The sequence below is a fragment of the Streptomyces sp. NPDC003247 genome (assembly GCF_042888135.1).
Taxonomy (GTDB): Bacteria; Actinomycetota; Actinomycetes; order Streptomycetales; family Streptomycetaceae; genus Streptomyces.
In genome coordinates this window covers 56,393-113,572 of the sequence record NZ_JBIAPF010000019.1, presented here as the reverse complement: position 1 = coordinate 113,572, position 57,180 = coordinate 56,393, and the positions used below count along the sequence as shown (strand labels likewise).

The following is a 57,180-nucleotide window of genomic DNA, read 5'->3' as shown; positions in this document are numbered from 1 at the left end:
CGACCGCGTCCCGGGGCGCGGCCAGGATCGCCGCGGCCAGGTCGCGCACCGTCGTGTCCAGCTCGGCCACGGGCACGGCGACGGTGGCGAGGCCGGAGCCGACCGCCTCCTCCGCGTGCACGAAACGGCCGGTCAGGCACATCTCGACGGCCCGGCCGTAGCCGACCAGGCTGACGAGGGGGTGCGTGCCGGTGAGGTCGGGCACCAGTCCGAGGCTGGTCTCGCGCATCGCGAACTGCACGTCGTCGGCGACGACGCGCAGGTCGCAGGCGAGCGCCAGCTGGAAGCCGGCGCCGATGGCGTGGCCCTGGACGGCGGCGATCGACACCAGGTCGTTCCGTCGCCACCAGGTGAAGCCCTCCTGGAACCCGGCGATGGCGGCGTCGAGTTCGGCGTCGCCACTGCGCGCGAGGTCGATGAAGGAGGGTTCGCCCTCGATCCCCTCGGGCGTGAACATCTGCCGGTCGAGCCCGGCGGAGAAGGACTTGCCCTCGCCGCGCAGCACGACCACCCGGACGGAGCCCGGCAGCCGGCGCCCGGCTTCGGCGAGCGCGCGCCACATGGCGGGGCTCTGCGCGTTGCGCTTGGCCGGGTTGGTCAGCGTCACCGTGGCGAGCGCGTCGTCGACGGTGAGCCGTACGCCGTCCTGGTCGAGCAGGGGAGCGAGTTCCTGGTCGGGCGAAGCCATGGGGCGCCTCCGATGGGTGCGGTCCGCGGAGCGATGCGGGAAGCATCGCTAAGTGACTGCACAGTAACCACCCGGCCGGTCCGTGGATCCCCCGGGCCCCTCACGGGCCCGGGGGGAGATCGACCGGGTGGCCACCATCGAAGCCGGTGGGCCGCCCGGGATCAGGACGAGGCGGCCTTCTTGCCCCGCGTCGCACCGCCACGCCCACGAAGCGTGACGCCCGACTCGCTGAGCATCCGGTGGACGAAGCCATACGAGCGGCCGGTCTCCTCGGCCAGTGCCCGGATGCTCGCACCGGAGTCGTACTTTTTCTTCAGGTCTGCCGCGAGCTTGTCGCGCGCGGCGCCGGTCACCCGGCTGCCCTTCTTCAGAGTCTCGGCCACCCGTGCCTCCTCATGGGAAGTGCGCTCTGGTCTCCTCATGATCACCCCTCCGGGGCGTGATGGCCACCCATTCGGCAAGGTCCGTGCGACAGGGTTGTGACGACAGGAGCACGTCCCCACAAGTGGAATCCGTCATTCCGCACGACGGCGTTCGTGGGGCCGAACGGGTGCATCGGAGAAGTGCCAGGTCAGGGACGCACGACGGCCGATCCCTTGTCGACAAAGGGATCGGCCGCGAGATGGGTGTAGGACACACCTCGATACGAGGAGATCTCACACAGATGATGGATCACCGGTAGGCCGAATGATCCATACGCCGTGGATCACCCGTTCGATCACGCCAGGGCGACGAGATCCGCGTAGTCGGAGCCCCACAGGTCCTCGACGCCGTCGGGGAGCAGGATGATCCGCTCGGGCTGGAGGGCCTCGACGGCGCCCTCGTCGTGGGTGACGAGGACGACCGCGCCCTTGTAGGTGCGCAGCGCGCCGAGGATCTCCTCGCGGCTGGCCGGGTCGAGGTTGTTGGTGGGCTCGTCGAGCAGCAGCACGTTGGCGGAGGAGACCACGAGGGTGGCCAGGGCCAGACGGGTCTTCTCGCCGCCGGAGAGGACGCCGGCCGGCTTGTCGACGTCGTCGCCGGAGAAGAGGAACGAGCCGAGCACCTTGCGGACCTCGACGAGGTCCATGTCGGGCGCGGCGGAGCGCATGTTCTCCAGGACCGTGCGGTCCGGGTCCAGGGTCTCGTGCTCCTGGGCGTAGTAGCCGAGCTTGAGGCCGTGGCCGGGGACGACCTTGCCGGTGTCGGGCTGCTCCACCCCGCCGAGCAGGCGCAGCAGGGTGGTCTTGCCGGCGCCGTTGAGGCCGAGGATGACGACCCGGGAGCCCTTGTCGATGGCGAGGTCGACGTCGGTGAAGATCTCCAGCGAGCCGTACGACTTCGACAGGCCCTCCGCCATCAGCGGCGTCCTGCCGCAGGGTGCGGGCTCGGGGAAGCGGAGCTTGGCGACCTTGTCGGACTGGCGGACGGCCTCCAGGCCGGAGAGCAGCTTGTCGGCGCGGCGGGCCATGTTCTGCGCGGCGACCGTCTTGGTGGCCTTGGCGCGCATCTTGTCGGCCTGCGAATGCAGTGCGGCGGCCTTCTTCTCGGCGTTGGCGCGCTCGCGCTTGCGGCGCTTCTCGTCGGCCTCGCGCTGCTGCTGGTAGAGCTTCCAGCCCATGTTGTAGACGTCGATCTGGGAGCGGTTGGCGTCCAGGTAGAACACCTTGTTGACGACCGTCTCGACCAGGTCGACGTCGTGGGAGATGACGATGAAGCCGCCGCGGTAGGTCTTGAGGTAGTCCCGCAGCCAGACGATCGAGTCGGCGTCGAGGTGGTTGGTCGGCTCGTCGAGGAGCAGGGTGTCCGCGTCGGAGAACAGGATGCGGGCCAGCTCGACCCGGCGGCGCTGGCCGCCGGAGAGCGTGTGCAGGGGCTGGCCGAGCACGCGGTCGGGCAGGTTGAGCGCGGCGGCGATGGTGGCGGCCTCGGCCTCGGCGGCGTACCCGCCCTTGGTGAGGAACTCGGTCTCCTGGCGCTCGTACTGCTTGAGCGCCTTCTCGCGGGTGGAGCCCTGGCCGTTGGCGATGCGCTGCTCGTTGTCGCGCATCTTGCGGATCAGGACGTCGAGGCCGCGCGCGGAGAGGATGCGGTCGCGGGCGAGGACGTCGAGGTCGCCGGTGCGGGGGTCCTGCGGGAGGTAGCCGACCTCGCCTGAGCGGGTGACCTGGCCGCCGGCGGGGATGCCCTCGCCCGCCAGGACCTTGGTCAGGGTCGTCTTGCCGGCACCGTTGCGGCCGACCAGGCCGATGCGGTCGCCCTTGGCGACGCGGAAGGAGGCGTTCTCGATGAGGATGCGGGCACCGGCGCGCAGCTCGATGCCGGAGGCGGAGATCACGGTCAGACTCCTGTGCGGGGTCGTTGGCGGGATGGGCGGCTGAGGACGTTCCCGCCGTCTAATGCGCGAGGAGAATGGCCATGGGGGCCAGTCTAACGGGGTTGTGCAACCAGTTTTTCTGGTTCGGGTGTTCGATCTTGGCGGGGCGCCGTTCCGGGGCGTTGTCGGTGCCGGCTGCCAGACTGGGCGGCTGACGAGGGATTCCGGCGGGATCACGAGGGAGTGATCGGCATGGCAGGGACGAACGGCGGGCGTCCGAGCATCTTCCCGACAGTGCTGTACCGGGACGCGAAGGCGGCGATCCGGCAGCTCACCGAGGCGTTCGGCTTCACCGAGCTGTCGGTGTACGAGGGGGAGGACGGTTCCGTGCTCCACGCCGAGCTGGTGCAGGGCAACGGCGCGGTGATGCTCGGTTCGAAGGGGCGCGGCGGTGTCTTCGACACCGTGATGAAGGACGCCGGCCCGGCGGGGGTGTACGTCGTGGTCGACGACGTCGACGCCCACCACCGGCGGGCCGTGGAGCACGGCGCGGAGATCCTGATGCCCCCGACGGACCAGGACTACGGCTCCCGGGACTACATGGCCCGGGACGCCGAGGGCAACATCTGGAGCTTCGGCACGTACGCGCCCGAGGTGCAGGGCTGACGGCCGCCCCCGAGCCGTCGGGGGGGCCGTAGGCGGGTCAGCCGCCGGTGTGGACCTGGAAGGCGGCCCGGCGGACGGCCTTGGCCAGCGCCGGGTCGGGGTGCGCGGCGGCGAGCGCGACCAGGACCTGCACGGTGCGCGGGTGTCCGACGGCGCGCACCTCGTTCAGGAGCGCGGGGACGGTCGGCTGCACCGCGGACTCCAGGTGCCGCACCAGCATCGGCGCCTCGCCGTGGTCGGCGACGGCGGCCGCGGTGTCGACCCACAGCCAGGTCGCCTCCTCGCGGGTGAGCACCTCGTGCGCGTCCTCGGGGTCGGCGCCGTCGTGCTCGGCGAGCCAGAGCAGGGCGTACGGCCTCAGGGCCGGCTCCTCGACGACGGCGCTGACGTCGGGTTCGGCGGGGGCGCCGACGACGCGCAGCGCCTCGAAGGCGAGGCCGCGCAGCAGGGCGTCCTCGCCCCGGGCGGCCGACAGCAGCTCGGTGACGGCGCTGCCGACGGGCCGGGCGGCGAGCCAGGCGCGGTACTCGGCGCGGGCCGCGTTCGGGCGGAGCTGGGCGCAGCCGCGGAGCATCTCCTCGGCGGCGACCTCGATGTTGCCGGCGGGGCTCTGCGCGGCGACGCAGATCTGCTCCAGCTTGACCCAGACCGCCCAGCTGCCGAGCGGGGTGAGCGTGGCCTGTCCGTCGCCGCAGGTGAGGGCACCGACGGAGGCGAGGGCGTCCAGGGCCCAGTCGAGGAGCGGGGCGAGTTCCGGGGCCCTGGCCTCCTCCGCCGGGTCGGCGTCGGCGGAGGAGGCCGGGGCCTCGGGTTTCGCGGTGGCGGCCTCGGGGCCGTAGGAGACCTCGCAGCGTTCGGTGCGCAGTTCGGTGACGCGCTGGCCGAGGAGGTCGAGGAGCTGGTCCACCGGGACGGGTCCGGCGGACAGCTGGAGGAAGGAGAGGACCTGCGGCATGGCGGAGACGACCTCGGCGACGGCGCCGGGCTCCTGGTCCCGGGGCTCGGGGGTGGCGAGCGACCAGGCGTCGAACAGGGCCACCCAGCCGCGCAGCACCGCGCTGTCGTCGCGGTCCCAGGCGCGCAGGCGCCAGCCGGGGCGGGCGCTGTCGCCGTGCACCTCGACGAGGCCGGCGAGCCGGGCGGTGTCCCAGTCGGCGCGTACCTGCGCAGGGGTGAGGGCGAGATCGGCCGCCGCGCGTGCGGCGGTCGCGTCGGAGAAGGTGGCCTTGCCGTCGTCGGTCGCTCCGTTGCGGCCGGGGCCCAGGGCGGCGTCGGCCCAGCGGGCGACGCGGGCGGCGGCGGCGAGCCGTGAGCGCGCCATTCCGGCCAGCTCGGCCCGGGCCGGTGTGCCCTCCGGCGGGCGGGGTGCGGGGCGGCGCGGGCGCCGCTGGTTCACAGCTGTGGGGGCGGCGGCCAGGGGTCGCGGGCGGACGAGTCGAAGCCTGGAGTCGCGCGGGATACGGGACGTCACGGGTGCAGTCTTCCGGTTGACGGTCCGAAAACCCAAACGGAATGCCCTGGCGGGGCGGGGACCCGGTCCCGGGACGGGGGCCGGAGGCGGGTGAGGAGACGTGATCAAGCCACTGGTACGGGGTTAAACGGAACCTTCGGGACGGGGTGCGCGGCCCGGTGCGCACGGGGGCGCGGGGACGCCTGGTGCCGGTGAGCGGAAGGAGGGCGGCGGCCCCTCGGGCGGGAGGGTGGTGATCCCGTGGCAACGGGTGTGGTGGGCCTGCGGGCGGGACGGTGACGGCCCGTGGCAACGGGCGTGCGGTCCCGCGGGCGGGGGGTGGTGGCCCGTGGCAACGGGCGTGCGGTCCCGTGGGCGGGGGGTGGTGGCCCGTGGCAACGGGCGTGCGGTCCTGCGGGCGGGGGTGGTGGCCTCCTGTGGGGAGCCCCGCCGCGCCGCCCTACGGCGGAGGTCACATCAGCGGGGTCAGGAAGCGGCGGAGGATTTCCTCGTAGGCGGCGGGGTCGGCGTTCCACATGGCGGCGTGGGGGGCCTGCCGGACGGGGTGGAGGGTGACGAGGTCGGGGCGCCGGGCGGCGAGCCGGCGGGTGGCCTCCCAGGGGGCGACCGGGTCGTCGGGGCCGTGGAAGACCAGGGCCGGGACGCGCAGGCGGGAGGGGTCCGCCGCCTCGTCGGGGTGGTGGGCGTCCAGGCCGGTGCGGCCCTGCGCGGCGCGGACGGCGAGGGGCAGCAGCGCGCCGGGGGTGTGGCGGGCGGCGGCGAGGGCGCGCAGGGTGGCCTGCCAGTCGAGCACCGGGGAGTCCAGCACCAGCCCCGAGACGAGGTCGCGCAGGCCGGAGTGGGCGGCGGCCCGCAGGGCCATGGTGGCGCCGGTGGACCAGCCGAGCAGGACGACGCGTTCGGCGCCGTACCGCACGGCGTACCGCAGGGCCGCGTCGACGTCCCGCCACTCGGTGGCGCCGAGGTGGTTGAGGCCGTCCGGGGGGCGGGGCGCGCCGAGGTCGCCGCGGTAGGCGAGGGCGAGCACCGGGAAGCGCCGGCGGTGCAGGAAGCCGGCGAGGTTGAGCACGTGCTCCCGGGTGGTGCCCAGGCCGTGCACGGCGATCACCCAGGTGCGGCGGGCGCCGGGGACGAACCAGGCGGGCAGCGGTCCGAGCTCGCCGGGGACGTCGACGTCGGCGTGGTCGAGGCCGAGCGCGCCGCTCGGGGTGCCGACGTGCAGGTTGGGGGTGAGCCACACCGCGTCGCCGGGGCTCAGTGTGCCGTGGGTGACGCGTTCGAGGCGGCGGACGACGGTGTCGGCGGAGGGGGACGCGGTGGGCAGGACCGGGCCGACGACGGCGTGGGAGCCGTTTCCGCCGAGGCCGTAGGTGCCGGGCCGCAGGGCGGCCAGGTCGCGGGTGAGCACGATCTGGCCGGCGGCGGTGCCGTGCACGGTGAGCCGGGGTTCGGTGGGCAGGGGGCGGCCGGGCGGCGCCTTGAGCGCGGCGTCGCTGGCGAACCGGCCGGCGGCGACACTGGCGGCGCCGGCGGCCAGGGCTGCGGTGACGGCGGCGGCCGTCGCGGTGACAGTGCGCACCCGTCCAGTGTCCCGGCCGATCGTCCGACCGGCCAGTGGTGGTGCGGGACGGAACGAAGCACGGCGCACCAAAGACCGGAGCACGGCGCACCAAAGACCGGAGCAGGGCGTACCAAGGGCCGGAGCACTGCACGCCACGGGCCGAAGCGCGGCACGCCACGGGCCGGAGCGGAGGAGCACGGCGTGCCGCGGGCCGCCCCGTCAGGCCCGCTGCCCGTAGCCCCCCAGCCGCTCCGCCACCGCCGTCAGCTGGTCCGGTGTCAGGAGGGTCGGGGTGAGGCCGGGCACCGACGACGCGGTGAGCCACAGCCGGCACATCCACTCCAGCTGGGCGGTGCGGTCGTAGGCCTGGTCGAGGGTGGCGCCGTAGGTGAGGGTGCCGTGGTTCTGGAGGAGGCAGCCGGTGCGGCCGTCGAGGGCCCGGAGCATGTTGTCCGCCAGTTCCTGGGTGCCGTAGGTCGCGTAGGGGGCGACCCGGACGGAGCCGCCGAGGGCGCAGACCATGTAGTGGACGGGCGGGAGTTCGGTCACGAGGGTGGAGACGGCCGTGGCGTGCACGGCGTGGGTGTGGACGACGGCGCGGGCGTCGGTGGTGCGGTAGACGGCGAGGTGCATCGGCAGTTCGCTGGTGGGGACCAGGGTGCCGAGGACCTGCCGGCCGTCGAGGCGGACGCCGGTGATGTCGTCGGGGGTGAGGCGGTCGTAGGGCACGCCGGAGGGGGTGACGAGCACGGTGTCGCCGACGCGGACCGAGACGTTGCCGGAGGTGCCGACGACGAGCCCGTCGGCGGCGGTGCGGCGGGCCGTCGCCAGCAGGTCGGCCCAGGCCCGGGTCTCCTCCGTCCCCGCTGTGCCGGCGGTGTCGTGGCGGGGGTCACGTCGCAGTTCAGCCATGCCCATGATCCTGCCAGGGGCGGCGCCCGGGCGGCTGGAATCCGGGACTCCGCAGACAGTCATCGCGAAGCCCGACTCAGTTCACCTTCCGTTCACCCAGGTTACCTACCTTCATCCAGCCAATGACCTCGAACGATTGCCTGGGTAAATGGAAAACTTCTCGCTGATCCTCGCGATTGTGGTGGTAACCGCACTCGCGTTCGATTTCACGAACGGTTTCCACGACACCGCCAACGCGATGGCCACGACCATCTCGACCGGCGCGCTCAAGCCCAAGGTCGCGGTGGCCATGTCCGCCGTGCTCAACCTTGTAGGCGCATTCCTCTCGGTGGAGGTCGCCAACACGATCTCCAAGGGTCTCGTCGACGAGACCGGCATCCGTCCCGAGGTCATCTTCGCCGCCCTGGTCGGCGCGATCCTCTGGAACCTCCTGACCTGGCTGGTCGGACTCCCCTCCAGTTCCTCGCACGCCCTCATGGGCGGTCTGATCGGCGCCACCATCGCCTCGGCGGGCGTCGGCGCGGTCCACGGCGACGTGCTCGTCACCAAGGTGCTGCTCCCGGCGGTCGCCGCCCCGATCGTGGCGGGCGTCGCCGCGATGTTCGCCACCCGCCTGTCGTACACGCTCGGCCGGAAGGCCGACGGCAAGGCGGCCGAGAAGGGCTACCGGGCCGGCCAGATCGCCTCGGCGGGCCTGGTCTCCCTCGCCCACGGCACCAACGACGCGCAGAAGACGATGGGCATCATCACCCTCGCCCTGGTCGCCGGCGGCGCCGTCGCCCCCGACTCCGACCCGCCGCTGTGGGTCATCCTCTCCGCGGGCCTCGCCATCGCGCTCGGCACCTACCTGGGTGGCTGGCGCATCATCCGCACCATGGGCAAGGGCCTGACCGACCTCCAGCCGCAGCAGGGCTTCGCCGCCCAGACCAGCGCGGCCACCGTCATCCTCGCCTCCTCCCACCTCGGCTTCTCCCTCTCCACCACGCACTCGGTCTCCGGCGCGGTGATGGGCGCGGGGCTGGGCCGCAAGGGCGGCGTCGTCCGCTGGTCGACGGCCACCCGGATGTTCATCGCCTGGGGCCTGACCCTGCCGGCCGCGGCTGTCGTCGGCGCGCTCGCCGAGTACGTCACCGGCCTCGGCGCCTGGGGCACGGGCCTCGTCGCGGTCTTCCTCGTCGCCTCCAGCGCCGCGATCTGGAAGCGGTCCCGCAGCGAGGTCGTGGACGCGTCGAACGTCAACGGGACCGACGAGCCGGCCGGCGTGGTCACCACGGCGATCGCGGCCGTCACCCCGCCCCCGGCGGGCACGGTCCCGGACGGGCCGGTCGCCGCCGTCCCGTCGCCGGCCGCACCGGCCATCGCCACCGAGCCGACGGCTCCCGCCGCCTGAGCCCGCCCACCCGGCACACAGAGAAGAGAAGCATCATGAAGATCGACTGGGCGGCTCTGGGCTCCGTCTTCGGCGTCAGCCTCGTGGTCACGGTGGCCCTGGTGGCGCTGTTCACCCTCGGCATCATGGGCCTGTCGCGGCGCGAGCGGGCCGCGGCGCAGGGCGGGACGGCCGCGCTCGCGGTCACCGGGGCGTACGCCTGCTTCGCGGCGTGCGCGGCCGCGGTGGCGTACGGCATCTCGCTGATCGTGGCCTGAGCCGCGCACCGAGGGTCTCCGGCCCTTCACGCACCACGGGTCCCCGCCCCTCCTCCGCCCCCCTCCCCTCCCTCTGTCGTCCCTCCTCCCTCCGCCCTGTCGGCGGCCGTCCCACCGGCGGTCCCGGCGGGGCGGACGCACGTCCGCGACCGGCCGTCCCGGACGGCCGGTGTGGGGTTCTGCACACTCTCCCCGTGCAGGTCAACACCAAGTTGACGGCCGTTCCGGGCCCGTGGTGGACTGCCGGAGCCATGTACGGCGACAGGAAGAGGAAGCCGGTGTGAGTCCGGCGCGGTCCCGCCACTGTCACCGGGGTAGACACCCCCGGGAGCCAGGAACTCTCGTCGCCGGTCTCGTCGAACCAGGGCGTGGACACCCTGAGTGAGGACATATCGCCATGCTCGGCTGCCGTTCGAGGTCATCCACCCGGTCGTTGCCCGACCCCGCGGCCGGCTGAGCCGATGGGTGCCGATCGCTTTCACGCGTACGGCGCCGCCGCCGGCCTCCTGGGGGACCTGCTCCTCGGCGATCCGCGCCGGGGACATCCGGTCGCCGTGTTCGGGCGGGCCGCGGCCGGCGTGGAGCGGGTGCTGTGGCACGACCACCGCGGGTGGGGCGCGCTGCACACCGCCGTGTGCGTCGGCGGGGCCGTGGCCCTGGGCGCCGGCGCCGCACGCGCCGTCCGGTCGTCGGCCGCCGCCTCCGCCGCCCTGACCGCCACCGCCACCTGGGCCGTCGTCGGCGGGACCTCCCTCGTGCGCGAGGCCCGGACCATCGGGCGGTGCCTGGAGGCGGGGGACGTCGAGGGCGCGCGGGCCCGGCTGCCGCATCTGTGCGGGCGGGATCCACAGGCCCTGGACGCGGACGGGATCGCCCGCGCCGTCGTCGAGTCCGTCGCCGAGAACACCTCCGACGCGGTGGTCGGGGCACTGCTGTGGGGCGCCGTGGGCGGTGTGCCGGGGCTGCTCGGCTTCCGGGCCGTCAACACCCTCGACGCCATGGTCGGCCACCGGTCGCCCCGTCACCGCCGCTACGGCTGGGCCTCGGCGCGCCTGGACGACCTGGCCGGCTGGCCGGGGGCACGGCTGACGGCCGTCCTCGCCGCCGTCGCCGGGGACGACCCCCGCGGGGCCGTACGGGCCTGGCGGGCCGACGCGCGCAAGCACCCCAGCCCGAACGCCGGTCCGGTGGAGGCCTCCTTCGCCGGCGCCCTCGGGGTGCGGCTGGGCGGGACCCTGTCCTACGGCGGCCGGGTCGAGCACCGGCCCGTGCTCAACGGGGCGGCCGGGCGGCCCGTGGCCGCGCGGGACATCGAACGTGCCGCGCGGCTCTCCCGCCGTGTCGGCCTCCTCGCGCTCGGCGTCACCGTCGCCGCGCGCCTCGTCGCGAAGGGGCGTACGTCATGAGCGGGGGTCTCCTCGTCGCCGGCACCACCTCCGACGCCGGCAAGAGCGTCGTCACCGCCGGGATCTGCCGGTGGCTGGTGCGGCAGGGAGTGAAGGTCGCGCCCTTCAAGGCGCAGAACATGTCGCTGAACTCGTTCGTGACGCGGGAGGGCGCCGAGATCGGGCGCGCGCAGGCCATGCAGGCCCAGGCGTGCCGGGTGGAGCCGACCGCGCTGATGAACCCCGTGCTGCTCAAGCCCGGTGGCGAGCAGAGCAGCCAGGTCGTGCTGCTCGGGAAGCCGGTCGGCGAGATGAGCGCCCGCGGGTACCACGGGGGGCGGCAGCAGCAGCTGCTGGGCACCGTGCTGGAGTGCCTCGACACGTTGCGGGGCACGTATGACGCGGTGATCTGTGAGGGGGCCGGTTCTCCCGCCGAGATCAACCTGCGGCGGACGGACATCGTGAACATGGGGATCGCGCGGGGCGCCGGGCTGCCCGTGCTCGTCGTCGGCGACATCGACCGGGGCGGCGTCTTCGCCTCGTTCTTCGGGACCGTCGCCCTGCTCTCCCCCGAGGACCAGGCGCTCGTCGCCGGGTTCCTCGTCAACAAGTTCCGCGGCGACGTCTCGCTGCTGGAGCCGGGCCTGGACATGCTGCACGGGCTGACCGGGCGGCGGACGTACGGGGTGCTGCCGTTCCGCCACGGGCTCGGCATCGACGAGGAGGACGGGCTGCGGGTGTCGCTGCGCGGCACGGTCCGGGAGTCGGCCGTCGCCCCTCCCGTGGGGGAGGACGTGCTGCGGGTCGCCGTCTGCGCGGTCCCGCTGATGTCCAACTTCACCGACGTCGACGCGCTGGCCGCCGAGCCGGGCGTCGTGGTGCGGTTCGTGGACCGGCCGGAGGAGCTGGCGGACGCCGATCTCGTGGTCGTCCCCGGCACCCGGGGGACCGTGCGGGCGCTGGAGTGGCTGCGGGAGCGGGGGCTGGCCGACGCCCTGGTCCGCCGTGCGGCCGAACAGCGGCCCGTCCTCGGCATCTGCGGCGGCTTCCAGCTCCTCGGCGAGCGCATCGACGACGAGGTCGAGAGCCGCAGGGGGCGGGTGGACGGGCTCGGCGTCCTCCCCGTGCGCGTGCGCTTCGCCCGGGAGAAGACCCTCACCCGGCCCGTCGGGGAAGCCCTCGGGGAGCCGGTCGAGGGCTACGAGATCCACCACGGGGTCGCCGAGGTCCTGGGCGGGGAGCCCTTCCTCGACGGCTGCCGGGTCGGGCAGACCTGGGGCACGCACTGGCACGGTTCGCTGGAGTCGGACGGATTCCGGCGGGCCTTCCTGCGCGAGGTGGCGGCCGCCGCGGGCCGTCGTTTCGTGCCCGCCGCCGGCACCTCGTTCGCCGCGCTGCGCGAGGAGCAGCTCGACCGGCTCGGCGACCTGATCGAACAGCACGCGGACACCGACGCGCTCCGGCGGCTCATCGAGTCGGGCGCGCCGCAAGGACTGCCTTTCATTCCACCGGGAGCGCCCGCATGAGCACAGTGTTGTTGTTGTCGACCGCCGACACCGATCTGCTGGCGGCCCGGTCCGCCTCCGGCGCCTCCTACCGGATCGGCAACCCGACCCGGGTGGACGTCGAGCGGGACCTGCCCGCGCTGGTCGAGGGCGCCGACATCGCCGTCGTACGGCTGCTGGGCGGCAAGCGGGCCTGGGAGGACGGGCTGGCCGCGCTGCGGGCGTCCGGGATCCCGACCGTGCTGCTCGGCGGGGAGGGCGTGCCCGACGCCGAGCTGATGGCCGAGTCGTCGGTGCCCACCGGGGTCGTCGCGGAGGCCCTGAGGTACCTCGTCGAGGGCGGGCCGGACAACCTGACCGAACTGGCGCGGTTCCTGTCGGACACCGTGCTGCTGACCGGCGAGGGGTTCGACGAGCCGCGGAAGATGCCCGAGTTCGGGGTGCGCGGGGAGCGGGACCTCGTCGCGGGCCGGCCGACCGTCGGTGTGCTCTTCTACCGGGCCCACGAGCTGAGCGGCAACACCGCCTTCGTGGACACGCTGTGCGAGGCGATCGAGGCGCGGGGCGCCAACGCGCTGCCCGTGTACTGCGGTTCGCTGCGGGGCGCGGACCCCGGGCTGTACGAGATCCTCGGCCGGGCCGACGCGCTCGTCGCCACCGTCCTCGCCGCCGGCGGCACGCACGCCTCGCAGGCGTCGGCGGGCGGCGACGAGGAGGCCTGGGACATCGGCGCCCTGGCCGACCTCGACGTGCCCGTCCTCCAGGGGCTCTGCCTGACCTCCTCCCGGGCCGCCTGGGACGCGTCCGACGCCGCCCTGTCCCCCATGGACGCGGCGATGCAGGTCGCCATCCCGGAGTTCGACGGGCGGCTGATCACCGTGCCGTTCTCCTTCAAGGAGCAGGGGCCCGACGACGTGCCGGTGTACGTCGCCGACCCCGAGCGGGCGGCCCGGGTCGCCGGGATCGCCGTCCGCCACGCCCGGCTGCGGCACAAGCCGAACGCCGAGAAACGGATCGCGCTCGTCTTCACCGCCTACCCGACCAAGCACTCCCGCGTCGGCAACGCGGTCGGCCTCGACACGCCCGCGTCGGCGGTACGGGTCCTGGACGCGCTGCGGGACGCGGGGTACGCGCTGACCGACTACCCGTCCGGCGGCGACGAGCTGATCCACCGGCTCATCGAGGCCGGCGGGCACGACGTGGAGTGGCTGACGGAGGAACAGCTCGCCGCCGCGCCGGCCCGGGTCCCGCTGGCCGACTACCGGGCCTGGTTCGACAAGCTCGACCCGGAGCTGCGGGAGGCGATGCTGGAGGCGTGGGGGGAGCCGCCGGGTTCCCTCTACGTGGACGGCGACGACATCGTGCTCGCGTCGCTCCGGTTCGGGAACGTCGTCGTGGTGATCCAGCCGCCGCGCGGCTTCGGCGAGAACCCGATCGCGATCTACCACGACCCCGACATGCCGCCGTCCCACCACTACCTGGCCGCCTACCGGTGGCTGGAGAACAGCTTCGGCGCCGACGCGATCGTCCACATGGGCAAGCACGGCACGCTGGAGTGGCTGCCGGGCAAGGGACTCGGGCTCAGCGGCGGCTGTGCCCCGGACGCCGTCCTCGGTGAACTCCCGCTGGTCTACCCCTTCATCGTCAACGACCCCGGCGAGGGCACCCAGGCCAAGCGGCGCGGGCACGCCACCGTCGTCGACCACCTGGTGCCGCCCATGGCGCGCGCCGACACCTACGGCGACCTGGCCAAGCTGGAGCAGCTCCTCGACGAGTACGCGCTCGTCTCCGACCTGGACCCGGTCAAGGCGCCGGCCGTGCGCGCCCAGATCTGGACGCTGGTCAAGGCGGCCGAGCTCCACCACGACCTGCACGTGGCCGAGCAGCCGGGCGACGACGACTTCGACGAGTTCGTCATGCACATCGACGGCTATCTGTGCGAGATCAAGGACGTGCAGATCCGGGACGGCCTGCACGTCCTGGGCGGCGGCCCGGTCGGGGAGCCGCGCGTGAACCTGGTGCTCGCGGTGCTGCGGGCCGCGCAGGTGTGGGGCGGGCAGGCGAACGCGCTGCCGGGCCTGCGGGCGGCGCTGGCCGCGCACTTCGGGCTGGTGGAGAAGGAGCTGCTCGCCGAGCCGGGGGCGCCGGTGAAGGTGTCCGTCGAGCTGACGGACCTGGTGGCGGGCCCGTCGCGCACGGCCGCCGACGCGATCGACCTGCTGGAGCAGCTGTGCCGGCGGCTCGCGGAGGGCCTGGAGTCCCTCGGGTGGGACACCGCGGCCGTCCCGGGCCTGGTCCGTGAGGTGATCGGTGTCCGGCTCCCGGACGCCGTCGCCGTGCTGGAGTTCGCCTGCGCCGAGGTCGTGCCGCGGCTGGCGCGCACCACCGACGAGATCGGGAACGTCCTGCGCGCCCTGAACGGCGGTTACGTCCCGGCGGGCCCGTCCGGCTCGCCGACGCGCGGACTGGTCAACGTCCTTCCGACCGGCCGGAACTTCTACTCCGTCGACCCCAAGGCCATTCCCTCGCGGCTCAGCTGGGAGGTGGGGCAGTCGCTCGCCGACTCCCTCGTCCAGCGGTACCTCCAGGACACCGGCGCGTACCCGAAGTCCGTCGGCCTGACGGTGTGGGGCACGTCGGCGATGCGCACGCAGGGCGACGACATCGCCGAGATCCTGGCGCTGCTGGGCTGCCGCCCGGTGTGGGACGACGCCTCGCGCCGGGTGACCGGGTTCGAGGTCGTCCCGCTCGCGGAGCTCGGCCGGCCCCGCATCGACGTCACGGTCCGCATCTCCGGTTTCTTCCGGGACGCCTTCCCGCACGTCGTCGGGCTGATCGACGACGCGGTGCGGGCGGTGGCCGGGCTGGACGAGCCCGCCGAGTCCAACTACGTGCGGGCGCACGTCGAGGAGGACGCGGCCGCGCACGGCGACCGGCGGCGGGCGACCGCCCGGATCTTCGGCTCCAAGCCGGGCGCGTACGGTGCCGGTCTGCTGCCGCTGATCGACGCCCGGAACTGGCGCTCGGACGCGGACCTCGCCGAGGTGTACGCGGTGTGGGGCGGCTACGCCTACGGGCGCGGACTCGACGGGCGGGCCGCGCGCGGGGACATGGAGACGGCGTTCCGGCGGATCGCGGTGGCGGCGAAGAACGTCGACACCCGCGAGCACGACCTGGTCGACGCCGACGACTACTTCCAGTACCACGGCGGCATGGTCGCCATGGTCCGGCACCTGACGGGCGCCTCACCGGAGGCGTACGTCGGTGACTCGGCCACGCCTGACCAGGTCAAGACCCGGACACTGGGCGAGGAGACGCACCGGGTGTTCCGGGCGCGGGTGGTCAACCCGCGCTGGATGAGCGCGATGAGAAGGCATGGCTACAAGGGGGCCTTCGAGATGGCCGCCACGGTGGACTACCTGTTCGGGTACGACGCCACGGCCGGGGTCGTGGACGACTGGATGTACGAGAAGCTCAGCGCCGAGTACGTCTTCGACGCGGAGAACCGGGACTTCATGAAGAAGTCCAACCCGTGGGCGCTGCGCGGGATCACCGAGCGGCTGCTGGAGGCGGCGGACCGCGGGCTCTGGGCGGAGCCGGACGCCGACACGATCGAGCGGCTGCGCGCCACCTACCTGGAGCTGGAAGGCGACTTGGAGGGCGACGACCAGTGAGTACCCCGTTCCCGTTCACGGCCGTCGTCGGCCAGGACGACCTGCGGCTCGCGCTGCTGCTGAACGCCGTGTCGCCGGCGGTCGGCGGGGTGCTGGTGCGCGGGGAGAAGGGCACCGCCAAGTCCACCGCCGTGCGCGCCCTGTCGGCGCTCATGCCGCTGGTGGACGTCGTCTCCGGGTGCCGTTTCTCCTGCGATCCCGACTCCCCCGACCCCGGCTGCCCGGACGGCCCGCACGAGCCGGGGGCCTTCGAGTCCCGGCCGACGCGGATGGTCGAGCTGCCCGTCGGTGCCTCCGAGGACCGGCTCGTGGGCGCGCTGGACATCGAACGGGCCCTCGCCGAGGGCGTGAAGGCGTTCGAGCCGGGCCTGCTCGCCGACGCGCACCGCGGGATCCTCTACGTCGACGAGGTCAACCTCCTCCACGACCACCTGGTCGACCTGCTGCTGGACGCGGCGGCGATGGGCGCCTCGTACGTGGAGCGCGAGGGCGTCTCCGTACGGCACGCCGCCCGCTTCCTGCTCGTCGGCACGATGAACCCCGAGGAGGGCGAGCTGCGGCCGCAGCTGCTCGACCGGTTCGGGCTGACCGTGGAGGTCGCGGCCTCGCGGGAACCCGAGCAGCGGGTGGAGGTCGTCCGGCGGCGGCTGGCGTACGACGACGACCCGGACGGTTTCGCCGCGCGCTGGGCGGACGAGGAGGCCGCCGTACGGGCCCGGATCACGGCGGCGCGGGACCTGCTGCCGTCGGTGCGGCTCGGTGACGGGGCGCTCCGGCAGATCGCGGCGACCTGTGCGGCCTTCGAGGTGGACGGCATGCGCGCCGACATCGTGATGGCGCGCACGGCGACGGCGCTGGCGGCCTGGGCCGGGCGGACCCAGGTGCTGGCGGAGGACGTGCGGCAGGCCGCGCTGCTGGCGCTGCCGCACCGGCGGCGGCGCAACCCGTTCGACGCGCCGGGGCTGGACGAGGACAAGCTGGACGAGACGCTGGAGCGGTTCGGCGGGCAGGACGACGGCGAGGGCGACGACGATCCCGATCCCGATCCCGACGGGCCCGGCGGTGGTGGCGGGCGCCCGCCGTCGGACGGGCCCTCGGAGGGACCCGAGAGTCCTTCGGAGGGGGCCGAGGGGGGCGACGCCGCCGCGCGGCCGGAGGCCGGGGAGGGCGGGGAGCCTCAGCCGTCCGGGGCCGGGTCGGGTGAGCAGCGGCCCGCGCGGGCCTCGGAGCCGTTCCGCACGAAGGTGCTGAGCGTGCCGGGTCTCGGCGAGGGGGCCGCCGGGCGGCGCTCCCGGGCGCGGACCGAGCACGGGCGGACCACCGGGGCCCGGCGGCCGCGGGGTGCGCTGACCAAGCTGCACCTGGCGGCGACCGTGCTGGCCGCCGCCCCGCACCAGCGGGCGCGCGGCCGGTCGGGACCGGGGCTGGTGATCCGCCGGGACGATCTGCGGCAGGCGACGCGGGAGGGGCGCGAGGGCAACCTGGTGCTGTTCGTCGTGGACGCCTCCGGGTCGATGGCGGCGCGGCAGCGGATGGGCGCCGTGAAGGGCGCCGTGCTGTCGCTGCTGCTCGACGCCTACCAGCGGCGGGACAAGGTGGGGCTGGTGACCTTCCGCGGGTCGGCGGCCGATGTCGCGCTGCCGCCGACCTCGTCGGTGGACGCGGCGGCGGTCCGGCTGGAGTCGCTGCCGACGGGCGGGCGGACACCGCTCGCGGCGGGGCTGCTCAAGGCGCACGAGGTGCTGCGGGTGGAGCGGCTGCGGGACCCGGCGCGCCGGGCGCTGGTCGTGGTGGTGACCGACGGGCGGGCCACCGGTGGCCCCGAGCCGGTGGCGCTGGCCTCGCGCGCGGCGCGGCTGTTCGCGGCGGAGTCGGTCGCCTCGGTGGTCGTGGACTGCGAGTCGGGGCCGGTGCGGCTGGGGCTCGCCGGGCGGCTCGCGGGCGAGCTGGGCGGTACGGCGGTGACGCTGGACGAGCTGCGGGCGGACTCCATCGCCGGGCTGGTCAGGGATGTGCAGGGAACGTCGAGGAGGGCCGCGTAGTGCCGCAGGGACAGCCGAGTGTGATTCCGGACGACGGTCTGACGACGCGTCAGCGGCGCAACCGGCCGCTGGTCGTCGTGCACACGGGCATCGGCAAGGGCAAGTCCACCGCCGCCTTCGGGCTGGCGCTGCGCGCCTGGAACCAGGGCTGGCCCATCGGGGTGTTCCAGTTCGTCAAGTCGGCGAAGTGGAAGGTCGGCGAGGAGAACGCCCTGCGGGTCCTCGGCGCCTCCGGCGAGGGCGGCAGCGTCGACTGGCACAAGATGGGCGAGGGCTGGTCCTGGGTCCAGCGCGACGCGCAGATGGACAACGAGGAGAAGGCCCGCGAGGGCTGGGAGCAGGTCAAGCGCGACCTGGCCGCCGAGACGTACCGGCTGTACGTGCTCGACGAGTTCGCGTACCCGATGCACTGGGGCTGGGTCGACACCGACGAGGTCGTGGAGGTGCTGCGGGCCCGGCCGGGCACCCAGCACGTCGTGATCACCGGGCGGAACGCGCCCGCGCAGCTGGTGGAGCTCGCCGACCTCGTGACCGACATGTCCAAGGTCAAGCACCCGATGGACGCCGGGCAGAAGGGCCAGAGGGGCATCGAGTGGTGAGGTCGGTGCCCCGGCTGGTCGTCGCCGCGCCCTCCTCGGGCAGCGGCAAGACCACCGTGGCCACGGGGCTGATGGCCGCGCTCGCCGCGCGGGGGCTCGCCGTGTCCGGGCACAAGGTCGGGCCGGACTACATCGACCCCGGCTACCACGCGCTCGCGACCGGGCGCGCGGGGCGCAACCTGGACGCCTACCTGTGCGGGCCCGAGCTGGTCGCCCCACTGTTCCTGCACGGGGCCCGCGGGTGCGACATCGCCGTCGTCGAAGGGGTCATGGGGCTCTACGACGGGGCCGCGGGCGAGGGTGAACTGGCGTCCACCGCCCAGGTGGCGAAGGTGCTGCGGGCGCCGGTGGTGCTGGTCGTGGACGCGTCGTCGCAGTCCCGGTCCGTCGCCGCGCTGGTGCACGGGTTCGTGACGTGGGACCCGGAGGTGCGGATCGGCGGCGTGATCCTGAACAAGGTGGGGTCCGACCGGCACGAGGAGCTGCTGCGGGAGGCGCTGGAGTCGGCCGGGGTGCCGGTGCTCGGTGTCCTGCGGCGGGTGCCGCAGGTGGACACGCCGTCGCGGCATCTCGGGCTGGTGCCGGTCGCCGAGCGGCGGGCCGCCGCGGTCGAGGCCGTGGCCGCGATGGCCGCGCAGGTGAGTGCGGGCTGCGACCTGGAGGGGCTGGTGGCGCTGGCCCGGGGGGCCGGCGCGTTGTCGTGTGCGGCCTGGGACGCGGCCGAGGCCGTGGCCGAGGCCGGTACGCCCCTTCCCTCCCCGTCCCCGGGGGCGGGCGTCCCCGGCGGCGGGGTGAGGGTCGCCGTCGCCGGCGGCCCCGCGTTCACCTTCTCCTACGCCGAGCACACCGAGCTGCTCACCGCCGCCGGTGCCGACGTCGTCCCCTTCGACCCCCTCCGCGACGAGCGGCTGCCCGAGGGGACGGAAGGCCTGGTGATCGGTGGCGGCTTCCCCGAGGTGTACGCCGGTGAGCTGTCCGCCAACGAGCCGCTGCGGAAGGCGGTCGCCGGCCTCGCGCTGAGCGGCGCCCCGGTGGCCGCCGAGTGCGCGGGGCTGCTCTACCTGTCCCGGGAGCTGGACGGCCGGCCGATGTGCGGGGTGCTGGACGCCACCGCCCGGATGTCGGAGCGGCTCACGCTCGGGTACCGGGACGCGGTGGCGGTGAGCGACAGTGTGCTGGCCGCGGCGGGGACGCGGATGCGGGGGCACGAGTTCCACCGGACGGTCGTCGAGCCGGGTGCGGGGACGGATCCCGCCTGGGGACTGCGCGTCCCGCGGCGGCGGGTCGAAGGTTTTGTACAGCAGGGTGTGCACGCGAGTTATCTGCACACGCACTGGGCGGCCGAGCCCGGTGCGGCCCGTCGGTTCGTGGAGAGGTGCCGGACGTCATGAGCAGCAAGCTGATCGGAGTGGGGGTCGGTCCGGGTGATCCGGAGCTGGTGACCGTCAAGGGCGTCAACGCGCTGCGCGCGGCCGAGGTCGTGGTCGTACCGGTCATGGACACCGGGGAGCGCGGCCGGGCCGAGGCGACCGTGCTGCACTACGTGCCCGGGGAGAAGGTCGTCCGGGTGGTGTTCGCGCTGAACGAGCGCAGCGACCGGGCGCGCCGGGAGGCCGCCTGGGACGCCGCCGGGGAGCGGGTGGCCGCGCTGCTGCGCCGGCACGGCAGTGTCGCGTTCGCGACCATCGGGGACCCCAACGTGTACTCGACGTTCACGTATCTGGCCCAGACCGTCGCCGGGGCGGTGCCGGGGCTGGTGGTGGAGACCGTTCCCGGGATCACCGCCATGCAGGACCTGGCGGCGCGGTCGGGGGCCGTGCTCACGGAGGGCACCGAGCCGCTCACACTGGTGCCGGTGACCGCGGGGTCGGGCGTGCTGAAGGACGCGCTGGCCGGGCCGGGCACCGTCGTCGCCTACAAGTTCGGACGGCAGGCCGCCGAGGTCGCCGAGGCGCTGCGGGAGACCGGGCGGCTGGCGGACGCCGTGTGGGGGGCCTCGCTGGGGCTGCCCGAGGAGTCCGTCCGGCCCGCCGCCGACCTCGGTGCGGAGCCCCTCCCCTACCTGTCCACGCTCATCGCGCCCGCACGGCGCGACGGCGGGCGGGGCGGCAAGCTGTGAGTCCGTCCCCGTCAGCCCGCGAGGCCCACCACCAGCCAGATGAACGCCACGCCCGCGACCGTGCACAGCAGGGTCGAGCGGGCCGGGTGCGTGTGGTGGGCCTCGGGGAGGATCTCGGCGGCCGCGAGGTACAGCAGCGCGCCGCCGAAGAACCCCAGGTAGGCGCCGAGCAGCGGCTCGGGGATGGTGACGAACACGGTCGAGGCGGCGCCCAGCACCGGGGCCACCGCGTCCGCGCACAGCATGGCCAGGGCTCGGCGGCGGCCGTTCCCGTACGCGCTGGTGATCGTGTACGTGTTGAAGCCGTCCGCGAAGTCGTGGGCGACGACGGCGAGCGCGACGGCCGCGCCCATGCCGCCGCCCACCTGGAAGGCGGCGCCGATCGCCACACCGTCCATGGCGCTGTGGCCGACCATGGCCGCGGCCGCCGTCAGGCCCACCTCGGGGGTGCGGCCGTCGCGGAGGCTGTGGCTGTCGCGCCCCGGAGGCGGAGCGGGGGGAGCGGGAAAAGCACGCTCCCCCACGCCAAGCTTTACCGCACCGCGCTCCACCGCGCCGCGCTCCTCCGCGCTATGCGCCACCGCGCCGCGCTCCTCCGCGCCGTGCGCCGCCTGCCGGTGGGCCAGCAGACGTTCCACCAGATGGGCCAACAGGAAACCCGCGACGAAGAGCAGGAGCGCGGCCGGGACGCCGAGGACCTCGGTGCCGGCCGCCTCCAGGGCCTCGGGCAGCAGGTCCAGGCCGACCACGCCCAGCATCAGACCGCCGGCCAGGCCCAGCACCAGATGGCGGCGGTCGGTCACCCGCTGTGCCGTCCAGCCGCCGGCCAACGTCATCAGGAACGCGCCGAGCGCGACGAACACCGCCATGCGCCCTTCGTATCCGATCACGCCCGGGCGGCGCACATCCGGCCCCCGCTCGCGGGCCCCGTCCGGCGGCCCCCGCAGACGGCGCCCGCCGCGGCCGGTGCCCCCGTCACGGCCGGCCGTGCCCGCGCGCACGGCGCCGCCGGCGCACCGGCTTCCGCCCGCACCGCACGGCCGCGCGCGAGCGTCCGGGCGTACGGCACTCCCGCCCGGGCGGCCGTCCCCCACACCACACGACCACACGCGAACGCCCAGGCGCACGGCACCCCGGCCCGGACCACCGTCCCCCACACCACACGACCACACGCGAACGCCCAGGCACACGGCACCCCGGCCCGGACCACCGTCCCCCACACCACACGACCACACGCGAACGCCCAGGCACACGGCACCCCGGCCCGGACCGCCGTCCCCCACACCACACGACCACACGCGAACGCCCAGGCACACGGCACCCCGGCCCGGACCACCGTCCCCCGCACCGCACGGCCGCGCGCGGACACCCGTGCGCACGGAACCCCCGCCCCGCCGACGCCCGCCCGCCCCCCGCTGCCGGGTGCGCCCGGCACCGCCGCCCTGTTCTGATGCGGCATCCCCGCTCCGCTCCGGCCCGGTCCACCGGGCCGGTCCCCCTTCCGTCATGAGAGGACCCGAACCCATGGCCGACGCCCCCGCCGGCAAGGTGACCTTCGTCGGTGCCGGCCCCGGCGCCGCCGACCTGCTGACGTTCCGTGCCGCGCGTGCCATCGCCGAGGCCGACGTCGTGATCTGGGCCGCGAGCCTGGTGCAGGCGGAGGTCCTCGACCACGCCCGTGACGGTGCCGAGATCCTCGACTCGGCGACCATGTCCCTGGAGGACGTCGTCGCCGTGTACGAGCGGGCCCGTGACACGGGGCTGCGCGTCGCCCGGATCCACTCCGGTGACCCCGCGCTGTGGGGTGGCACGCAGGAGCAGGTCGACCGGTGCCGGGAGATCGGCATCGAGACCGAGGTCGTGCCCGGGGTCTCCTCGTTCTCCGCCGTCGCCGCGCTCGCCCAGCGGGAGCTGACGATCCCGGAGGTGGCGCAGTCGGTGATCCTCACCCGGCTCGGCGGCGGCAAGACGCCGATGCCGCCCGGGGAGGAGGTCCGGGAGTTCGCCCGGCACGGCACCACCATGGCGGTCTTCCTGTCGGCCGCCCGCAGCGGGCAGCTCGTGCGGGAGCTGCTGGAGGGCGGCTATCCGACCGCCACGCCGGTCGTCGTCGCCTACCAGGCGACGTGGCCGGAGGAGCTGGTCGTGCGGTGCACGATCGGCACGCTGGAGGAGACCGTCAAGGAGCACAAGCTCTGGAAGCACACGCTGTTCCTGGTCGGCCCGGCCCTCGACGCGCACGGCACCCGCTCGCACCTGTACCACCCGGGCCACTTCCACGGCTACCGCAGGGCCGACCCGGCCGCCCGCAAGGCGCTGCGCGAGCGGGGTGCCGGTACGTGAGCCGTCCGATCACCGTCGTCGGCACGGGCACCGGGTCACCGCCGGACGACGGCGTCCTCGCGGGCGCCGGCCTCGTCGTCGGCGGGCGCCGGCACCTGGACGCCGTACGGCTGCCCGAGGGCGCCGGGCGGATCGTGCTCGGGCCGCTGGCGCCCGCTCTCGACGCGATGGAGGAGTACGTCGCGACGGAGCGGCGGGTGGTCGTGCTGGCCTCGGGCGACCCGGGGTTCTTCGGGATCGTGCGGGCGCTCGCCGAGCGGTTCGGGCCGCACCGGCTCGATGTGCGGCCCGGTGTCTCCTCCGTCGCCGCCGCCTTCGCCCGGCTCGGGCTGACCTGGGACGACGCCGTGGTCGTCAGCGCGCACGGGCGGGATCCGCGCACGGCGGTGAACATGTGCCGGGCGTTTCCGAAGGTCGCGGTGCTGACCGGTCCCGGCGCGGGCCCGGCCGAACTGGGCGCCGCGCTCGCCCGGACCGCCCCCGGGCGGGTCCTGGTCGTGGCGTCCGCGCTGGGCGACCCGGCGGGCGAGCGCGTGGAGCGCGTCACCCCGGCCGAGGCCGCGGCCCGCGACTGGGGTGCGGCGGTGAGTGTCGTGCTGTGCCTGGACGAGGGGCGGCTGCTCGGTCCGGTGCGGACCGTCGCGGGACCGGCCGGCCGCCCCGCCGGGTGGGCGCTGGACGAGGACGGCTTCGCCCACCGCGACTCGATGATCACCAAGTTCGAGGTGCGGGCGCTGGCGCTGGCCCGGCTCGGGCCGCGCCCCGGTGACCTGGTGTGGGACGTGGGGTCCGGTTCGGGGTCGGTGGCCGTGGAGTCCGCGCGGCTCGGCGCCGCCGTGAGCGCCGTGGAGAAGGCCGCGGACGGGATCGCCCGGATCCGCGCCAACGCCGCCGCCCACGAGGTCGACGTGCACGTCGTGCACGGGACCGCGCCGGACGCGCTGGCCGGGCTGGACGATCCCGACGCCGTGTTCGTCGGGGGCGGGGGGCGCGAGCTGGCGGAGATCGTCGGCGTGTGCGCGCGGCGGGCCCGGCGGAGCGTGGTCGTCGCGATGGCCGCGCTGGACCGGGTGCCGGCGGCGCGGGCCGCGCTCACGGACGCCGGTCTCGTCTGCGACGGCGTACTGCTCCAGTCCTCGCGGCTGGCGCCGCTGCCCGGCGACGTGACCCGGCTGGCGGCCACCAATCCCGTTTTCCTGCTGTGGGGGACCAGAGCCCCCGTCCCTGAAGGACCTGAAGAAGGAGTTCCCCAGTGATCGGCCTCATTTCCGCCACCGCGGCGGGGGCGGCGGCGCGCGACCGGCTGGCCGCGGCGTGGCCGGACCGCACCCGCGTGTACGACGGTCCCGTCGGGGACGCCGTCCGGCGGGCGTTCGCGGAGTGCGAGCAGCTCGTGTGTTTCCTGGCGACGGGCGCCGTCGTACGGCTGATCGCGCCGCTGCTCGGTGACAAGGCGTCCGACCCGGGTGTGGTCTGCGTCGACGAGGCCGGGCGGTTCGCGGTCCCGGTCGTCGGCGGGCACGCGGGCGGCGCCAACGCGCTGGCCCTGCGGGTGGGCGAGCTGCTCGGGGCCCGGCCCGTGGTGACGACGGCGACGGACGCGGTCGGGATCCCCGGCCTGGACACCCTCGGGCTGCCCGTGGAGGGCGATGTCGCCGGGGTGACGCGGGCGCTGCTGGACGGGGAGCCGGTCGTGCTGGACGCGGAGGTGGCGTGGCCGCTGCCGCCGGTGCCGTTCGCCGCGGAGGGCGCGTACACCGTGCGGGTCACGGACCGGGCGGTCGCGGCGGGCTCCGGCGAGGTCCTGCTGCGTCCGCCGTCCCTGGTGGTGGGGGTGGGTGCGTCCAGGGGCGCCCCGGCCGGGGAAGTGCTCGACGTGATCGAAGGTGCTCTGCGGGACGCGGGACTCTCCGTGCGCAGCGTCGCCGAGCTGGCCACCGTGGACGCCAAGCGCGAGGAGCCGGGCATCCTGGGGGCGGCCGAGCGGCTCGGGGTGCCGGTGGTGACGTACTCCGCCGAGGAGCTGGCCGCCGTGCCGGTGCCGAACCCGTCCGACGCGCCCCTGGCCGCCGTCGGCACCCCGTCCGTCGCGGAGGCAGCGGCGCTGGCGCGCGGGGGCGCCCTCCTCGTGCCGAAGCGGAAGTCGCGGCGCGACGACGGCCGTCCCGCGATGGCGACCTGTGCCGTCGTACGGCGTCCCGGGCGCGGGCGGCTCGCGGTGGTCGGGCTCGGGCCCGGCGCCCGGGACCTGCTCACCCCGCGCGCGCGGGCGGAGCTGCGGCGGGCCTCGGTGCTCGTCGGACTCGACCAGTACGTCGACCAGATCCGCGACCTGCTGCGGCCCGGCACCCGCGTCCTGGAGTCCGGGCTCGGCGCGGAGGAGGAGCGGGCCCGCACGGCCGTAGCGGAGGCCCGTCGCGGGCACGCCGTCGCGCTGATCGGCAGCGGGGACGCGGGCGTGTACGCCATGGCCTCGCCGGCGCTCGCCGAGGCGTCCGGCGACATCGACGTGGTCGGGGTGCCGGGGGTGACCGCGGCGCTGGCCGCCGCGGCGCTGCTGGGCGCGCCGCTGGGCCACGACCATGTGTCGATCAGCCTGTCCGACCTGCACACGCCGTGGGAGGTCATCGAGCGGCGGGTGCGGGCGGCGGCCGAGGCGGACCTCGTGGTCACCTTCTACAACCCCCGCTCCCGGGGCCGCGACTGGCAGCTGCCCAAGGCTCTCGCCCTCCTCGCCGGGCACCGGGAAGCCACGACGCCGGTGGGGGTCGTGCGCAACGCCTCCCGGCCGGACGGGACGAGCCGGGTGACGACGCTCGCCGCCCTCGACCCGGCGACGGTCGACATGATGACGGTCGTGACGGTGGGCAACACCGCGACCCGGACCGTCGCGGGGCGCATGGTGACGCCGCGCGGCTACCGCTGGCAGGAGAGCGCGCAGGAGGAGGCACGGTGACCGAGGCGACCCGGGTGGTCCACCCGATCGAGCAGGAGTCGTTCCGGCGGCTGCGCGCCCGCCTGGACACCTCGCACTTCCCGCCGCTGACCCGGGCGGTGGTGGAGCGGGTGATCCACTCCGCCGCCGACCTGGAGTACGCGGACGATCTCGTCATGGACGAGGCGGACCTGGCCGGGGCGCACGCCGCGCTGCACGCCGGGGCGCCGGTGGTCGTGGACGTGGAGATGGTCGCGGCCGGGATCACCCGGCGGGAGACCGTCTGCCGGCTGAGGGACGCCGTGTCCGGCCCCGGGCTGACCCGGTCGGCGCACGCCGTGCGGCTGGCGTACGAACAGGTCGGGCCGGGCGCGCTCTGGGTGATCGGCTGTGCGCCGACCGCGCTGGAGGAGCTGCTGACGCTGGACGCCTCCCCCGCGCTCGTCATCGGTCTGCCCGTCGGGTTCGTCGGGGCGGCTGAGTCGAAGGCCGCGCTGCGCGAGAGCGGGCTGCCCGCCGTGAGCAACGTGTCCGAGAAGGGCGGATCGGCGGTCGCCGCGGCCGCGCTCAACGCCCTGCTGTACCACCCCGCTTCCCCTCCGGCATCGCAGCCGGCTTCCCGCCCCGCCTCCCCTCCGGCTTCGCACCCGGCTTCCCGCCCCGCTTCCCCTCCGGCTTCCCGCCCGGCTTCCCCCTCCGCTTCCCACTCCGAGGAGAAACAGTGACCACCCCGCCGCCCGCCCTGCTCATCGCCGGCCATGGCACCCGGGACGACGCCGGAGCCGAGGCGTTCCGCGCCTTCGTGCGGGAGCTGGGGCGCCGCCACCCCGAGCTGCCCGTCGCGGGCGGCTTCATCGAGCTGTCCCCGCCGCCGCTGGGCGAGGCCGTCGCCGAGCTCGTGGAGCAAGGGGTACGGCGTTTCGCCGCGGTCCCGCTGATGCTGGTGTCCGCCGGGCACGCCAAGGGCGACATCCCGGCGGCGCTCGCCCGTGAGAAGGAGCGTCACCCGGGGATCTCGTACGCCTACGGGCGTCCGCTGGGCCCGCACCCGGCGCTGCTGAACGTGCTGGAGCGGCGCCTGGACGAGGCGCTCGGCACCTCCGGGCGCACGCCCGGGGACCGGGCGGACGTGACCGTGCTGCTGGTGGGGCGCGGGTCGACCGACCCGGACGCCAACGCCGAGGTGCACAAGGCGGCGCGGCTGCTGTGGGAGGGGCGCGGCTACGCGGGCGTGGAGACGGCGTTCGTGTCGCTGGCGGCGCCGGACGTGCCGAACGGCCTGGACCGGTGCGTGATGCTGGGCGCGCGGCGGATCGTCGTGCTCCCCTACTTCCTGTTCACCGGGATCCTGCCGGACCGGGTGCGGCAGCAGACCGAGGGCTGGGCGGCCGCGCACCCGGAGGTCGAGGTGCGGTCGGCGGACGTCATCGGGCCCGAGCCGGAACTGCTGGACCTGGTGATGGAGCGGTACGCGGAGGCCGTCGAGGGCGATCTGCGGATGAACTGCGACTCGTGCGTGTACCGCATCGCGCTGCCGGGCTTCGAGGACAAGGTGGGGTTGCCGCAGCAGCCGCACTTCCACCCGGACGACGACGGCCACCACCACGGGCACGGCCACGGGCACGGGCACCACCCGCACGGAGGGCACGCGCACTCCCATGCACACTGACGGGCACGACCTGCGCCACCACGGTGACGCGGAGGTCCGCGACGACGGCTCCGCGCTGGTCGACCTCGCGGTCAACGTCCGCGCGGACACGCCCCCGGCCTGGCTGCGGGAGCATGTCGCCGCGTCCCTGACCGGGCTCGCGGCCTATCCGGACGGGCGGGCGGCGCGGGCCGCGGTGGCGGCGCGGCACGGGCTGCCGGCCGGGCGGGTGCTGCTGACGGCGGGCGCCGCGGAGGCGTTCGTGCTGGTGGCGCGCGCTCTGAAGATCCGTCGGGCGGTGGTGGTGCATCCGCAGTTCACGGAGCCGGAGGCGGCACTGCGGGACGCCGGGCACGTGGTCGAGCGGGTGCTGCTGCGGGAGGAGGACGGCTTCCGGCTGGACGCCGCGGCCGTCCCCGAGGACGCCGACCTGGTGGTCGTCGGCAACCCGACGAACCCGACGTCGGTGCTGCACCCCGCGTCCGCGCTCGCCGGGCTGGCCCGGCCGGGACGGACGCTGGTGGTCGACGAGGCGTTCATGGACGCGGTGCCGGGCGAGCGGGAGGCGCTGGCCGGGCGGACGGACGTGCCCGGCCTGGTGGTGCTGCGCAGTCTGACGAAGACGTGGGGGCTGGCCGGGCTGCGCATCGGCTACGTCCTCGCCGCGCCGGACACGATCGCCGAACTGGAGCGGGCGCAGCCGCTGTGGCCGGTGTCGACGCCGGCGCTGGCGGCGGCGGAGGCGTGCGTGTCGCCGCGGGCGCTGGCCGAGGCCGCCCACGCGGCCCGTCGCGCCGCCGCGGACCGGGCCCACCTCGTCGCCGGGCTGGAGGAGTTCGCCGGGCACGGGGTGCGGGTGGCGGGCCCGGCGGAGGGCCCGTTCGTGCTGGTGCGGCTGGAACACGCGGCGGCGGTACGGCAGCGTCTGCGCGGCCTGGGCTACGCCGTGCGGCGCGGGGACACCTTCCCCGGGCTCGGGGAGGAGTGGCTGCGGCTCGCGGTGCGGGACCGGGCGACGGTGAACGGGTTCCTGCGGGCGCTGGAACAGGCGTTGGCCACGACGTCGCCGTGAGGTGGGGCGGGGCGGGAGGGGCGGGGAGGGGCTGAGTCCTCTCCCCGCCCGCGGGGGGAACGGGCCCCCTCACCCCCTCCGCCGCGCCAGCACCACCGCTCCCCCGCCGGCCAGCACCAGCGCGAGCGCGCCTCCCACGACGTACGGGGTCGCCGCGCTCCCGCCCGTCCGCGCGAGACCGGCCTCGGCGCGGGCGCCCTGCGGCTCGAGGTCACCGGCGGGTTCGGCGCCCGACGGCGCCTGCTCCGTCGCCTCCGTCGCCTCGGTCGCCTTGGTCCCCTCGGTCGCCTCGGTCTCCGAGGTCCCCTGGGTCTCCGAGGTCTCGCTGGCCCCCTCCGCCTTCCCCGTCTCGGCCTTCCCCGCCTCCGCCTTCCCCGTCTCGCCGCTCTCCCGCTCCGCCGGGGGCGCCTCGCAGGTCGCCTGGGCCAGCGTCACCGTGCCGGTGACCTCGGCGACGTTCAGGTTCGACGGGTCGACGGAGACCATGAGTTCCAGGGCGGTGGCGGCGGCCGTGCGGGAGGTCGTCGCATGCCGCGACAGGTCGAGCCGGACCTCACCGACACCCGGCACCTTCACGTCGGTCGGGCCACCGGCGGAGAGGGTCACCCGCTTGCCCAGCACCGTCACCGCGCCCAGCGGGGTGGAGGTGGCGACCGGTGTCCTCCCGGCCTCGCAGACGGCCTTCGCGGAGACGGCCTCGATCTCGACGAGCGAGAGCAGCGGCAGCCCGGGCACATGCACCCTGGCGCGGGCCAGGCGGGTGGACGCCTCGGCCCTGCCGCCTTCCACGGTCGCCTTCGCCTCGGCCGCGTCGGCGCGCAGCACACTGAACGGGCGACCGCCGTCGACGCCGTCCAGGTCGACGGTGAGCGCGGTCCGCCGCGCGCTCCGCGGCGCCCGGACCTCGTTGAGGGAGACGGTGAGCGGGACGTCGACGGTCTTGTCGAGCAGGGACACGTCGAGGCCGGTGCGCAGCACCACGGCGCTCGCGCTCCCCTCGTCGGTCGCGTGCGCGGAGGGCGCGCCGGCCAGGGCCGCGGGACCGGCGGCCAGGGCGGTGACGGCCACGACGGTGGCGCAACGGCGTGCGGGCATGCGGAAGGTGTTGCCGTTCAAGGTGGTGGGACCCCCGGAGAGAACGCTTGGGACGTCGAAAGAATGTCGCACCACCGGCCGTTCGACAGCGGTCCCGCCGGAGTTCACACCATCGTGGCGCATCCGTGCACGCGTTCGAAATGACGGTGCGGTCCGGGCGCACTCCGGCGATCCGGGCGCACACCGGCGATCCGGGCGCACACCGGCGGTCCGGACGCCCGTTCAGCCCACGACCCGCCCGTTCAGCACCACCCGCAGCGGGGCTCCCAGCACGCGTACGTCCGTGCGGGGGTCCCGTTCGTACACCACCAGGTCCGCCGCCGCGCCCTCGTCCAGGCCGGGGCGGCCGAGCCACGCGCGGGCGGCCCAGGTGGCCGCCGCGAGGGCCTGGACCGGCGGGATACCGGCCGCCACCAGCTCCGCGACCTCCTCCGCCACCAGGCCGTGGGGCAGGGTGCCGCCCGCGTCGGTGCCGACGAAGACCGGGATGCCGGCGTCGTGGGCGTTGCGGACGGTGTCGTAGCGGCGCTCGTGGAGGCGGCGCATGTGGGCCGACCAGCGGGGATACTTCGTCTCGCCGCCGGCGGCGAGCTTGGGGAAGGTGGCGATGTTGACCAGGGTCGGGACGATCGCCACACGGTGCGAGGCGAAGAGCGGGACGAGGTCGTCCGTCAGGCCCGTCGCGTGTTCGACGCAGTCGATGCCCGCCTCGACCAGGTCCCGCAGACTGTCCTCGGCGAAGCAGTGGGCCGTGACGCGCGCGCCCAGCCGGTGGGCCTCGGCGATCGCCGCCTCGACGGCGCCACGCGGCCAGCAGGCGGCCAGGTCGCCCGCGTCGCGGTCGATCCAGTCGCCGACGAGTTTCACCCAGCCGTCGCCCCGCCGGGCTTCCCGGGCGACGTACGCCACCAGGTCCTCCGGCTCGACCTCCCAGGCGTAGCCGCGGAGGTAGCGGCGGGTGCGGGCGATGTGCCGGCCCGCCCGGATGATCTTCGGGAGATCCTCGCGGTCGTCGGTCCAGCGGGTGTCGGAGGGGGATCCCGCGTCGCGGATGAGGAGCGTCCCGGCGTCCCGGTCGGTCAGCGCCTGCCGCTCCGCCACGTCCCGGTCGACGGGCCCGTGCGCGCCGAGGCCGACGTGGCAGTGGGCGTCGACCAGGCCGGGCAGGGCCCAGCCCGTCACCGTGCGCACGTCCCGGGCGCCGGCGGGGCGGTCGTAGGAGATCCGCCCGCCGACGATCCACAGTTCGTCGCGGACGTCGTCGGGTCCGGCCAGGACCCGGCCCTTCACGTGCAGCACCGGCTCATCGCTCATGTACGGCACCTTAGTCAGGCACCGGCCGGGCGCCGTCGTCCCCGCCGGGCCGGACCTTCCCCGGGAAGGGAGGGGCGGGCCCTCTCGGGCGGTCCGGTCCGCTCCGGGACGTGCCGGTTACCCTCGTCACGTCCACCCCGTGAGTGAAGTGAAGAGAGCACCGCCGTGACACACCCGTTCCTGGACCTGGCCCCGCTGGGCGCCGGCCGCTTCGCGTCGATCGAGGACCGCGTGGCGCGCCTGCTGAGCACCGAGCAGGACGTCGTGATCATGCAGGGCGAGGCGCTGCTGCCGCTGGAGGGCGCGATCCGGGCGACGGCCGGGCCGGGCACGACCGCCCTGAACGTCATCACCGGCCCGTACGGGCAGACCTTCGGCGACTGGCTGCGGGACTGCGGCGCCACGGTGGTCGACCTGGCGGTGCCGTTCCACACGGCGGTCGGCGCCGAGCAGATCCGCCGGGCCTTCGCCGAGCACCCGGAGATCGACTTCGTGTCCCTGGTGCACGCGGAGGCGGCCACCGGCAACACCAACCCGGTCGCGGAGATCGGCGAGGTGGTGAAGGAGCACGGCGCGCTGTTCTACCTGGACGCGGTCGCCTCCGTGGGGGCGGAGCCGGTGCTGCCGGACGCGTGGGGCGTGGACCTGTGCGTGATCGGCGCGCAGAAGGCGATGGGCGGCCCGGCGGGCGTGTCGGCGGTGTCGGTGAGCGAGCGGGCGTGGGCACGGATGGCCGCGAACCCGCGGGCGCCGCGCCGCTCGTACCTCTCCCTCCTCGACTGGAAGGAGCGCTGGGTCGACGGCGGCCGCAAGGCGCTGCTGCACGCGCCGGCACAGCTGGAGATGCTGGCGCTGGAGGCGTGCGTGGCGCGGATCGAGGCGGAGGGGCTGGAGCGGGTGATGGCCCGGCACGCGTCCGCCGCCGCGGCGACCCGCGCGGGCGCGGCGGCCCTGGGCGGCGGCCTGGAGCCGTACGTGCACGAGGCGGCGCACGCGGCGCCGGTCGCCACGACCCTGCGTTCCCCGTCGGGCGTCTCCGCCGCGAAGCTGGTGGCCCGGGCGCTGGCGAGCGACCCGGCGCTCGCGCTGGCGGCGGGCGGGGGCGCGCTGGCCGAGGAGATGATCCGCGTCAACCACTACGGCGCCGACGCCACGCCGGGCGCGGTCCGCGGCTCCCTGACGGCCCTGGCCGGGGCCCTCGCCGACGAGGGACGGGACGTGGACCTCCAGGGCGCGCTGCGGGCGGCGGACGCGGCCTGGCAGTAGGACGTCCCGCGGGTTCTGCGTCGACGGCGCCGGGGCAACCCGGCGCCGTTCGCGTACCCGGAAAAGGCCGGACGAGCCCCCGCATTCGGACGGCCCACCGGATTAATAATGCGCGGTAATTCCGCAATCCACCCCACCCCAATTACTTGCCGATGACTTTCTCGGGTTCTTCTGCCCGGAATCCCAGTAGCTAAACGCGGGAAGTTTTCGGTGGGATTGCGAGCGCGTGACGCATTGCACAGCACCACCTTTATGCACCCTTTTGCGCGGTACAAATCAGCACATACCCCCCGACGATCACACGGGCATCACACAACCAGCGCCCCCTCTCCATGCATTTTCTAATTCGCGTCGGTAAGTTCAATCCGCATGACTGCCACACAAGCAGACCTGCTGATCGACCGCCCGTCGGTGGCCGACGGGGCCGCGCTCTGGCGCATTGCCAAGGAATCCGGAAAGCTCGACCTGAACTCCTCCTACAGCTATCTGCTGTGGTGCCGTGACTTCGCCGCCACCTCGGCGGTGGCGCGGGCGGAGGACGGGCGGCCCGTCGGGTTCGTCACCGGATACGTCCGGCCCGAGGCCCCGCAGACCCTGCTGGTCTGGCAGGTGGCGGTCGACGCCGCGTACCGCGGCCGCGGACTCGCGGCCGCCCTGCTCGACGGACTGACCGCACGGATCACCGCCGAGCGCCCCGTCACCACCGTCGAGACCACCATCACCCCGGGCAACACCGCCTCCGAGCGGCTGTTCACCTCCTTCGCCGCCCGGCACGGGGCGGACGTCACCCGCGAGGCGCTGTTCGGCTCCGCCCTGTTCCCGGACGGCCCGCACGACCCGGAAGTCCTCTACCGCATCGGCCCGTTGACCTCCGCCTGAGCTCACCCCCCACACCGTCACACCGAGGAGCGTTCCGCCGTGACCATCACCCAGCCCGACCTGAGCGTCTTCGAAACCGTCGAGTCCGAGGTGCGCAGCTACTGCCGCGGCTGGCCGGTCGTCTTCGACCGCGCCCGGGGCAGCCGTATGCAGGACGAGGACGGCCACCAGTACCTCGACTTCTTCGCCGGTGCCGGATCCCTCAACTACGGCCACAACAACCCCGTCCTCAAACGGGCGCTGATCGACTATCTGCTGCGCGACGGCGTCACCCACGGGCTCGACATGTCCACCGTCGCCAAGCGGTCCTTCCTCCAGACCTTCCAGGACCTGGTGCTGCGGCCGCGCGACCTGCCGTACAAGGTCATGTTCCCGGGTCCGACCGGCACCAACGCCGTGGAGTCCGCGCTGAAGCTGGCGCGCAAGGTGAAGGGGCGCGAGGCGATCGTGTCGTTCACCAACGCCTTCCACGGGATGTCGCTGGGGTCGCTCGCCGTCACCGGCAACGCGTTCAAGCGGGCGGGCGCGGGCGTCCCGCTCGTGCACGGCACGCCGATGCCGTTCGACAACTACTTCGACGGCACCGTCCCCGACTTCCTCTGGTTCGAGCGGCTGCTGGAGGACCAGGGGTCCGGGCTGAACAAGCCCGCCGCCGTGATCGTCGAGACCGTGCAGGGCGAGGGCGGCATCAACGTCGCCCGTCCCGAGTGGCTGCGGGCGCTGGCGGAGCTGTGCGAGCGGCAGGACATGCTGCTGATCGTCGACGACATCCAGATGGGCTGCGGCCGCACCGGGGCCTTCTTCTCCTTCGAGGAGGCCGGGGTCGTCCCGGACATCGTCACCGTGTCCAAGTCCATCAGCGGCTACGGACTGCCCATGTCGCTGTGCCTGTTCAAGCCCGAGCTGGACGTGTGGGAGCCGGGCGAGCACAACGGCACCTTCCGCGGCAACAACCCCGCGTTCGTCACCGCCACCGCCGCCCTGGAGACGTACTGGTCCGACGGCTCCGCCATGGAGAAGCAGACCCGTGCCCGCGGCGAGCAGGTCGAGCGGGCGCTGATCTCCCTCACCGAGGAGAACCTCGCCGACGTCAAGGAGTACCGGGGCCGCGGACTGGTCTGGGGCCTGGAGTTCCACGACAAGGCGCGCGCCGAACGGGTGGCGCGGCGCGCCTTCGAGCTCGGGCTGCTGATCGAGACGTCCGGACCCGAGAGCGAGGTCGTCAAGCTGCTGCCCGCCCTCACCATCACCCCGGAGGAACTGGACGAGGGCATGGCCATCCTCGCCCGCGCCGTCCGGGAAACCGCCTGAGACCCCAGGTCAGGAAGGAAGTCACACCGTGATCGTCCGCTCGTTCAAGGACATCGAAGGCACCGACCGGCATGTGAAGTCGGCCTCCGGGACGTGGGAGAGCAAACGCATCGTCCTGGCCAGGGAGAGGGTCGGCTTCTCCCTCCACGAGACGGTCCTCTACGCGGGCACCGAGACGTCGATGTGGTACGCGAACCACATCGAGGCCGTCGTCTGCGTCGAGGGCGAGGCCGAACTGACCGACCACGAGACCGGGCGCACCCACACCATCACGCCCGGCACCATGTACCTCCTCGACGGGCACGAGCGGCACACGCTGCGCGTCAAGGAGGACTTCCGCTGCATCTGCGTGTTCAACCCGCCCGTCACCGGACGGGAGGACCACGACGAGAACGGCGTCTACCCGCTGCTCACCGAACCCGAGCCCGAGGAGGTCTGAGAGACCCGTGACCACGCACCTGACCCCCGCGACCGCCGCCCCCGCCGCGACCGGCTTCCCCGACCTCTACCCCAGCCGCGGCGCCACCGAGGTGACCGTCCCCCGCCAGGACCCGGTCGTCTGGGGCGCGCCCGACGCACCCGGCCCGTTCGAACCGCTCGACCTCCATGCGTTCGAGCGGGACGGCTTCGCCACCGTCGACGCGCTCCTCACGGACGACGAGGTCGCCGTCTACCGGCGGGAACTGGACCGCCTGGTGGCCGACCCGGCGATCCGGGCCGACGACCGGTCGATCGTCGAGCCGGCGTCCCAGGAGATCCGGTCCGTCTTCGAGGTGCACCGGATCAGCGAGGTCTTCGCCCGCCTCGTGCGCGACGAGCGGGTCGTCGGCCGGGCCCGGCAGATCCTCGGCTCCGACGTGTACGTCCACCAGTCGCGGATCAACGTCAAGCCGGGCTTCGGCGCCTCCGGCTTCTACTGGCACTCCGACTTCGAGACGTGGCACGCCGAGGACGGTCTGCCCCGGATGCGGACGGTGTCCGTCTCGATCGCGCTGACCGAGAACCACGACACCAACGGCGGGCTCATGATCATGCCGGGCTCGCACAAGACGTTCCTCGGCTGCGCCGGCGCCACGCCGAAGGACAACTACAAGAAGTCGCTCCAGATGCAGGACGCGGGCACGCCCTCCGACGAGGCGCTCACCACGATGGCCTCCGAGTACGGCATCAGGCTGTTCACGGGCCGGGCCGGTTCGGCGACCTGGTTCGACTGCAACTGCATGCACGGGTCCGGCGACAACATCACGCCGTTCCCGCGCAGCAACGTCTTCATCGTGTTCAACAGCGTCGAGAACGCGGCGATGGAGCCGTTCGCGGCGCCGGTGCGGCGGCCCGAGTTCATCGGGGCGCGGGACTTCACCCCCGTCCGGTGAGGTGAGCCGGGGGCCGCCCGCCCGGCGCCGCCGCGGGCTCAGCCCGACAGCGCGTCGAGCAGGCGGTCCACGTCCCGGGCCGTGTTGTACAGGTGGAAGGACGCGCGCAGGTTGCCCGCGCGGTCGGAGACCTCGATGCCCGCGCCGCTCAGCTCCCGCTGCCGGACGCCGAGCCCGGGCACCGAGACGATCGCCGAGCCGGGAGCGGGCACGGGCGCGTGGCCGAGGTCCGCGAGCCCGGCCCGGAACCGGTCGGCGAGGGCCACGTCGTGGGCGTGGACGGCGGCCACGCCGAGTTCCTCCACGAGGTCCAGGGAGCGGCGCAGTCCCGCGAACGTGAACAGGGCGGGGCTGAGGTCGAACCGCCGTGCGGAGTGGGCGAGTTCGGCCACGGGGCCGTAGCAGCTGTCCCACGGCGCCTCGCCCGCGACCCAGCCCGCGAGCAGCGGCGTCAGCCCGCCGAGGTCCTCCGGGACCACGAGGAAGGCCGCGCCGTGCGGGCCGAGCAGCCACTTGAAGGAGACGGCCGCGGTGAAGTCGTCGGCGTCGGCGTGCATCGGCAGCCAGCCCGCGGACTGGGAGTGGTCGACGTAGGTGCGTGCGCCGTGCGCCCGGGCCGCCTCCCGCAGGGCGGACAGGTCGGCGATCCGGCCGTCCGCGGACTGGGCGGCGCTGACCGCGACGAGCGCGGTGCCGGGCCGGACGGACTCCGCGATCCGCTCCAGCGGCACGGTGCGGACCTTGAGGTCGCCGCGGACGTGGAACGGGTTCAGCACCGAGGTGAAGTCGTCCTCGGCGGTGAGCACCTCGGCGCCCGCGGGCAGCGAGGCGGCGATGACCCCGGTGTGCGCGGCGACGGAGGAGCCGACCGCCACCCGGGTGGCGGGGACGCCGGCCAGCCGGGCGAACGCGGCCCGGCAGGCCTCCACGTCCTCGTAGAGCGGGGTCAGCGGCCTGCCCTCGGCCCGCAGCACCGCCGCCTCGTGCAGGGCGGTGACCGTACGGGCCGGGAGCAGGGCGTTGCTCGCGGTGTTGAGGTAGGTGCTCTTCGGGGCGAACTCGGCGCGGACGAGGGTGTCGAAGGTCTGCGGGCTCAGGCTGCTCCGCCCGGTCGGCCGGGACGCCGGCTCCCGGCTCTGCGCGGTCTCGGTGCTCTCCGTGCTCTCCGTGCTCTCCATGGCTCCACTCTGCGGCCCGCGGAAGTCCCCGTCCATCGCGTCTTCCTACGCTGTACCCCCAAGGAACGCTTATGAGACGGGCGCCACCTGCGCCGTCCCGTCTCAGGACCGCGGCACCGCACACCCGTCCGGACCACAGGCCCCGGCGTCGCCCGCGTCGACGTGCGCCAGCGGTGGGCGCGCGTCCCAGGCCCGGGTCAGCGCCTGCGCGAAGACCTCGGCGGGCTGGGCGCCGGACACGCCGTAGGCGCGGTCGAGGACGAAGAACGGCACGCCGTTCGCCCCGAGCCGGGCGGCCTCCCGCTCGTCGGCACGGACGTCGTCGGCGTACGCGGCCGGGTCGGCGAGCACCGCGCGGGCGGCACCGGCGTCGAGACCGGCCTCGGCGGCGAGCTCGACCAGCCGCTCGTCGCCCTCGGTGAACAGCGACCGCTCCTCGGCGAAGTTCGCCCGGTACAGGAGCTGGAGCAGCTCGTCCTGGCGGCCCCGCTCCTTCGCGAAGTGCAGGAGGCGGTGCAGGTCGAAGGTGTTGCCGTGGTCGCGGCCCCGGGTGCGGTACTCCAGGCCCTCGGCGGCGGCCTGGGCCCCGAGGTTCTCCTCACCGGCCTGTGCCTGCGCCTCGCTCATGCCGTACTTCCGGGTGAGCATCGTGAGCACCGGCTCGACGTCGCCCTGGGCCCGGCCGGGGTCCAGTTCGAAGGAGCGGTGCACCACCTCGACCTCGTCCCGGTGCGGGAAGGCCGCGAGCGCCTTCTCGAAGCGGGCCTTGCCCACGTAGCACCAGGGGCAGGCGATGTCGCTCCAGATCTCGACGCGCATGGATCGGCTCTCTTCGGGGTCGCTCGGACGTTCGGGCGCGGAGACTCCTCTCCGACGGGTGCGTGAACGTTCAAGTGTCCCCGGGCATTCCCGGCCGCGCTCAGCTCCCGTCGCGCAGGTCGTCCGGCCACGTCGGCCGGAACTCCAGGTGGTCGTAGGTGACCACGCAGCCCTGTCCCATCGGGGACTGCGTCATGAAGCCGACCAGGGCCGCGCCCGTCTCCTTCTCGTCGCCCAGGGTGAACAGCCGGACGAAGGTCCAGCGTGCGCCGTCCCGGGAGGCGTGGAAGGCGAGGGCCCGCCCGGTCCGGCTGATCCGCAGCCAGACCGTGCTGCCGTCCACCGTGAAGGAGTTGGCGTCGTCGGAGTGCCCCCGGGTGACCACCGTGCAGACGGTGGGCACGTCCGGGGAGTACTCCAGGCAGAGCTTGGCCCAGGCCCGGTCGCCGACGTGGACGTAGAGCACGCCCGCGTCGAAGGCGCCGTTGAACCCGACGGTGACCCGTGCGACGAGCTGGAAGTCCCCTTCGGGCGCCCCGAGCAGCCGGGGCGCGTCGGTGGCGGGGTCCAGCGCCTCCCCGGTGGGCGGCACGAACCGGTCCTGCCGGGGACCGGCCCACCCGGTGAGGACTCCGTCCTCGTAGGACCAGTACCCGTCAGGACCGTAGGTGCGGAGAGGGAAGGGCAGTTCGGGGAGTTCGACGTCCATCCTCAGAGTGTCCCGGTTCCCTCTCTCCGCGTCTGCGGCGTGATCCGAACGGCAGGCCCCAGGTGTCTCAGCGCTCGAGGTGGTTGTTGAAGCGCCGGGGCAGACCGAGCGGGTTGTCGTCGCGCAGCTCGGGCGGCAGCAGCGCCTCGGGGGCGTTCTGGTAGACGACCGGCCGCAGCCACCGCTCGATGGCCGTGCCGCCCACGGAGGTCGACGTGGACGTCGTGGCCGGGTACGGCCCCCCGTGGTGCTGCGCCGGGGCGACGGCGACGCCCGTCGGCCAGCCGTTGACCAGGACGCGTCCGGCGAGCGGGGTGAGGTCGGCGAGGATCTCGGAGCCGCGGCCCTCGCCCGCCGCCTCGCCCTCGGACAGCTGGACCGTCGCCGTGAGGTTGCCCGGCAGCCGCGACAGGACCGCCTTGACCTCGCCGTCGGAGTCGTAGCGGGCCACGACGGTGACCGGCCCGAAGCACTCCTCCAGGAGCAGGTCGTACTCGCCCTCCTCGGCCAGCCGGGCGGCGGGGACGGTCAGGAACCCGGCGCTGACGGTGTGCTCCCCGCCGGCGCCCGGCGTCACCGGGGACTCCACGTCGGGCAGTTCGGTGCGCTCGGCGACCCCCGCGATGAAGTTGTCCCGCATCCGGTGGTCGAGCAGCACGCCGGCGTCCGTGTCGCCGACCGCGTCCGTCAGCGACTTGACCAGCCCGTCGCCGGCGGCACCGGACGGCACCAGCACGAGGCCCGGCTTCACGCAGAACTGTCCGACGCCCAGCGTCATCGACCCGGCGAGGCCGGTGCCGATCGCCTCGGCGCGCTCGGCGGCGGCCGCCTCGGTCACGACGACGGGGTTCAGTGAGCCCAGCTCGCCGTGGAACGGGATCGGCACCGGCCGGGCCGCCGCCGCGTCGAACAGCGCACGTCCGCCCCGGATGGAACCGGTGAAGCCGGCGGCGGCGACCAGCGGGTGGCGGATGAGCTCGACGCCCGCCTCGAAGCCGTGCACGAGCCCGACGACGGCCGGGTCGACGCCGTGTTCTGCGGCGGCGTCCCGCAGCACCTGGGCGACCAGCTCGGACAGGGCCGGGTGGTCGGGGTGGGACTTGACGACGACCGGGCAGCCCGCGGCCAGCGCGCTCGCGGTGTCGCCGCCGGCGACGGAGAAGGCGAAGGGGAAGTTGGAGGCCGAGTAGACGGCGACGACGCCCAGGGACACCTTGTAGCGGCGCAGGTCCGGGACGGGCGGGGTGGCCGTGTCGTCGGGGTGGTTGATGACGACGTCGAGGAAGGCGCCCTCGTCGACGATGCCGGCGAACGCGCGCAGCTGGTAGCAGGTGCGGGCGAGCTCACCGCCGAGGCGGACCGGGCCGAGCGCGGTCTCCGCGTCGGCCACCTCGACCAGGCGGTCCTTGGCCGCCTCCAGCCGGTCGGCGGCGGTGCGCAGGAAGGCGGCGCGGACGGTGCGGTCGGCGAGCGCCTCACGGGTGGCGTGGGCGGCGCGGACGACGGAGTCCACCTCCTGGGCCGTCGCCTCCACCGCGACCTGCTCCCGCTGCTTCCCGGTTCGGGGGTCGACACTCCAGACTGGTGCTGCTGCCACCGCGGGTCCTCCACGCGCTCTGTCTCATAGGCGTTCGATATACTGAACGCCGTCTCTGATGATGAATATGCTGTTGGAGACTATTTCCGTCGATGGAAGGGGTCAAGGGCGATGTCGGCTGGCGAGACGGGGGGCGGGGCGCAGGTCAAGTCCGCGGTACGGACGGTTGAACTGCTGGAATACTTCGCCGGTCGCCCCGGTATGCACTCCCTCGCGGCGGTCCAGGAGGCCGTCGGCTACCCCAAGTCGAGTCTGTACATGTTGCTGCGCACGCTCGTGGATCTGGGCTGGGTGGAGACCGACGCCACGGGCACGCGCTACGGCATCGGCGTGCGGGCCCTGCTGGTGGGCACCTCCTACATCGACGGCGACGAGGTGGTCGCGGCCGCCCGGCCGACGCTGGACCGGCTCTCGGACGACACCACCGAGACCATCCACCTGGCCCGCCTGGACGGCACCAACGTCGTCTACCTCGCCACCCGCCAGTCCCAGCACTACCTGCGGCCCTTCACCCGGGTCGGCCGCCGCCTCCCGGCCCACTCGACCTCCCTCGGCAAGGCGCTGCTGAGCACGCACACCGACGAACAGGTCCGCAAGATCCTCCCCGAGACGCTCCCGGCGCTCACCGAGCACACCATCACGGACCGGGAGAAGCTCATCGAGGAGCTGCACCAGATCCGCGAGCAGGGCTTCGCCGTGGACCGTGAGGAGAACACGCTGGGCCTGCGCTGCTTCGGCGTGGCGATCCCCTACCGCACCCCGGCGCGGGACGCGATCAGCTGCTCGGTGCCGGTGGCCCGGCTGACGCCCGCGCACGAGCAGATGGTGAAGGACGCGCTGTTCGACGCGCGCGACCGGCTGACCCTGGCGACCCGGAGGCTCTGAACGGTGCGGGTGGTGCTCCGCGAGGTCCACGACAGCGACCTGCCGGTCTTCTTCCGGCAGCTCAACGATCCCGAGGCCCTGCGCATGGCCGCGTTCACCCCGGAGGACCCGGCCGACCGGGCCGCCTTCGAGGCGCGCTGGGAACGCCTCCGCTCCACCGCCGTGGTCCGCACGGTCCTGGCCGACGGGGACGTGATCGGGAACGCGGCGGTGTACGGGGAGCCCGGCGAGCGCGAGGTCACGTACTGGGTGGACCGCGCCTACTGGGGGCGGGGCGTGGCGACGGCCGCGCTGCGCGGACTGCTGGCCGAGGTGACGGAACGGCCGCTGTACGCGCGGGCGGCGGCGGACAACGCCGGCTCGCTGCGCGTGCTGGAGAAGTGCGGGTTCCGGGCGACGACCCGGGCCAGGGGGTACGCGCCCGCGCGCGGTGCGGAGATCGACGAGGTCGTGCTGCTGCTGGAGTGAGGCGGGCCCGCCGCCGCGGCCGCGCCGGGCGCCGGATGAACGGACGATGAGAAAACCGGGCGGATGGGAACGTTTCCCCTCCGCCCGTTCGTCTTCCGGACGCCATGAACAAAACGATCAGGCGCGCCTCGGTCTTCGCGCTGCTGCTGGTGTTCGCCCTGCTGATCCGGGCGACCTGGGTGCAGTTCTACGAGGGCCGGGCGCTCGCGGACGACAACGACAACCGGCGGGGCGCGATCAAGACGTACGCGGCGCCGCTCGGGAACATCATCGTGGCCGGCCGGGCGGTCACCGGCTCGGCGGCCACGACCGGCAGCGACCTGGAGTACAGACGCACGTACACGGACGGCGAGCTCTACGCCGCGGTCACCGGCTACGCCTCGCAGAGCTACGCCCCGACGCAGCTGGAGGGCATCTACGCCGACCTGCTCAACGGCACGGACAGCCGGCTGACGACCGCGATGGACACGGTCACCGGCCGGCGGGCCGACCCGGGCAACGTGATCACCACGATCGACCCGGACGTGCAGAAGGCGGCCTACGACGCGCTCGGCGACACCAAGGGCGCGGCGGTCGCGATCGACCCGTCGACCGGCCGGATCCTCGCGGTCGTGTCGACGCCGTCGTACGACCCGTCGTCCCTCACCGACGCCGACTCCGCCGGTACGGCCTGGAAGAAGCTCACCTCGGACGAGGACAAGCCGCTCACCAACCGCGCGCTGCGGCAGCCGCTGCCGCCGGGCTCGACGTTCAAGCTGGTGGTCGCGGCGGCCGCGCTGGAGGACGGGCTGTACGCGTCGGTGGACGAGAAGACGGACAGCCCGGACCCCTACACGCTGCCGGGCACGACGACGGTCCTGAAGAACGAGAACACGTCCGCGCCCTGCGAGGACGCCTCCATCCGGGTCGCCCTCCAGTACTCGTGCAACAACGTCTTCGCGCACATGGCGGTCCAGCTCGGACAGGACACGGTGAAGGCGATGGCCGAGAAGTTCGGCTTCAACGACGAGACGCAGGACGTGCCGGTGCGGGCGTACCCGAGCGTGTACCCGTCCGGCATGGACGAGTCGTCGACCGCCCTGACCGGTATCGGCCAGTACGACGTGACGGCGACCCCGCTCCAGATGGCCATGGTGTCCGCCGCCATCTCCAACGGCGGAGAGCTGGTCTCGCCGCATATGGTCGCGCAGATCACCGACGGCGGCGGCGATGTGCTGGAGAACTACGACGACGAGGCCTCGACCACGCGGATCGTCAGCTCCGGCACGGCCGAGCAGCTGCGGTCGGCGATGCGGACGGTCGTCGAGAAGGGCACGGGCACGAACGCGCTGATCGACGGGGTCACCGTCGGCGGCAAGACCGGCACCGCCCAGCACGGCGAGAACAACAGCAAGACCCCGTACGCCTGGTTCACGTCGTACGGCGAGGCCGACGGCGAGCAGGTCGCCGTGGCGGTGGTCGTGGAGCAGTCGGACGCGGCGCGGTCGGAGGTCAGCGGCAACGGACTGGCCGCGCCGGTCGCCAAGGCCATGATGCAGGCGGCGCTGAGCGGTTGAGGCGGGCCGCGCGACCGGCGTGCGGGTCCGCCGCGGCCGGTCGCGCGGTTCCCCGCGCCCCTCAGGGTGCGCCCGTCGCCGGAGTCACCGCCCGACGCCGAGCAGCTGCTCGACGGGGTCGATCGCGAAGTACACGACGAACAGGGCCGAGGCCCCCCACAGCAGCCAGTGGACCTCCTTCGCCCGGCCCAGCACCGTCTTGATCACCACGTGGGCGAGGAAGCCCGCGCCGATGCCGTTGGTGATGGAGTAGGTGAACGGCATCACGGCGATCGTCAGGAACGCGGGGACGGCGATCTCGTACCGGTCCCAGTCGATGTTCTTGACCTGGGTCATCATCAGGAAGCCGACCACGACCAGCGCGGGCGCGGCCGCCTGGAGCGGGACGATGGTGAGCAGCGGCGTGAGGAACAGGGCGAGGGCGAAGAGGCCGCCGGTGACCAGGTTGGAGAAGCCGGTGCGGGAGCCCTCGCCGACGCCGGCGGCGGACTCGATGTAGGAGGTCGCGGAGGAGGACGAGGCCGCGCCGCCCGCGACCGCCGCCGCGCCGTCGATGAGCAGCACCCGGCCGAGGTGGGGCACCTTGCCGTCCTCGTCGAGCAGGTTCGCCTCGGCGCTGATGCCGACGACCGTGCCCATGGTGTCGAAGAAGTCCGACAGGAGCAGGGTGAACACCAGCAGGACGACGGTGACGGCGGTGGTCTCGGCGAACGCGCCGAACACGCTGAAGTGACCGATCAGACCGAAGTCGGGGGTGGAGACGACCTCGTCGGGCCAGGACGGGGTGGTCAGGCCCCAGGACTCGACGTCGGCGACCGAGTCGATGACGATCGCGAGCACCGTCATGGTCACGATGCCGATCAGGATGGCGCCCTTGACCTTGCGGGCGAGCAGCGCGACGGTCAGCAGCACGCCGAGACAGAAGACCAGGACCGGCCAGCCGGAGAGGGTGCCGGCGCCGCCGAGCTGGACCGGGACCGTGGTGTTCGCGGCGTCCGGGACGCGGCTGACGAAGCCGGCGTCGACGAAGCCGATGAAGGCGATGAACAGGCCGATGCCGACGCTGATCGCGTGCTTCAGCTGCTGCGGGACGGCGTGCATGACGGCCTCGCGCAGACCGGTCACCACCAGGACGCAGATCAGCAGGCCTTCCAGCACGATCAGGCCCATCGCGTCGTCCCAGCTCATCAGCGGGGCGATCTGGAAGGCGACCACCGCGTTCAGGCCGAGGCCGGCGGCGAGCGCGAGCGGCAGATTGCCGCCGACCCCCATGACGATCGTCATCACGGCGGCCACCAGGGCGGTGGCGGTGGTGAGTTGGACGACGTCGAGGGAGTGCCCGAACTTGTCCTTCGCGCTTCCCAGGATGATGGGATTCAGGACGAGGATGTAGGCCATCGTGAAGAACGTGGCGAAGCCGCCGCGTATCTCCCGGCCGAACGTCGATCCCCGTGCGGAGATTCTGAAGAACCGGTCGACGCTGTTCGCCGCCGGGGGCGGGACAGTTGACCGGTCGGCCGCCTTCTGCACCTCGGACATGACGGGCCCTCCTCGTGACCTGGTGGATCGGTGTGCGGATGCTGGCTGGATTGTTCCCGCGTCGAACCCCCTTCGGGTTTTCGCCGTGTTACGGAATCGGGGTGGGTCAACGTTCGGACCGTCATACGGCGTTCGAACCCCCGATCAAGAACCGACAGAGACCGCTGCTACGCTTCCGGCTCTCGTCCCGGCACCCTCTCGGGACATCCTCATGTCATTCACATGACACGCACGGCAGGCGCCCCGCCGGGTGCCGGTAGTCACCGAGAAGAGGTCACCCGTGGGCACAGTCGTCGACGACGCAGCCTCCGTGGAGTTCCATGCCTTCTTCGAACGCCACTACGCCGAACTGTCCCGGCTCGCCTTCCTGTTGACCGGCGAGGCGGACACGGCCGACGATCTGGCGGCGGACGCGCTGCTGGCGCTGTGGCACCGCTGGGACCGGGTGCGCGCGGCCGACCATCCGGTGGCCTACGCGCGGGGCGTCGTCGCCAACCTGGCCCGCACCCGTATCCGCAGCGCCGTCCGCGAGCGCCGCAGGATCTCCCTCTTCTGGTCGCACCGCGAGGAGAGGACGGAGAACCCCGACGTCGCGGGCGTGGTGGACGTGCAGTCGGCGCTGCGTAGACTCCCCTTCCGCAAACGGGCCTGCGTGGTGCTGCGGCACGCCTTCGACCTCTCGGAGAAGGACACCGCCCTCGCCCTGGGGGTCTCGGTGGGTACGGTGAAGAGCCAGACCTCGAAGGGAATGGCCGAGTTGCAAAGACTGCTCGGCGCTCAAGGAGCTCCGCGGAAGGTGCACGCCGTGATGGCGGCGCGCACCGGTGAGGCCGGAGGAAGGAACCGATGACGATGCGGCAGGACGTGCACGACGAGCTGCGCGCCCGGCTGCACGAGGCGGCCGAGGCGCACGAGCCCGACCGCGCGCGCATCCTGGCCCGGATCGAGCGCGGCATGGCGGGGCAGGACCGGGCCGCCGGCCACCGGGCGAGCCGGCCGCCCCTGTGGGGCTGGGCGCGGATCGTCGGCGCGACGGCCGCGGTCGCGGGCATGCTCGCGGTCGGCGGTTACGCAGTGGCGTCCGCGGTGAAGGACGACCCCCCGCGGCCGCAGACGGTGGCCGTCTCGCCGCCGCCGGTGGAGTCCCCCAGCGCCACGAGCCGCCCGCCGGCCTCCCCGTCGGCGACGCCCGGCGGCTCCGCGGGCGCGGAGGAGGAACCGGCCGGGCCGAGCAGTTCCCCGCCGAGCACCGCGGAGCCGACGCCCTCGGCACCGCCCGCCGTCACGCTGCTGCCGCCCAACGATGACGACGACGACGGGCCGCTGTGGTCCGACGGTTCCATCGACCCCCACAGCAACGACTTCTGGGCGCAGAGCAACGTCACGGTGAGGGCGAAGCAGGAGGTCACCGCGCTCACCGTGCAGTTGAGGATCGCTCAGACCGGCGGGGTCTCCTCGACCGGCGCCTGGCGCTCGCTGCCGGAGGACGACTTCACCCTGACCGTCACCGAGCAGGACGGCTCCCTGGTCTACACCTGGGTGCTCAAGGAGGGCCGTACGCTCGCCGCGGGCGAGTGGGTGTTCGCCGGGCAGTACGACCACGACCGCGGCGGCCGCGACGCCGAGGACGACAGCTATGTGATCGCGGGCGAGGCCGACGGCGAGGAACGCTCCCTGGGCGGGGACTTCGCCGTCCACGACGACGACGCGTAGGAGGAAAGCCCGGAGACCGCGGCAACCCTTTCCCGGCCGGTGGCGACCACACGGCACGAGAGTCACCACCACCTGAGGAATGGGCACATGACTGCACCAGCACGACCGCGCGCCCGGCACCGCCGCCAGGCCACCCGGCGGCGGACGCTGATCGCCGGCTCCGCCGCCCTCGCGCTCTCCGGCGCGGCGCTCGTCACCACGACGACGCTGTCCTCCGCGGGCGCCGCGACCGCCTGGCCGACGGCCACCGGCAGCAAGGCCGTCACCTCGACGATCTCGGTCTCCGGTACCTACGACGGCGGGCTCAAGAAGTTCTACGGCTCCGGCGGCCTGGGCGGCGACGGCCAGGACGAGGGGCAGGACCCGATCTTCGAGCTCGCCGACGGCGCCGTGCTGAAGAACGTCGTCATCGGGACCCCGGCCGCGGACGGCGTCCACTGCAAGGGCTCCTGCACGCTCCAGAACGTGTGGTGGCTGGACGTCGGTGAGGGCGCCGCCAGCTTCAAGGGCACCTCGTCGTCGGCCGTGTACACGGTCTACGGCGGCGGCGCGAAGAACGCCGACGACAAGGTCTTCCAGTTCAACGGCGCCGGCAAGCTGGTGGTCACCAAGTTCCAGGTCGAGAACTTCGGCAAGCTGGTGCGCTCCTGCGGCAACTGCTCGAAGCAGTACCGGCGGACCGTCATCGTCAACGACGTGGACGTGACCGCGCCGGGCACGGCGATCGTCGGCGTCAACGCCAACTACGGCGACACGGCGGCCCTGCGCAAGGTCCGCATCCACGGCGACAGCGGCAAGAAGATCAAGACCTGCGTCCGCTTCACGGGCAACACCACCGGCGCCGAGCCGACCGAGATCGGCACCGGCCCCTCCGGGACGACCTGCGACTTCACGTCGTCCGACCTCACCTACGACTGAGCCGGCCGGGCCTCAGTCCATGGCGGCGCCGATCGCCGTCGAGCCGGTGGTCAGGAACGTCGTCGAGGGCAGCGAGCCGTCGGACGCGCGCGGGCCGTACGCCGTCGTCGCGTCCGTCGACCTGAACGACGGGGTGCTCACGCCGCTGTCCCAGCTGTTGGCCGCGGACACCGTCGACGAGCCCCGTACCACCGGGCCGCCCCGGTTTCCCACGGAGAGGTTCCGGGCCAGGCGGGCCGTACCGGTCGCGAAGGAGAACCCGGCCCGCGCGTTGGCGTAGGCCGTGTTGCGGTGGAGGTCGACGGCCCCGGTGTTGGAGTTCTCGGTGAACCCGTCGAGCGCGTTGTCCCAGGCCGCGTTGTCGCTGACGACGTGTCCGACCGCGACGCCCCCGCCGCCCAGCTCGAAGCCGTTGCCGTTGCCGAAGGCCCAGGAGTGCTCGACGGTCACCGGTGTGGAGAACTGCCACAGGTCGAGCCCGTCGTCCACGTTGTCGTGGAGACGGGCTCCGGTGATCCGGTTGCCGCTTCCCGAGCCGAACGTGACCGCGATGCCGTCCGCGTTCCGGCCGTGCCCGGCGGCGTCGTGGTTGCCGTGGCTGTCCAGGTTCCGCACGAGGTTGCCGACGGTGCCGTCGCCGCGCAGGGTGAACCCGGAGCCGCCGTTGTCGGCGGTGACCAGGTTCTCGAAGACACCGCCGGTCGAGGAGGTCACCACGAGTCCCTGCGCCGGCGCCTTCCGGAAGGTCAGGTTCCGCACGGTCCAGTAGCTGCCGTGGATCCCGGCGAGCCAGGAGCCGTCGGGCAGCTCGGAGCCGTCGATCCTCACCTTCTCGCCGTCGTGGGCCCGGAGGGTGATCCGGTGCGCGGGGGTGCCGCCGGCCGTCGACCTCAGGGTGGCCGTCGGGTGGTAGGTGCCGCCGCGGACCTCGATGACCGTGCCGGCGACCGCGTTCCGCACGGCCGACTCCAGCTGCGCGGTGGTGGAGACGGTGACCGTCGTCGACGCGGCCCGCGCGCCGCCCTGGGTCAGGCCGAGGTGGACACCGCCCGCTCCCGCTGCGAGCGCCACGGCGGCGGCGATCGAGAGGGTGCGCGTCCTGCGGTGGCGTCCGGTGCTCAAACGCACGGGGCGTTCCTTTCCTGGAAGGGACGGGGAGCGGTGCCGGACCGGAGGGGCCGCCCCGGTCCGGCACCGCACCCCAGTCGCCGCCCCGGCCGGAGAGGTTGCCGGGTCCGCGCGAAAAAGATCGAAACTTTCGCTCCCCACCCGCCCCCGCTCCCCCGATTGACGCCCCGGACCACGGCTGGTGAGACTCCCCAGGGCGCCTCATCCAACAGAATCCCCCACACTCACACAGGATGCGTCATGCGTCCTGGCCTCCCCTCCCAGCACCGCGACCACCGGAGCACCCCCCGTGACACACCCGCAGTACGCCGGCTACCTCTTCGTCTACTTCACCGGGGAGGACACCGCCGACGGCGAGCAGATCCGCTACGCCCTCAGCCGCGGCGACGACCCGCTGCACTGGCGGGAACTGAACGGCGGACGGCCCGTCCTGACCTCCACCATCGGCGAGCGGGGTCTGCGCGACCCCTTCGTGGTCCGCTCCCCCGAGGGCGACGGGTTCCACCTGATCGCCACCGACCTGCGCATGTACCGGGACAGCAGCGGCAGCTGGGACGAGGTCCAGCGCCACGGCAGCAAGTCCGTCATGGTGTGGGACTCCACCGACCTGGTCCACTGGACCGACCAGCGCCTGGTGAAGGTCGCCCCCGACACCGCCGGCAACACCTGGGCGCCGGAGGCCCACTGGGACGCGGCCCTGGGCGAGTACGTCGTCTTCTGGGCGTCGAAGCTGTACGCCGACGACGACCCGGCGCACACCGGCTCGACGTACAACCGGATGCTGTACGCGACGACGAAGGACTTCCGCGCCTTCGGCGAGCCGAAGGTCTGGCACGACCCCGGCCACTCGGTGATCGACTCGACGGTCGTCGAGCACGAGGGCGTCTACTACCGCTACACCAAGGACGAACGGGACCCCTCCTCCGGCTCCCCCGGCTCGAAGTTCATCACCGTGGAGAAGTCGACGAGCCTGACGGACACGGCGTACGGCTTCGTCGCCGACCGCGTCGGCAGCGGCTCGGTCGACCGCGGCGAGGGGCCCACGGTGTTCAAGTCCAACTCCGAGGACAGGTGGTACCTGTTCATCGACGAGTACGGCGGCCGCGGCTACGTCCCGTTCGAGACCACCGACCTCGACTCGGGCCGCTGGACGGCGTGCGCCGGCCACCGGCTCCCGGCGAGCCCCCGGCACGGCACGGTCCTGCCGGTGACGCGGGAGGAGTACGACCGGCTGCTGGCCGCCTACCCGGCCACGCCCGCCTCCCTGGTGGACGTGACCGCGAAGGACCAGAAGGGGTACGCGATCGTCACCGAGGCCTCCTCCAAGGTCGTCCTGCCGATGGAGCCCGACGCCGACCTGCGGCACCTCGCGCCGGCGCTGTGGGCGGCCGAGGGCGCGTCCGTCTCCCCGGAGCCGGGCACGCCGCGTGACTTCCGCACGCCGCGGACGTACACCGTGACCGCCGCCGACGGGACCGCCCGCACCTGGACCGTGGAGGCCGTCCGCACCCGCAGCCCGCTGCTGCCGGGCCTCACCGCCGACCCGGACGTGCGGTACCTGGACGGCGCGTACTGGATCTACCCGACGACGGACGGCTTCCCGGGCTGGGGCGGGACGCGCTTCTCGGCGTACTCCTCCGAGGACCTGGCGCACTGGACGGACCACGGCGTCGTCCTGGACCTGGAGTCGGACGTGTCCTGGGCGGACGCCCACGCCTGGGCGCCGGCGATCGCCGAGCGCGACGGCCGGTACTACCTCTACTTCTGCGCCGAGCAGCAGATCGGCGTGGCCGTGGCGGACTCGCCCGCCGGTCCCTTCGCGGACGCGCTGGGCAAGCCGCTGGTGGCGAAGGACGGTCCCTGGTCCGGCCAGATGATCGACCCGGCGGTCTTCACGGACGACGACGGCCGGTCGTACCTCTACTGGGGCAACAGCCACGCGTACGTGGTGCCGCTGGACGACGGCATGGTGTCCTTCGACCCGGCCCAGGTGCGGGACATCACCCCGTCGAACTTCCGGGAGGGTTCCTTCGTGGTGAAGCGTCAGGGCACGTACTACTTCATGTGGTCCGAGGACGACACCCGCAGCGAGGACTACCACGTGGCCTACGCGACGGGACCGTCCCCGCTCGGCCCGTGGACCGAGCGGGGGACGATCCTGTCCAAGCGTCCGGAGTACGGCATCCTCGCCACCGGCCACCACTCCGTGGTGAACGTGCCCGGCACCGACGACTGGTACGCCGTCTACCACCGGTTCGCCCTCGACGGCCCCGGCCGGCCGGGCGGCGACGGCATGCACCGGGAGACCACCGTCGACCGGCTGGAGTTCGCCGCCGACGGCACGATCGAGCCGGTCGTGCCGACGCTGGAGTCGATCGGGCCGGTGCGCACCGGCTGACCCGGTCAGTCCATCGTCGCGCCGATCGTGGTGCTGCCCGTGGTCAGGAAGGTGGTCACGGGCAGACTGCCGTCCGACTGGCGGGCGTTGTACGTGGTGGACGCGTTCGTGGAGACGAAGGCGGGCGTGGCGATGCCGGAGTCCCAGTTGTTGCCGGCGGAGACCACGGAGGAGCCCTTGCTGACCAGGCCGCTGCCGTTGCCCACGGCGAGGTTCTTGCCGAGCCGGGCGGCGCCGGTGGCGAAGTAGTAGCCCCACTTGCCGTTGGCGTAGGCGGTGGTGCGGTTGATGACGATGGCACCGGTGTTGGAGTTCTCGGTGAAGCCGTTGCCGGCGTTGTCCCAGGCGGCGGAGTTGTTGACGACGTGGGCGACGACCTCGCCGTCGCCGCCGAGCTTGTAGCCGTTGCCGTCGCCCGCGAAGGCGGAGTCGCTCCAGCGGTTCTGGCCGTTGCCGAAGGCCCAGGTGTGCTCGACGGTGACGGGCGAGGAGAACGACCAGAAGTCGATCCCGTCGTCCGAGTTGTTGTAGAGGCGGGCGCCGGTGATGAGGTTGCCGGTGCCGGAGCCGTACTTGACGGCGATGCCGTCGGCGTTCTCGCCGTGGTTGGCGGCGTCGTAGTGGCCGTAGCTGTCGATGTTCCTCACCGTGTTGTTCACCGTGCCGTCGCCGGTGAGGGTGAAGCCGGAGTCGCCGCCGTTGATGGTCTTGATGTTGTTCCAGGTGGTGCCGGTGCAGGACTGGCAGACGACCGCGCTGTCCGGGGAGTTCTGGAAGGTGATGTTCGAGACGTTCCAGTAGTCGGCGGTCAGCTTGAAGATCCAGTCGCCGTCGGGGAGCGACGAGCCGTCGATCTTCACCGTCTCCGAGCCGTACGCGGTGAGGGTGACCGGCGAGGAGGAGGTGCCGTTGGTGGTCGACTGGAGGGTGGCGGTCGGGTAGTAGGTGCCGCCGCGGACCTGGATGACCGTGCCCGCGGTGGCGCCGGAGATCGCGCTGGTCAGCTCGGCCGTGGTGTCGACGACGACGGTCGCGGCCTGCGCCGGGGCCGGCAGGACGGCGAGACCGGCGCCCAGGGACAGGGCGGCGACGGCGGTGAGAGCGGTACGACGAGACAGACGAAACATGGAGTGCGGGTCCTTTCCGTCGTGGTGCGGGGGGATGGGGTGGGTTACAGGACGCGGTCCAGCCAGGCGAAGACCTCGTCCTGCATGCGGTCGACGAAGACATGGCCGAGGTCGGGCCAGGTCTTCAGGTGCAGCCGCTCCTCGGCGTGGCGGGAGCGCCAGACGGCGCGCAGCTTGGCGTGGGCCGCGCGGACGCCGTCGGCGGGGAACAGCGGATCGAGACCGCCGTGGAAGAACAGCATCGGCCGGGGGGCGGCGATGCTCGCCACGTCGGGGAAGTCGAGGTGGCGGGGCAGCCCGGGGTGGAGCATGTAGTAGGCGGACTGACCGCGCAGGGTGTTGTTGCCGGGGACCATCATCTCCTTCAGGCCGGTCATCCAGCAGACGGCGGCCGTGGCGGCGACGTCGTCGGTGAGGGCCGCCGTCTGCCAGGCGCGGAAGGCGCCCATGGAGAAGCCGACGGCCGCGATCCGCCGCCGGTCCACGCGGTCGAGGCGGGCGAGGAACCCGGCGGCGCGGGCGTCCTCGCGGGCCATGAGACCGGCCAGGGAGGAGCCCAGGTTGAAGAAGTTGCTGGCCAGCGCCTGCTGCTGGTCGTAGGCGAGGGGGCCGCGGTCGCCCCAGCCGAGGGCGTCGGCGGCCAGCACCACGTACCCCCGCCGGGCCAGTTCGTCGCCGACGAACCGGCCGCTGAAGTACTTCTCCGTCCACGCCTCGGCGGAGGCGAGCCGGGTGGTGTCGTACCAGGGCCGGACCAGTTTCTCCTTGCCGATGTCGAACTTGGCTCCGTGGTCGTGCAGGAGCAGCACGGCGGGGAAGGGGCCGGGGCCGTCCGGGGTGAGCAGCGCGGCGCGGACGCGTTCGTACCGGGTGAGGGAGAGGGTGACCAGTTCCCTCGTGTACCCGTCGCCCCGGACGGGCGGGCCGGACTCCGGGGCGTACGGGGTGCCGTCCTCCCGGTCGACGACCAGCGCCTCCTCGACCCGGGCGCGGGCCGCCCGGCGCCAGGCGCGGACGTCGCGGATCGGGGAGTTCCCCCAGGCGAGCGGGAAGGTGAGGGCGTCCTTGAGGGCGGGGTGGAAGTCGGGCAGCGGCCCGTCGACGACGGCGGCCTCGGCCCCGGTCACGGCCGTACCGGCCAGCAGCGCGGCCCCCGTGCCGGCCACGAACGCCCGCCGTCCCACCGCGTCACGGGCGCTCATACGGCCTCCAGTCCCCGAGGTAGGTCCGCCGGGTGTGCGCGGCCGCCTCGGCCGCCGTGAGCTGCGGCCGCGTCTCGGGTGCCGTGACGGCCGCGCCCGGACCGGAGTTGGCGTACTCGGCGAAGCGCATGGTCTGCCAGGGGTAGGCGTCCCGCATGTTGGTGTAGGGGGCGGCGGCGTCGATGCCGGGGCCGATCCAGGTGTCCCGCACGACCAGCGACGGCCAGGCGGTCGTCTCGTACGTCGGCACCCAGGGCCGGGCCAGCTTGTACGCGCCGTCCTCGGCGCCGGAGGTGATCCGGCACCCGACGGCGAGGAACCCGTAGGGGTTGGCGCGGGCGGTGGAGGGGGCGAAGACCATGCCCTTGGGGGTGAAGTCCACGTCCCGGGCGAGGGTGTGGAAGCGGCAGGTGTCGAAGACGGCCCGGGCCCGCCCGAAGACGAAGTCGATGTCTCCTTCGATGTGGCAGTGGCGGTAGTAGTGCCGGTCGAAGGCGTCCAGGGCGGTGGTGTCCGCGAAGAGGGTGTCCTGGTGGCCCAGGAAGCGGACGTTGTCGAAGCGGGAGCGGTCGCCGGTGACGTACGCGGCCACCGCCTGGGTGCCGGTGATGTCGGGGTGGTCGGCGCGCAGCCAGTCGTTGGCGAGGGTGAGGTCGCGGACGGTGAGGCCGGGGGCGGCGGAGGTGAAGGTGGCGGAGCCGGCCGTGCCGTAGGTGGTGCCGTCGGGTCTCGTCGTGCCGTTGGCGTGGTCGAAGACGACGACGGCGGCGCGGGCGTCGCGGGAGGCGCCCCGCAGGGTGAGGTCCGCCGCGTCCGCCGGGACGCTGACGACCTCGCGGTACGTGCCGGGGTGCACGACGATCGTCCGGCCGGGTCCGTCGACGGCGTCCACGGCGGCCTGGAGGGAGTCGCCGGGGCGGACGTGCAGGACGCGGCCCGAGTGCGCGTGGGCGGGGGCCGCCGCCGTCAGGGCGCCGGCCGTGAGACCGGCCAGGAGGGTGCGCCTGCGCATGTCAGCAGGTCTCCTTCCACGGCGTCCAGTCGCCCAGGTAGGTCTCGCGGGTCGCGGAGGCGGCCTGTTCGGCGGTGAGCTGGGGCCGGTTCTCCGGGACGGTGACGCGGGCGCCCGGCCCGGTGTTGCGGTACTCGGCGAACCGCTGGTCCTGCCACGGGTAGGAGGCCGACATGTTCGTGTAGGGGGCGACCGCGTCGAGGCCGGAGCCGAGGTGGCTGTCGCGGACGGTGAGCATGGGGCGGGCGGTGGTGTCGGAGCTGGGCACCCAGGGGCGGGCCAGCTTGTAGAAGGCGTCCGGGGCCTCGCTGGTGACCCGGCTCCGCGTCACCAGGTAGCCGCGCGGGTTGGCGCCGGCGGTGGAGGGCGCGAAGACGAAGCCGTAGGGGGCGGCGGCCAGGTCGGTGCGGTCCAGGGTGCGGAAGTGGCACTGCTCGAAGACGGCGGTCCCCCGGCCGAAGACGAAGTCGACGTCCCCCTCGGCGTAGCAGTGCGAGAAGTACTGGCGGGCGAAGGTGGAGAGGGCGAGGGAGTCGGCGTAGAGGGTGTCCTGGTGGCCCAGGAAGCGGCAGTGGTGGAAGGCGGACCGGTCGCCCTGGACCTTGATCGCGACGGCCTGGGTGCCGGTGATGTCGGGGTGGTCGGCGCGCAGCCAGTCGTTGGCGAAGGTGATCCAGCGGGCGGTGAAGCCGTCGGCCTGCACGGTGGTGGTGGCCGAGCCGGTGGTGCCGTAGGTGCCGGATCCGTCGGGCTTGGCGGTGCCGGCCGCATTGTCGTACACGATCACCACGTCGCGCGGGTCCTCGGCGGCGCCGATCCAGGTGGCCTCGGTGCGGGTGGTGCCGACGGCGACCGTCTCGCGGTAGGTGCCGGGGGCGAGGACGAGGGTCCAGCCGCTGCCGGCGGCGGCGGTGACGGCGTCCCGGACGGTGGTGTGGTCGCCGCGTCCCCGCGGGTCGACGTAGAGCGTCTGCGGGGTGAGGCGGGCGGCCGGGGAGCCGAAGCGGCCGAAGGGCCGGCGGGCGGCCGCGCGGGCGGGGCCCGCCGGGAGTGCGAGGGCGGCTCCCGCGCCCGCGCTCGCCAGGAGGAAGCCCCTGCGGTGCAGAGGGAGTCGGCTGTGGGGCGAGGACATGTCGGTGCTCCTTGCGATGCGGCTCGTGAGATGGGGGTCCTCGGGGTGGGGGTCGACGGGCCGGGGCGGCGGGCCCCGGCCCGTCGTGCACCGGGGGTGTCAGCAGATGTCGCCGGCGCCGGCGTGGGCGCGGACGAGGCCGGGGACGGCCTTGGCCGGGTCGACGTCGGCGCGCAGGGTGGGCGTCCAGCCCGCGCCGGACTGGAGGGTCTCGGCGGGGATCTCCGCGTTGTGCACGGCGATCAGGTCGACGGCCGTGCCGTTGACGAGGTTGCCGTCGGCGGTGACCGGCGCCTCGCTCCACTTCTTGAGCACCTTGGCCGCGCTGATGCCCGTCGGCAGCGTGAACGCGTTGTCCTCGGCGACGAGCTGGGACTCCTTGCCGACGCCGAGGCTGTAGGAGTAGGAGTCGTCGGCGACGAAGTGGTTGTTGTAGACGTCGACCTGGCCGAAGCGGACCCGGGGCGCGCGCTCGACCAGGTTCGAGAACAGGTTGTGGTGGAAGGTCACCTTGAGCTTGCCGCGGTCGCCGACGGCGGTGGACTCGCTGTCGCTGTTGCCGATCAGGATCGTCTTGTCGTGCTCGGTGAAGACGTTCCAGGAGGCGGTGACGTAGTTCGCGCCGCGGACGATGTCCAGCTCGCCGTCGTGCTGCTGGTACAGCATGCCGAAGTAGGTGGGCGCCGCGCTGTCGGGGTGGCTGCCGTCGGTGAAGGTGTTGTGGTCCAGCCACACGTGGGTGGAGCCGTAGACGACGGCGGTGTCGTACTCGGAGTTCCAGTTGCCCGTGTCCCCGTCGGTGGGGTCCCACTGCGGGAAGCAGTCGACGGGGCTCTCGAAGGCCAGATTGCGGATGATCACGTTGTCGACGGCCTTGATCTGGAGGCTGGCGCCCTTGAAGCCGGCGTTCTTCCCCACCCCGATGACGGTGGTGTTGGCGGGGATGTTCGCCTTGATGGCCTGGTCCTGGTTGGCGGCGGAGAGGCGGCGCAGCCCTTCGGGGCTGTCGTCGGGCTCGGCACTGAGGTCGGTGTCGAGCCCCCAGGTCTCCGGCGCGTACGCCGCGAGGTAGGCGTCGAAGTCGTAGCCGGGCGCGGCGAGGGCGTCGCAGCCGTCGGCGACGGCGTCGATGACCCCCTTCACCTTGATGATCTTCGGTGCGTCGCCCCCGGCGGCGAGGGCGGCCTTGAACTCGGCCCAGGTGGTCACGGTGTACACGTGCTCGGCGTCGGCGGCGGCCCCGCCGGTGGTGCCGGTCCCGTAGGAGGCCCAGCCGTCGTTCGCCGGGAGGGTCTGCCGGGCGGCGTCCCGCGGCTGGGCCTGGGCCGTGGTGCCGGTGACCGTCAGCGCGAGGGCGGTGCAGCCCACCACCACGACACTTGTGACGTGCCCATGCCATTTCTGTGCGTGCATTGTGCGGCTCTCTTCCGGTTGCCGAAGGGGTGGTTACGCGGTGGCCGGCGGCCAGGTGATCCAGGAGCCGGGGATCTCCTCGTCGAGCCGGCGCACGTCCCGGGGCCGCAGCACCCGGCGGTGCAGCAGCCCGGAGGCGACGAGCCGGGCCACGGCGATCGCGCCCGGCGGGTTGAAGTGCGTGTTGTCCTGCTCGGTCTCGGTCCAGTTGAAGTACGTCTTCGTCGCCTCGACCCCGAGCTCCTGCCACAGCGCGAGCGACAGCGCCTGGACGTCGATCAGCGCGACGCCCTCCTCCTCGGCCAGCGCGCGCATCGCCGCCGGGTACTCGCCGTGGCTCGGCACGGCGTTCCCCTCCGCGTCGAACCGCCGCCGCTCGACCGGCGTCAGCAGCACGGGCCGCGCCCCGCGGGCACGGGCCCCGTCCACGTACAGCCGCAGATACTCCTGGTACGTCGTCCAGGGCTCGGTGTACCGCGTGGGGTCGGTGGTCTTCTCGTCGTTGTGCGCGAACTGCACGAGCAGGAAGTCACCCGGCCGGATCGAGGCGAGGACGACGTCGAGCCGTCCCTCGTCCACGAAACT

49 protein-coding genes and 1 riboswitch (2 of these 50 only partly in view) are annotated in these 57,180 nt (G+C 73.7%); of the genes, 28 read left to right on the top strand and 21 right to left on the bottom strand.

The window, feature by feature from the left end; all coding sequences use genetic code 11:
* The 3 genes from ACFYWQ_RS40130 to ACFYWQ_RS40120 form a co-directional block, all read right to left on the bottom strand.
* On the bottom strand, positions 1 to 688 hold the 5' portion of the coding sequence (locus ACFYWQ_RS40130; protein ID WP_389524656.1) for an enoyl-CoA hydratase/isomerase family protein. 116 nt of this gene lie to the left of the window's left edge; the window shows 688 of its 804 coding nt (coding positions 1-688); it begins with the start codon at positions 686 to 688; its stop codon lies off the left edge, out of view.
* 161 nt (positions 689 to 849) lie between these two features.
* Positions 850 to 1,071: a helix-turn-helix domain-containing protein gene (locus ACFYWQ_RS40125; RefSeq protein WP_004002281.1), complete on the bottom strand. Its 222-nt coding sequence runs from the start codon at positions 1,069 to 1,071 to the stop codon at positions 850 to 852.
* Positions 1,072 to 1,406: 335 nt separating this feature from the next.
* Positions 1,407 to 3,005 carry an ABC-F family ATP-binding cassette domain-containing protein gene (locus ACFYWQ_RS40120; protein WP_389524653.1) on the bottom strand — a complete coding sequence of 533 codons (1,599 nt, stop codon included), beginning with the start codon at positions 3,003 to 3,005 and terminating at the stop codon, positions 1,407 to 1,409.
* A gap of 231 nt (positions 3,006 to 3,236) precedes the next feature.
* On the opposite strand from ACFYWQ_RS40120, the gene ACFYWQ_RS40115 reads away from it, so the two are divergent.
* A complete protein-coding gene (locus ACFYWQ_RS40115) occupies positions 3,237 to 3,650 on the top strand; it encodes a VOC family protein (protein ID WP_389524651.1) in 414 nt (137 codons plus the stop codon).
* Between the two features lie 37 nt (positions 3,651 to 3,687).
* Here the strand turns inward: ACFYWQ_RS40115 and ACFYWQ_RS40110 are convergent, their stop codons facing one another.
* From ACFYWQ_RS40110 to ACFYWQ_RS40100, 3 genes are all read right to left on the bottom strand, one after another.
* Positions 3,688 to 5,121, bottom strand: a complete 1,434-nt coding sequence (locus ACFYWQ_RS40110; protein ID WP_389524648.1) for a hypothetical protein — start codon at positions 5,119 to 5,121, stop codon at positions 3,688 to 3,690.
* Between the two features lie 451 nt (positions 5,122 to 5,572).
* Positions 5,573 to 6,700, bottom strand: coding sequence for an alpha/beta hydrolase family protein (locus ACFYWQ_RS40105; protein WP_389524646.1), 1,128 nt, complete (start codon positions 6,698 to 6,700; stop codon positions 5,573 to 5,575).
* Between the two features lie 201 nt (positions 6,701 to 6,901).
* A complete protein-coding gene (locus ACFYWQ_RS40100) occupies positions 6,902 to 7,594 on the bottom strand; it encodes a class II aldolase/adducin family protein (protein WP_389524643.1) in 693 nt (230 codons plus the stop codon).
* Between the two features lie 148 nt (positions 7,595 to 7,742).
* Here ACFYWQ_RS40100 and ACFYWQ_RS40095 point away from each other — a divergent pair, with 148 nt between their 5' ends.
* From ACFYWQ_RS40095 to cobI, 9 genes are all read left to right on the top strand, one after another.
* Entirely contained in the window at positions 7,743 to 8,984 is a 1,242-nt protein-coding gene (locus ACFYWQ_RS40095; RefSeq protein WP_389524640.1) for an anion permease, read from the top strand.
* 35 nt (positions 8,985 to 9,019) lie between these two features.
* Positions 9,020 to 9,241, top strand: a complete 222-nt coding sequence (locus ACFYWQ_RS40090) for a hypothetical protein (protein ID WP_389524637.1) — start codon at positions 9,020 to 9,022, stop codon at positions 9,239 to 9,241.
* 241 nt (positions 9,242 to 9,482) lie between these two features.
* A riboswitch (cobalamin riboswitch) is annotated at positions 9,483 to 9,603 on the top strand.
* 99 nt (positions 9,604 to 9,702) lie between these two features.
* Positions 9,703 to 10,647: a cobalamin biosynthesis protein gene (locus tag ACFYWQ_RS40085; RefSeq protein WP_389524634.1), complete on the top strand. Its 945-nt coding sequence runs from the start codon at positions 9,703 to 9,705 to the stop codon at positions 10,645 to 10,647.
* Positions 10,644 to 12,152, top strand: a complete 1,509-nt coding sequence (locus ACFYWQ_RS40080) for a cobyric acid synthase (protein ID WP_389524631.1) — start codon at positions 10,644 to 10,646, stop codon at positions 12,150 to 12,152. The genes ACFYWQ_RS40085 and ACFYWQ_RS40080 overlap by 4 nt, the downstream gene beginning before the upstream one ends.
* Positions 12,149 to 15,805 carry a cobaltochelatase subunit CobN gene (gene cobN, locus ACFYWQ_RS40075; protein ID WP_389524628.1) on the top strand — a complete coding sequence of 1,219 codons (3,657 nt, stop codon included), beginning with the start codon at positions 12,149 to 12,151 and terminating at the stop codon, positions 15,803 to 15,805. Before ACFYWQ_RS40080 ends, cobN begins: the two co-directional genes overlap by 4 nt.
* A complete protein-coding gene (locus tag ACFYWQ_RS40070) occupies positions 15,802 to 17,847 on the top strand; it encodes a putative cobaltochelatase (protein ID WP_389524626.1) in 2,046 nt (681 codons plus the stop codon). The genes cobN and ACFYWQ_RS40070 overlap by 4 nt, the downstream gene beginning before the upstream one ends.
* Positions 17,847 to 18,446, top strand: coding sequence for a cob(I)yrinic acid a,c-diamide adenosyltransferase (gene cobO / locus ACFYWQ_RS40065; RefSeq protein ID WP_389524623.1), 600 nt, complete (start codon positions 17,847 to 17,849; stop codon positions 18,444 to 18,446). Before ACFYWQ_RS40070 ends, cobO begins: the two co-directional genes overlap by 1 nt.
* Positions 18,440 to 19,837, top strand: coding sequence for a cobyrinate a,c-diamide synthase (locus ACFYWQ_RS40060; RefSeq protein WP_389524620.1), 1,398 nt, complete (start codon positions 18,440 to 18,442; stop codon positions 19,835 to 19,837). Before cobO ends, ACFYWQ_RS40060 begins: the two co-directional genes overlap by 7 nt.
* Entirely contained in the window at positions 19,834 to 20,565 is a 732-nt protein-coding gene (gene cobI, locus ACFYWQ_RS40055) for a precorrin-2 C(20)-methyltransferase (protein ID WP_389524617.1), read from the top strand. Before ACFYWQ_RS40060 ends, cobI begins: the two co-directional genes overlap by 4 nt.
* Positions 20,566 to 20,576: 11 nt before the next feature.
* Here the strand turns inward: cobI and ACFYWQ_RS40050 are convergent, their stop codons facing one another.
* Complete coding sequence (locus ACFYWQ_RS40050) at positions 20,577 to 21,323, bottom strand: ZIP family metal transporter (protein ID WP_389524798.1); 747 nt, start codon at positions 21,321 to 21,323, stop codon at positions 20,577 to 20,579.
* A gap of 766 nt (positions 21,324 to 22,089) precedes the next feature.
* On the opposite strand from ACFYWQ_RS40050, the gene cobM reads away from it, so the two are divergent.
* From cobM to cobC, 6 genes are read left to right on the top strand one after another with little or no spacing between them, the layout of a single operon-like run.
* Positions 22,090 to 22,908, top strand: coding sequence for a precorrin-4 C(11)-methyltransferase (gene cobM, locus ACFYWQ_RS40045; protein ID WP_389524615.1), 819 nt, complete (start codon positions 22,090 to 22,092; stop codon positions 22,906 to 22,908).
* Complete coding sequence (gene cbiE, locus ACFYWQ_RS40040; RefSeq protein WP_389524612.1) at positions 22,905 to 24,164, top strand: precorrin-6y C5,15-methyltransferase (decarboxylating) subunit CbiE; 1,260 nt, start codon at positions 22,905 to 22,907, stop codon at positions 24,162 to 24,164. Before cobM ends, cbiE begins: the two co-directional genes overlap by 4 nt.
* Positions 24,161 to 25,864 carry a precorrin-3B C(17)-methyltransferase gene (cobJ, locus tag ACFYWQ_RS40035; RefSeq protein WP_389524609.1) on the top strand — a complete coding sequence of 568 codons (1,704 nt, stop codon included), beginning with the start codon at positions 24,161 to 24,163 and terminating at the stop codon, positions 25,862 to 25,864. Before cbiE ends, cobJ begins: the two co-directional genes overlap by 4 nt.
* Positions 25,861 to 26,568 (top strand): precorrin-8X methylmutase, encoded by a 708-nt coding sequence (locus tag ACFYWQ_RS40030; RefSeq protein ID WP_389524606.1) that lies wholly within the window; start codon positions 25,861 to 25,863, stop codon positions 26,566 to 26,568. The genes cobJ and ACFYWQ_RS40030 overlap by 4 nt, the downstream gene beginning before the upstream one ends.
* A complete protein-coding gene (locus ACFYWQ_RS40025) occupies positions 26,565 to 27,512 on the top strand; it encodes a sirohydrochlorin chelatase (RefSeq protein ID WP_389524603.1) in 948 nt (315 codons plus the stop codon). The genes ACFYWQ_RS40030 and ACFYWQ_RS40025 overlap by 4 nt, the downstream gene beginning before the upstream one ends.
* On the top strand, positions 27,502 to 28,563 hold the full coding sequence (gene cobC, locus ACFYWQ_RS40020) for an Rv2231c family pyridoxal phosphate-dependent protein CobC (RefSeq protein WP_389524600.1): 1,062 nt from the start codon (positions 27,502 to 27,504) through the stop codon (positions 28,561 to 28,563). The genes ACFYWQ_RS40025 and cobC overlap by 11 nt, the downstream gene beginning before the upstream one ends.
* 69 nt (positions 28,564 to 28,632) lie before the next feature.
* Here the strand turns inward: cobC and ACFYWQ_RS40015 are convergent, their stop codons facing one another.
* Both ACFYWQ_RS40015 and ACFYWQ_RS40010 read right to left on the bottom strand, forming a co-directional pair.
* Positions 28,633 to 29,679 carry an SCO1860 family LAETG-anchored protein gene (locus ACFYWQ_RS40015; protein ID WP_389524597.1) on the bottom strand — a complete coding sequence of 349 codons (1,047 nt, stop codon included), beginning with the start codon at positions 29,677 to 29,679 and terminating at the stop codon, positions 28,633 to 28,635.
* A gap of 201 nt (positions 29,680 to 29,880) precedes the next feature.
* Complete coding sequence (locus ACFYWQ_RS40010) at positions 29,881 to 30,972, bottom strand: amidohydrolase family protein (protein ID WP_389524594.1); 1,092 nt, start codon at positions 30,970 to 30,972, stop codon at positions 29,881 to 29,883.
* Positions 30,973 to 31,137: 165 nt separating this feature from the next.
* Between ACFYWQ_RS40010 and ACFYWQ_RS40005 the strand changes: the two genes are divergently transcribed.
* From ACFYWQ_RS40005 to thpD, 5 genes are all read left to right on the top strand, one after another.
* Positions 31,138 to 32,238, top strand: coding sequence for a pyridoxal-phosphate-dependent aminotransferase family protein (locus tag ACFYWQ_RS40005; protein ID WP_389524591.1), 1,101 nt, complete (start codon positions 31,138 to 31,140; stop codon positions 32,236 to 32,238).
* 369 nt (positions 32,239 to 32,607) lie between these two features.
* Positions 32,608 to 33,117, top strand: a complete 510-nt coding sequence (gene ectA / locus ACFYWQ_RS40000) for a diaminobutyrate acetyltransferase (RefSeq protein ID WP_389524587.1) — start codon at positions 32,608 to 32,610, stop codon at positions 33,115 to 33,117.
* Between the two features lie 39 nt (positions 33,118 to 33,156).
* Complete coding sequence (gene ectB, locus ACFYWQ_RS39995; RefSeq protein WP_389524584.1) at positions 33,157 to 34,428, top strand: diaminobutyrate--2-oxoglutarate transaminase; 1,272 nt, start codon at positions 33,157 to 33,159, stop codon at positions 34,426 to 34,428.
* Between the two features lie 28 nt (positions 34,429 to 34,456).
* The gene (locus tag ACFYWQ_RS39990; protein WP_389524581.1) at positions 34,457 to 34,867 is read left to right on the top strand and encodes an ectoine synthase; all 411 of its coding nucleotides are present in this window, start codon (positions 34,457 to 34,459) and stop codon (positions 34,865 to 34,867) included.
* 7 nt (positions 34,868 to 34,874) lie between these two features.
* Positions 34,875 to 35,801, top strand: a complete 927-nt coding sequence (thpD, locus tag ACFYWQ_RS39985) for an ectoine hydroxylase (RefSeq protein WP_389524578.1) — start codon at positions 34,875 to 34,877, stop codon at positions 35,799 to 35,801.
* A gap of 38 nt (positions 35,802 to 35,839) precedes the next feature.
* Here thpD and ACFYWQ_RS39980 read toward each other — a convergent pair whose 3' ends face one another.
* From ACFYWQ_RS39980 to ACFYWQ_RS39965, 4 genes are all read right to left on the bottom strand, one after another.
* Positions 35,840 to 37,015, bottom strand: coding sequence for an aminotransferase class V-fold PLP-dependent enzyme (locus tag ACFYWQ_RS39980; protein ID WP_389524575.1), 1,176 nt, complete (start codon positions 37,013 to 37,015; stop codon positions 35,840 to 35,842).
* Between the two features lie 66 nt (positions 37,016 to 37,081).
* Positions 37,082 to 37,798, bottom strand: a complete 717-nt coding sequence (locus ACFYWQ_RS39975; RefSeq protein WP_389524572.1) for a DsbA family oxidoreductase — start codon at positions 37,796 to 37,798, stop codon at positions 37,082 to 37,084.
* 100 nt (positions 37,799 to 37,898) lie between these two features.
* Entirely contained in the window at positions 37,899 to 38,507 is a 609-nt protein-coding gene (locus tag ACFYWQ_RS39970) for a DUF1349 domain-containing protein (protein ID WP_389524569.1), read from the bottom strand.
* 67 nt (positions 38,508 to 38,574) lie between these two features.
* Complete coding sequence (locus ACFYWQ_RS39965; protein ID WP_389524566.1) at positions 38,575 to 40,104, bottom strand: aldehyde dehydrogenase (NADP(+)); 1,530 nt, start codon at positions 40,102 to 40,104, stop codon at positions 38,575 to 38,577.
* 111 nt (positions 40,105 to 40,215) lie between these two features.
* Between ACFYWQ_RS39965 and ACFYWQ_RS39960 the strand changes: the two genes are divergently transcribed.
* The 3 genes from ACFYWQ_RS39960 to ACFYWQ_RS39950 all read left to right on the top strand — a co-directional run bounded on the left by ACFYWQ_RS39960 (position 40,216) and on the right by ACFYWQ_RS39950 (position 43,013).
* The gene (locus ACFYWQ_RS39960) at positions 40,216 to 40,989 is read left to right on the top strand and encodes an IclR family transcriptional regulator (RefSeq protein WP_389524563.1); all 774 of its coding nucleotides are present in this window, start codon (positions 40,216 to 40,218) and stop codon (positions 40,987 to 40,989) included.
* 3 nt (positions 40,990 to 40,992) lie between these two features.
* Complete coding sequence (locus ACFYWQ_RS39955) at positions 40,993 to 41,457, top strand: GNAT family N-acetyltransferase (RefSeq protein ID WP_389524559.1); 465 nt, start codon at positions 40,993 to 40,995, stop codon at positions 41,455 to 41,457.
* A gap of 104 nt (positions 41,458 to 41,561) precedes the next feature.
* Complete coding sequence (locus ACFYWQ_RS39950) at positions 41,562 to 43,013, top strand: peptidoglycan D,D-transpeptidase FtsI family protein (RefSeq protein WP_389524555.1); 1,452 nt, start codon at positions 41,562 to 41,564, stop codon at positions 43,011 to 43,013.
* Positions 43,014 to 43,097: 84 nt separating this feature from the next.
* On the opposite strand, the gene ACFYWQ_RS39945 is transcribed toward ACFYWQ_RS39950, so the two are convergent.
* A complete protein-coding gene (locus tag ACFYWQ_RS39945) occupies positions 43,098 to 44,552 on the bottom strand; it encodes an NCS2 family permease (protein WP_389524553.1) in 1,455 nt (484 codons plus the stop codon).
* 280 nt (positions 44,553 to 44,832) lie between these two features.
* On the opposite strand from ACFYWQ_RS39945, the gene ACFYWQ_RS39940 reads away from it, so the two are divergent.
* From ACFYWQ_RS39940 to ACFYWQ_RS39930, 3 genes are all read left to right on the top strand, one after another.
* Entirely contained in the window at positions 44,833 to 45,402 is a 570-nt protein-coding gene (locus tag ACFYWQ_RS39940; protein WP_389524551.1) for a SigE family RNA polymerase sigma factor, read from the top strand.
* A complete protein-coding gene (locus tag ACFYWQ_RS39935; RefSeq protein WP_389524550.1) occupies positions 45,399 to 46,265 on the top strand; it encodes a hypothetical protein in 867 nt (288 codons plus the stop codon). The genes ACFYWQ_RS39940 and ACFYWQ_RS39935 overlap by 4 nt, the downstream gene beginning before the upstream one ends.
* An 87-nt stretch (positions 46,266 to 46,352) precedes the next feature.
* Positions 46,353 to 47,183 carry a pectate lyase gene (locus tag ACFYWQ_RS39930; protein ID WP_389524548.1) on the top strand — a complete coding sequence of 277 codons (831 nt, stop codon included), beginning with the start codon at positions 46,353 to 46,355 and terminating at the stop codon, positions 47,181 to 47,183.
* Positions 47,184 to 47,195: 12 nt separating this feature from the next.
* Here the strand turns inward: ACFYWQ_RS39930 and ACFYWQ_RS39925 are convergent, their stop codons facing one another.
* Positions 47,196 to 48,311, bottom strand: a complete 1,116-nt coding sequence (locus tag ACFYWQ_RS39925; protein WP_389524546.1) for a right-handed parallel beta-helix repeat-containing protein — start codon at positions 48,309 to 48,311, stop codon at positions 47,196 to 47,198.
* A 247-nt stretch (positions 48,312 to 48,558) separates the two neighbouring features.
* Here ACFYWQ_RS39925 and ACFYWQ_RS39920 point away from each other — a divergent pair, with 247 nt between their 5' ends.
* Positions 48,559 to 50,709, top strand: a complete 2,151-nt coding sequence (locus ACFYWQ_RS39920; protein WP_389524795.1) for a family 43 glycosylhydrolase — start codon at positions 48,559 to 48,561, stop codon at positions 50,707 to 50,709.
* Between the two features lie 5 nt (positions 50,710 to 50,714).
* Here the strand turns inward: ACFYWQ_RS39920 and ACFYWQ_RS39915 are convergent, their stop codons facing one another.
* From ACFYWQ_RS39915 to ACFYWQ_RS39890, 6 genes are all read right to left on the bottom strand, one after another.
* Positions 50,715 to 51,827, bottom strand: coding sequence for a chondroitinase-B domain-containing protein (locus tag ACFYWQ_RS39915; RefSeq protein ID WP_389524792.1), 1,113 nt, complete (start codon positions 51,825 to 51,827; stop codon positions 50,715 to 50,717).
* Between the two features lie 53 nt (positions 51,828 to 51,880).
* On the bottom strand, positions 51,881 to 53,038 hold the full coding sequence (locus ACFYWQ_RS39910; RefSeq protein WP_389524543.1) for a dienelactone hydrolase family protein: 1,158 nt from the start codon (positions 53,036 to 53,038) through the stop codon (positions 51,881 to 51,883).
* Entirely contained in the window at positions 53,025 to 54,050 is a 1,026-nt protein-coding gene (locus ACFYWQ_RS39905) for a pectinesterase family protein (protein ID WP_389524540.1), read from the bottom strand. Before ACFYWQ_RS39905 ends, ACFYWQ_RS39910 begins: the two co-directional genes overlap by 14 nt.
* A 1-nt stretch (position 54,051) precedes the next feature.
* Positions 54,052 to 55,182, bottom strand: coding sequence for a pectinesterase family protein (locus tag ACFYWQ_RS39900; protein WP_389524538.1), 1,131 nt, complete (start codon positions 55,180 to 55,182; stop codon positions 54,052 to 54,054).
* Positions 55,183 to 55,281: 99 nt separating this feature from the next.
* Positions 55,282 to 56,595 (bottom strand): polysaccharide lyase family 1 protein, encoded by a 1,314-nt coding sequence (locus ACFYWQ_RS39895; protein ID WP_389524535.1) that lies wholly within the window; start codon positions 56,593 to 56,595, stop codon positions 55,282 to 55,284.
* 33 nt (positions 56,596 to 56,628) lie between these two features.
* A protein-coding gene (locus ACFYWQ_RS39890) for a rhamnogalacturonan acetylesterase (protein ID WP_389524532.1) crosses the window boundary here: on the bottom strand, positions 56,629 to 57,180 show its 3' portion. Its footprint extends 246 nt past the window's final position; only the last 552 of its 798 coding nucleotides appear in the window; its start codon lies off the right edge, out of view; the stop codon is at positions 56,629 to 56,631.

Excerpts from the sequence above, each read along its gene's own strand:
- ACFYWQ_RS40115 (WP_389524651.1), top strand. The coding sequence starts at position 3,237 with ATGGCAGGGACGAACGGCGGGCGTCCGAGCATCTTCCCGACAGTGCTG.
- ACFYWQ_RS40100 (WP_389524643.1), bottom strand. The coding sequence starts at position 7,594 with ATGGCTGAACTGCGACGTGACCCCCGCCACGACACCGCCGGCACAGCG.
- ACFYWQ_RS40095 (WP_389524640.1), top strand. The coding sequence starts at position 7,743 with ATGGAAAACTTCTCGCTGATCCTCGCGATTGTGGTGGTAACCGCACTC.
- ACFYWQ_RS40090 (WP_389524637.1), top strand. The coding sequence starts at position 9,020 with ATGAAGATCGACTGGGCGGCTCTGGGCTCCGTCTTCGGCGTCAGCCTC.
- ACFYWQ_RS40085 (WP_389524634.1), top strand. The coding sequence starts at position 9,703 with ATGGGTGCCGATCGCTTTCACGCGTACGGCGCCGCCGCCGGCCTCCTG.
- ACFYWQ_RS40080 (WP_389524631.1), top strand. The coding sequence starts at position 10,644 with ATGAGCGGGGGTCTCCTCGTCGCCGGCACCACCTCCGACGCCGGCAAG.
- cobN (WP_389524628.1), top strand. The coding sequence starts at position 12,149 with ATGAGCACAGTGTTGTTGTTGTCGACCGCCGACACCGATCTGCTGGCG.
- cobI (WP_389524617.1), top strand. The coding sequence starts at position 19,834 with ATGAGCAGCAAGCTGATCGGAGTGGGGGTCGGTCCGGGTGATCCGGAG.
- ACFYWQ_RS40050 (WP_389524798.1), bottom strand. The coding sequence starts at position 21,323 with ATGCTGGGCGTGGTCGGCCTGGACCTGCTGCCCGAGGCCCTGGAGGCG.
- cobM (WP_389524615.1), top strand. The coding sequence starts at position 22,090 with ATGGCCGACGCCCCCGCCGGCAAGGTGACCTTCGTCGGTGCCGGCCCC.
- cobC (WP_389524600.1), top strand. The coding sequence starts at position 27,502 with ATGCACACTGACGGGCACGACCTGCGCCACCACGGTGACGCGGAGGTC.
- ACFYWQ_RS40010 (WP_389524594.1), bottom strand. The coding sequence starts at position 30,972 with ATGAGCGATGAGCCGGTGCTGCACGTGAAGGGCCGGGTCCTGGCCGGA.
- ectA (WP_389524587.1), top strand. The coding sequence starts at position 32,608 with ATGACTGCCACACAAGCAGACCTGCTGATCGACCGCCCGTCGGTGGCC.
- ACFYWQ_RS39980 (WP_389524575.1), bottom strand. The coding sequence starts at position 37,015 with ATGGACGGGGACTTCCGCGGGCCGCAGAGTGGAGCCATGGAGAGCACG.
- ACFYWQ_RS39975 (WP_389524572.1), bottom strand. The coding sequence starts at position 37,798 with ATGCGCGTCGAGATCTGGAGCGACATCGCCTGCCCCTGGTGCTACGTG.
- ACFYWQ_RS39970 (WP_389524569.1), bottom strand. The coding sequence starts at position 38,507 with ATGGACGTCGAACTCCCCGAACTGCCCTTCCCTCTCCGCACCTACGGT.
- ACFYWQ_RS39960 (WP_389524563.1), top strand. The coding sequence starts at position 40,216 with ATGTCGGCTGGCGAGACGGGGGGCGGGGCGCAGGTCAAGTCCGCGGTA.
- ACFYWQ_RS39950 (WP_389524555.1), top strand. The coding sequence starts at position 41,562 with ATGAACAAAACGATCAGGCGCGCCTCGGTCTTCGCGCTGCTGCTGGTG.
- ACFYWQ_RS39945 (WP_389524553.1), bottom strand. The coding sequence starts at position 44,552 with ATGTCCGAGGTGCAGAAGGCGGCCGACCGGTCAACTGTCCCGCCCCCG.
- ACFYWQ_RS39935 (WP_389524550.1), top strand. The coding sequence starts at position 45,399 with ATGACGATGCGGCAGGACGTGCACGACGAGCTGCGCGCCCGGCTGCAC.
- ACFYWQ_RS39930 (WP_389524548.1), top strand. The coding sequence starts at position 46,353 with ATGACTGCACCAGCACGACCGCGCGCCCGGCACCGCCGCCAGGCCACC.
- ACFYWQ_RS39910 (WP_389524543.1), bottom strand. The coding sequence starts at position 53,038 with ATGAGCGCCCGTGACGCGGTGGGACGGCGGGCGTTCGTGGCCGGCACG.
- ACFYWQ_RS39905 (WP_389524540.1), bottom strand. The coding sequence starts at position 54,050 with ATGCGCAGGCGCACCCTCCTGGCCGGTCTCACGGCCGGCGCCCTGACG.
- ACFYWQ_RS39900 (WP_389524538.1), bottom strand. The coding sequence starts at position 55,182 with ATGTCCTCGCCCCACAGCCGACTCCCTCTGCACCGCAGGGGCTTCCTC.
- ACFYWQ_RS39895 (WP_389524535.1), bottom strand. The coding sequence starts at position 56,595 with ATGCACGCACAGAAATGGCATGGGCACGTCACAAGTGTCGTGGTGGTG.